At 41.1% G+C, this 57,671-nt stretch carries 50 protein-coding genes, 2 pseudogenes and 1 other annotated feature (1 of these 53 running past the window's edge); of the genes and pseudogenes, 13 read left to right on the top strand and 39 right to left on the bottom strand.

Annotated features, from left to right (window positions below; translation table 11 throughout):
* The 7 genes from pyk to BOD01S_RS15035 all read right to left on the bottom strand — a co-directional run.
* A protein-coding gene (gene pyk, locus BOD01S_RS15065; RefSeq protein WP_036156248.1) for a pyruvate kinase crosses the window boundary here: on the bottom strand, positions 1-503 show its beginning. The gene continues 1,258 nt to the left of window position 1, outside the view; the window shows 503 of its 1,761 coding nt (coding positions 1-503); it begins with the start codon at positions 501-503; the stop codon falls past the left edge of the window.
* A 23-nt stretch (positions 504-526) separates the two neighbouring features.
* On the bottom strand, positions 527-1,486 hold the full coding sequence (gene pfkA / locus BOD01S_RS15060; RefSeq protein WP_036156246.1) for a 6-phosphofructokinase: 960 nt from the start codon (positions 1,484-1,486) through the stop codon (positions 527-529).
* A 425-nt stretch (positions 1,487-1,911) separates the two neighbouring features.
* Positions 1,912-2,868, bottom strand: a complete 957-nt coding sequence (locus BOD01S_RS15055) for an acetyl-CoA carboxylase carboxyltransferase subunit alpha (RefSeq protein ID WP_036156244.1) — start codon at positions 2,866-2,868, stop codon at positions 1,912-1,914.
* Positions 2,861-3,727, bottom strand: coding sequence for an acetyl-CoA carboxylase, carboxyltransferase subunit beta (gene accD, locus BOD01S_RS15050; RefSeq protein WP_036156242.1), 867 nt, complete (start codon positions 3,725-3,727; stop codon positions 2,861-2,863). The genes BOD01S_RS15055 and accD overlap by 8 nt, the downstream gene beginning before the upstream one ends.
* A 13-nt stretch (positions 3,728-3,740) precedes the next feature.
* Positions 3,741-4,394, bottom strand: coding sequence for a FadR/GntR family transcriptional regulator (locus BOD01S_RS15045; RefSeq protein ID WP_244887321.1), 654 nt, complete (start codon positions 4,392-4,394; stop codon positions 3,741-3,743).
* A 103-nt stretch (positions 4,395-4,497) separates the two neighbouring features.
* Positions 4,498-7,590, bottom strand: coding sequence for a DNA polymerase III subunit alpha (gene dnaE / locus BOD01S_RS15040; RefSeq protein WP_036156238.1), 3,093 nt, complete (start codon positions 7,588-7,590; stop codon positions 4,498-4,500).
* A 16-nt stretch (positions 7,591-7,606) separates the two neighbouring features.
* On the bottom strand, positions 7,607-8,551 hold the full coding sequence (locus tag BOD01S_RS15035; RefSeq protein ID WP_036156236.1) for a DHH family phosphoesterase: 945 nt from the start codon (positions 8,549-8,551) through the stop codon (positions 7,607-7,609).
* 93 nt (positions 8,552-8,644) lie between these two features.
* Here BOD01S_RS15035 and BOD01S_RS15030 point away from each other — a divergent pair, with 93 nt between their 5' ends.
* Positions 8,645-8,956 carry a YtpI family protein gene (locus BOD01S_RS15030; protein ID WP_036156234.1) on the top strand — a complete coding sequence of 104 codons (312 nt, stop codon included), beginning with the start codon at positions 8,645-8,647 and terminating at the stop codon, positions 8,954-8,956.
* A gap of 105 nt (positions 8,957-9,061) precedes the next feature.
* On the opposite strand, the gene BOD01S_RS15025 is transcribed toward BOD01S_RS15030, so the two are convergent.
* Positions 9,062-10,369 (bottom strand): DRTGG domain-containing protein, encoded by a 1,308-nt coding sequence (locus BOD01S_RS15025; protein ID WP_036156233.1) that lies wholly within the window; start codon positions 10,367-10,369, stop codon positions 9,062-9,064.
* Between the two features lie 197 nt (positions 10,370-10,566).
* Positions 10,567-11,250: a metal-dependent hydrolase gene (locus tag BOD01S_RS15020; RefSeq protein ID WP_036156231.1), complete on the bottom strand. Its 684-nt coding sequence runs from the start codon at positions 11,248-11,250 to the stop codon at positions 10,567-10,569.
* A 116-nt stretch (positions 11,251-11,366) separates the two neighbouring features.
* Here BOD01S_RS15020 and BOD01S_RS15015 point away from each other — a divergent pair, with 116 nt between their 5' ends.
* Positions 11,367-12,461, top strand: coding sequence for a M24 family metallopeptidase (locus tag BOD01S_RS15015; RefSeq protein WP_036156229.1), 1,095 nt, complete (start codon positions 11,367-11,369; stop codon positions 12,459-12,461).
* A 146-nt stretch (positions 12,462-12,607) separates the two neighbouring features.
* Here BOD01S_RS15015 and BOD01S_RS15010 read toward each other — a convergent pair whose 3' ends face one another.
* Together BOD01S_RS15010 and ald are read right to left on the bottom strand one after the other, a co-directional pair.
* Positions 12,608-13,378, bottom strand: a complete 771-nt coding sequence (locus BOD01S_RS15010; protein WP_036156227.1) for an ABC transporter ATP-binding protein — start codon at positions 13,376-13,378, stop codon at positions 12,608-12,610.
* Entirely contained in the window at positions 13,375-14,508 is a 1,134-nt protein-coding gene (gene ald, locus BOD01S_RS15005; protein ID WP_036156224.1) for an alanine dehydrogenase, read from the bottom strand. The genes BOD01S_RS15010 and ald overlap by 4 nt, the downstream gene beginning before the upstream one ends.
* A 271-nt stretch (positions 14,509-14,779) precedes the next feature.
* Between ald and BOD01S_RS15000 the strand changes: the two genes are divergently transcribed.
* Entirely contained in the window at positions 14,780-15,226 is a 447-nt protein-coding gene (locus BOD01S_RS15000) for a universal stress protein (protein WP_036156223.1), read from the top strand.
* Positions 15,227-15,426: 200 nt separating this feature from the next.
* Here the strand turns inward: BOD01S_RS15000 and BOD01S_RS14995 are convergent, their stop codons facing one another.
* The 9 genes from BOD01S_RS14995 to ezrA form a co-directional block, all read right to left on the bottom strand.
* Positions 15,427-16,353 carry a class I SAM-dependent methyltransferase gene (locus BOD01S_RS14995; protein ID WP_036156220.1) on the bottom strand — a complete coding sequence of 309 codons (927 nt, stop codon included), beginning with the start codon at positions 16,351-16,353 and terminating at the stop codon, positions 15,427-15,429.
* Positions 16,354-16,517: 164 nt separating this feature from the next.
* Positions 16,518-17,024, bottom strand: a complete 507-nt coding sequence (tpx, locus tag BOD01S_RS14990; protein WP_036156218.1) for a thiol peroxidase — start codon at positions 17,022-17,024, stop codon at positions 16,518-16,520.
* A 236-nt stretch (positions 17,025-17,260) separates the two neighbouring features.
* Positions 17,261-17,812 carry an RDD family protein gene (locus tag BOD01S_RS14985; protein ID WP_052124909.1) on the bottom strand — a complete coding sequence of 184 codons (552 nt, stop codon included), beginning with the start codon at positions 17,810-17,812 and terminating at the stop codon, positions 17,261-17,263.
* A gap of 17 nt (positions 17,813-17,829) precedes the next feature.
* Positions 17,830-18,843: a signal peptide peptidase SppA gene (sppA, locus tag BOD01S_RS14980; RefSeq protein WP_036156217.1), complete on the bottom strand. Its 1,014-nt coding sequence runs from the start codon at positions 18,841-18,843 to the stop codon at positions 17,830-17,832.
* A gap of 235 nt (positions 18,844-19,078) precedes the next feature.
* Positions 19,079-20,662, bottom strand: coding sequence for an acyl-CoA synthetase MbcS (mbcS, locus tag BOD01S_RS14975; protein WP_036156214.1), 1,584 nt, complete (start codon positions 20,660-20,662; stop codon positions 19,079-19,081).
* Between the two features lie 222 nt (positions 20,663-20,884).
* The gene (locus BOD01S_RS14970) at positions 20,885-21,091 is read right to left on the bottom strand and encodes an alpha/beta-type small acid-soluble spore protein (protein ID WP_036156212.1); all 207 of its coding nucleotides are present in this window, start codon (positions 21,089-21,091) and stop codon (positions 20,885-20,887) included.
* 90 nt (positions 21,092-21,181) lie between these two features.
* Positions 21,182-22,390, bottom strand: a complete 1,209-nt coding sequence (gene thiI, locus BOD01S_RS14965; protein ID WP_036156210.1) for a tRNA uracil 4-sulfurtransferase ThiI — start codon at positions 22,388-22,390, stop codon at positions 21,182-21,184.
* Entirely contained in the window at positions 22,387-23,535 is a 1,149-nt protein-coding gene (locus tag BOD01S_RS14960) for a cysteine desulfurase family protein (RefSeq protein ID WP_036156208.1), read from the bottom strand. The genes thiI and BOD01S_RS14960 overlap by 4 nt, the downstream gene beginning before the upstream one ends.
* 196 nt (positions 23,536-23,731) lie before the next feature.
* A complete protein-coding gene (gene ezrA, locus BOD01S_RS14955) occupies positions 23,732-25,438 on the bottom strand; it encodes a septation ring formation regulator EzrA (RefSeq protein ID WP_036156206.1) in 1,707 nt (568 codons plus the stop codon).
* A 110-nt stretch (positions 25,439-25,548) separates the two neighbouring features.
* On the opposite strand from ezrA, the gene hisJ reads away from it, so the two are divergent.
* Positions 25,549-26,343, top strand: a complete 795-nt coding sequence (hisJ, locus tag BOD01S_RS14950) for a histidinol-phosphatase HisJ (RefSeq protein WP_036156204.1) — start codon at positions 25,549-25,551, stop codon at positions 26,341-26,343.
* A 15-nt stretch (positions 26,344-26,358) separates the two neighbouring features.
* Complete coding sequence (locus BOD01S_RS14945; protein WP_036156202.1) at positions 26,359-26,838, top strand: GAF domain-containing protein; 480 nt, start codon at positions 26,359-26,361, stop codon at positions 26,836-26,838.
* A 46-nt stretch (positions 26,839-26,884) separates the two neighbouring features.
* On the opposite strand, the gene BOD01S_RS14940 is transcribed toward BOD01S_RS14945, so the two are convergent.
* A complete protein-coding gene (locus BOD01S_RS14940) occupies positions 26,885-28,753 on the bottom strand; it encodes a sensor domain-containing diguanylate cyclase (RefSeq protein ID WP_036156200.1) in 1,869 nt (622 codons plus the stop codon).
* 417 nt (positions 28,754-29,170) lie between these two features.
* Between BOD01S_RS14940 and rpsD the strand changes: the two genes are divergently transcribed.
* Positions 29,171-29,773, top strand: coding sequence for a 30S ribosomal protein S4 (gene rpsD, locus BOD01S_RS14935; RefSeq protein ID WP_036156197.1), 603 nt, complete (start codon positions 29,171-29,173; stop codon positions 29,771-29,773).
* 428 nt (positions 29,774-30,201) lie between these two features.
* Here the strand turns inward: rpsD and BOD01S_RS14930 are convergent, their stop codons facing one another.
* Positions 30,202-30,978 (bottom strand): TrmB family transcriptional regulator, encoded by a 777-nt coding sequence (locus tag BOD01S_RS14930; protein WP_052124908.1) that lies wholly within the window; start codon positions 30,976-30,978, stop codon positions 30,202-30,204.
* Between the two features lie 77 nt (positions 30,979-31,055).
* Between BOD01S_RS14930 and BOD01S_RS14925 the strand changes: the two genes are divergently transcribed.
* On the top strand, positions 31,056-31,826 hold the full coding sequence (locus BOD01S_RS14925; RefSeq protein ID WP_036156196.1) for a TSUP family transporter: 771 nt from the start codon (positions 31,056-31,058) through the stop codon (positions 31,824-31,826).
* A gap of 33 nt (positions 31,827-31,859) precedes the next feature.
* Here BOD01S_RS14925 and BOD01S_RS23855 read toward each other — a convergent pair whose 3' ends face one another.
* Both BOD01S_RS23855 and BOD01S_RS14920 read right to left on the bottom strand, forming a co-directional pair.
* Positions 31,860-31,994 (bottom strand): hypothetical protein, encoded by a 135-nt coding sequence (locus tag BOD01S_RS23855; RefSeq protein ID WP_269845636.1) that lies wholly within the window; start codon positions 31,992-31,994, stop codon positions 31,860-31,862.
* A 284-nt stretch (positions 31,995-32,278) separates the two neighbouring features.
* Complete coding sequence (locus BOD01S_RS14920) at positions 32,279-32,953, bottom strand: M15 family metallopeptidase (protein WP_036156194.1); 675 nt, start codon at positions 32,951-32,953, stop codon at positions 32,279-32,281.
* 651 nt (positions 32,954-33,604) lie between these two features.
* On the opposite strand from BOD01S_RS14920, the pseudogene BOD01S_RS14915 reads away from it, so the two are divergent.
* A pseudogene (locus tag BOD01S_RS14915) lies at positions 33,605-34,302 on the top strand (SDR family oxidoreductase).
* Between the two features lie 109 nt (positions 34,303-34,411).
* Here the strand turns inward: BOD01S_RS14915 and BOD01S_RS14910 are convergent.
* The 3 genes from BOD01S_RS14910 to tyrS all read right to left on the bottom strand — a co-directional run bounded on the left by BOD01S_RS14910 (position 34,412) and on the right by tyrS (position 37,609).
* Positions 34,412-35,038: a YIP1 family protein gene (locus BOD01S_RS14910; RefSeq protein WP_036156192.1), complete on the bottom strand. Its 627-nt coding sequence runs from the start codon at positions 35,036-35,038 to the stop codon at positions 34,412-34,414.
* Between the two features lie 74 nt (positions 35,039-35,112).
* Complete coding sequence (locus tag BOD01S_RS14905) at positions 35,113-36,261, bottom strand: PstS family phosphate ABC transporter substrate-binding protein (RefSeq protein WP_036156190.1); 1,149 nt, start codon at positions 36,259-36,261, stop codon at positions 35,113-35,115.
* 76 nt (positions 36,262-36,337) lie between these two features.
* Positions 36,338-37,609: a tyrosine--tRNA ligase gene (gene tyrS / locus BOD01S_RS14900; RefSeq protein WP_036156188.1), complete on the bottom strand. Its 1,272-nt coding sequence runs from the start codon at positions 37,607-37,609 to the stop codon at positions 36,338-36,340.
* Between the two features lie 241 nt (positions 37,610-37,850).
* Positions 37,851-38,046: a binding site (T-box leader), on the bottom strand.
* A gap of 100 nt (positions 38,047-38,146) precedes the next feature.
* Between tyrS and BOD01S_RS14895 the strand changes: the two genes are divergently transcribed.
* Positions 38,147-41,068 carry a transglycosylase domain-containing protein gene (locus BOD01S_RS14895; RefSeq protein ID WP_081978011.1) on the top strand — a complete coding sequence of 974 codons (2,922 nt, stop codon included), beginning with the start codon at positions 38,147-38,149 and terminating at the stop codon, positions 41,066-41,068.
* Positions 41,069-41,257: 189 nt separating this feature from the next.
* Here BOD01S_RS14895 and BOD01S_RS14890 read toward each other — a convergent pair whose 3' ends face one another.
* From BOD01S_RS14890 to acsA, 5 genes are all read right to left on the bottom strand, one after another.
* On the bottom strand, positions 41,258-42,385 hold the full coding sequence (locus BOD01S_RS14890) for an acetylornithine transaminase (protein WP_036156186.1): 1,128 nt from the start codon (positions 42,383-42,385) through the stop codon (positions 41,258-41,260).
* Between the two features lie 12 nt (positions 42,386-42,397).
* Positions 42,398-43,165, bottom strand: coding sequence for an acetylglutamate kinase (gene argB, locus BOD01S_RS14885; RefSeq protein ID WP_036156184.1), 768 nt, complete (start codon positions 43,163-43,165; stop codon positions 42,398-42,400).
* Positions 43,128-44,348, bottom strand: a complete 1,221-nt coding sequence (gene argJ, locus BOD01S_RS14880; protein ID WP_269845635.1) for a bifunctional glutamate N-acetyltransferase/amino-acid acetyltransferase ArgJ — start codon at positions 44,346-44,348, stop codon at positions 43,128-43,130. The genes argB and argJ overlap by 38 nt, the downstream gene beginning before the upstream one ends.
* 12 nt (positions 44,349-44,360) lie before the next feature.
* A complete protein-coding gene (gene argC / locus BOD01S_RS14875; protein WP_036156182.1) occupies positions 44,361-45,395 on the bottom strand; it encodes an N-acetyl-gamma-glutamyl-phosphate reductase in 1,035 nt (344 codons plus the stop codon).
* A 349-nt stretch (positions 45,396-45,744) separates the two neighbouring features.
* On the bottom strand, positions 45,745-47,472 hold the full coding sequence (gene acsA, locus BOD01S_RS14870) for an acetate--CoA ligase (protein WP_407656004.1): 1,728 nt from the start codon (positions 47,470-47,472) through the stop codon (positions 45,745-45,747).
* 166 nt (positions 47,473-47,638) lie between these two features.
* On the opposite strand from acsA, the gene BOD01S_RS14865 reads away from it, so the two are divergent.
* The 3 genes from BOD01S_RS14865 (at position 47,639) to BOD01S_RS14855 (ending at position 50,223) form a co-directional block, all read left to right on the top strand.
* Complete coding sequence (locus BOD01S_RS14865) at positions 47,639-48,271, top strand: GNAT family N-acetyltransferase (protein WP_036156180.1); 633 nt, start codon at positions 47,639-47,641, stop codon at positions 48,269-48,271.
* Positions 48,272-48,421: 150 nt separating this feature from the next.
* Positions 48,422-49,069 carry an acetoin utilization AcuB family protein gene (locus BOD01S_RS14860; protein WP_036156178.1) on the top strand — a complete coding sequence of 216 codons (648 nt, stop codon included), beginning with the start codon at positions 48,422-48,424 and terminating at the stop codon, positions 49,067-49,069.
* On the top strand, positions 49,066-50,223 hold the full coding sequence (locus BOD01S_RS14855) for an acetoin utilization protein AcuC (RefSeq protein WP_036156176.1): 1,158 nt from the start codon (positions 49,066-49,068) through the stop codon (positions 50,221-50,223). The genes BOD01S_RS14860 and BOD01S_RS14855 overlap by 4 nt, the downstream gene beginning before the upstream one ends.
* A gap of 150 nt (positions 50,224-50,373) precedes the next feature.
* On the opposite strand, the gene BOD01S_RS14850 is transcribed toward BOD01S_RS14855, so the two are convergent.
* A complete protein-coding gene (locus BOD01S_RS14850; RefSeq protein ID WP_036156174.1) occupies positions 50,374-50,913 on the bottom strand; it encodes a hypothetical protein in 540 nt (179 codons plus the stop codon).
* Positions 50,914-51,001: 88 nt separating this feature from the next.
* Positions 51,002-51,452: pseudogene (locus BOD01S_RS14845) on the bottom strand (NUDIX domain-containing protein).
* A gap of 446 nt (positions 51,453-51,898) precedes the next feature.
* Between BOD01S_RS14845 and BOD01S_RS14840 the strand changes: the two are divergent.
* Positions 51,899-52,153, top strand: a complete 255-nt coding sequence (locus tag BOD01S_RS14840) for a GlsB/YeaQ/YmgE family stress response membrane protein (RefSeq protein WP_036156170.1) — start codon at positions 51,899-51,901, stop codon at positions 52,151-52,153.
* A 543-nt stretch (positions 52,154-52,696) separates the two neighbouring features.
* Here BOD01S_RS14840 and BOD01S_RS14835 read toward each other — a convergent pair.
* The 5 genes from BOD01S_RS14835 to BOD01S_RS14815 form a co-directional block, all read right to left on the bottom strand.
* On the bottom strand, positions 52,697-53,968 hold the full coding sequence (locus BOD01S_RS14835) for a histidine--tRNA ligase (RefSeq protein WP_036156168.1): 1,272 nt from the start codon (positions 53,966-53,968) through the stop codon (positions 52,697-52,699).
* A gap of 402 nt (positions 53,969-54,370) precedes the next feature.
* A complete protein-coding gene (locus BOD01S_RS14830; RefSeq protein ID WP_169745622.1) occupies positions 54,371-54,808 on the bottom strand; it encodes a rhomboid family intramembrane serine protease in 438 nt (145 codons plus the stop codon).
* A 242-nt stretch (positions 54,809-55,050) separates the two neighbouring features.
* On the bottom strand, positions 55,051-55,509 hold the full coding sequence (locus BOD01S_RS14825; protein ID WP_036156164.1) for a site-2 protease family protein: 459 nt from the start codon (positions 55,507-55,509) through the stop codon (positions 55,051-55,053).
* Positions 55,510-55,765: 256 nt separating this feature from the next.
* Positions 55,766-56,704 (bottom strand): anti sigma factor C-terminal domain-containing protein, encoded by a 939-nt coding sequence (locus tag BOD01S_RS14820; RefSeq protein WP_036156162.1) that lies wholly within the window; start codon positions 56,702-56,704, stop codon positions 55,766-55,768.
* A complete protein-coding gene (locus BOD01S_RS14815; RefSeq protein ID WP_244887320.1) occupies positions 56,697-57,185 on the bottom strand; it encodes an RNA polymerase sigma factor in 489 nt (162 codons plus the stop codon). Before BOD01S_RS14815 ends, BOD01S_RS14820 begins: the two co-directional genes overlap by 8 nt.
* Positions 57,186-57,671 lie beyond the last annotated feature (486 nt).

The raw sequence follows: 57,671 nt of genomic DNA, 5'->3' as shown, positions 1-57,671 counted from the left end.
GGCAATTTAATCGCAACGCCCGGTACATTCACGCCTTTTTTATTTTTTAAAACGCCGGCATTTTCAACAATTGTATGGATCAAACCGCGCTCCAAATCTTTTGCCAGTACACGAAGCTCAATCAACCCGTCATCCAGTAAAATAATATCGTTTTGGTCTACATCCTCGATTAATTGTTCATAAGTTACCGAAAATACACTTTCATTTCCGACAACTTCCTTCATCGAAATATCGATTACTTGTCCTGTGACAAGGTGGAGCTCACCGTTTTCCATCGTATGCGTACGGATTTCCGGCCCCTTTGTATCCAGCAGAATTCCCACCGGTTTCCCTACTTTTTCTGCTGCATCACGAATCGACGCAATACGAATTGCATGCTCTTCATGCGACCCGTGTGAAAAGTTAAGGCGCGCTACATTCATCCCTGCTTTAATAAGCTGCTCAAGCATTTCTGGTGATTCACTAGCTGGTCCAATTGTACAAACAATTTTTGTTTTTCTCATATAACATCCGCTCCGTTTTCATCTTAGATAGACAATTCTTTTGATAATGTATATAAACTGAGGTCTGCTTTATGATTACCCTCATAAGCTTCCCTTAATCCATAATCAACAATTGTATGGTTTCTAATACCGACAGCCCGGCCACTTCCGCCTTCTAACAACACCTCTACTGCTTTTGCTCCAAGGCGCCCTGCGAGAACCCTGTCCTGTGCGGATGGGGCTCCTCCACGTTGGATATGTCCAAGCACTGAAACACGGATTTGGATCCCTGTTTTTTCTTCAAGAATTTTAGCCAATTTATGCCCGGGCATTACGCCTTCAGCGACTATTATAATGCTATGTTTTTTGCTACGTGCCGCTCCACGTTCAAGACGGGCAATAATTTCTTCCAGGTCATATTCTTCTTCCGGAATCAATACTGATTCAGCTCCGGCAGCTAGCCCGGCCCATAAAGCAATATCTCCGGCCGCACGCCCCATTACTTCTACAATAAAGGTATTTTCATGGCTTGTCGCTGTATCGCGGATTTTATCGATTGCATCAATAACCGTATTAAGGGCCGTATCAAAACCAATTGTATATTCAGTACCTGCAATGTCATTATCGATTGTACCCGGAATCCCTACACAAGGAAACCCTTTTTCCGTCAATTGCATTGCCCCGCGGTATGAGCCATCGCCGCCAATGACGACGAGCCCTTCTATACCCTGCTCTCGCATATTTTCAATTGCTTTAAGTTGATACTCGTCTTCTTTGAATTCCGGAAAACGGGCTGAGTATAATTTTGTTCCGCCACGTTGGATAATCCCGCCTACTGCTCCTAAATCCAGCAGTTCAAAATTCCCTTTATATAACCCCTCAAAGCCGTGATAGACACCAACTACTTCCACACCGTGAAAGCGTGCCTTCCGGACAACAGCACGAATGGCGGCGTTCATGCCCGGTGCATCCCCACCACTTGTCAAAACGGCAATTTTTTTCATCTGCTGTATCCTCCTGTCAGAATGGTTTGCTAGTAAAACATTACCATGAATACGCAATCTATGTAAGTAGCACGCACAACAATGTACATTCCTTTTACATTATAAATAAAAAAGGATATGGATATCTTGGCTGTGATCGGCGTAGACACCTGTTCCCCGGCAGTCTTGCCATATGTGCTGCAGTTGCCCGCCTTGTATGTACATGTATTTTTCCAGAGACTTTTGGAGCCCTGAATTTTCACACCTTCTATTTTTTTTAGAAAAACATGACTCGCGCGGGAGGCACGAGTCGCTGTCTTCTATAATGATCGGAAAAGCGAGGTTTTTTCGCCTGTTAAAAAGAATAAAGGATGCGTATTCACATCCTTTACTCTTTATTACTTTTTCCAAAACAAGCTAATTTATACAGGTGTTTGATAATGATTCTATATTTCTTCGTATTCGCCGATCTGTTTAAATTTCTCGTATCTTGCTTCAACAAGCTGTTCTGGAGACAACTTATTCAGCTCAGCCAGCGTATCAGCTATGCATTCCTGCATTGTAAGGGCCTGTTTGGAAATATTACGGTGTGCACCGCCCGCCACTTCCGGAATAATCCCGTCAATGATCCCCATTCCCTTTAAGTCCATCGCGGTAATTTTCATCGCTTCAGCCGCCTGCTTAGCCAACGCGGCGTCTTTCCATAAAATCGAAGCTGCCCCCTCCGGCGAGATGACGGAATAAGTAGAGTTTTCCAGCATGAGAATTTTATTGGCGACTCCTAGCGCAAGGGCACCCCCGCTCCCGCCTTCGCCAATAACAATACTAATGACCGGTACCCGTAGACCTGCCATCTCAAATAGATTTCTGGCGATTGCTTCACTTTGTCCGCGCTCCTCTGCAGCCTTACCAGGATATGCTCCTTTTGTATCGATAAAACATATAATCGGTCGATTGAACTTTTCCGCCTGCTTCATTAGACGAAGTGCCTTTCTGTAGCCTTCTGGATGCGGCATCCCAAAATTCCGGCGAATATTTTCCTTCGTTGTTTTCCCCCGCTGATGGCCGATAATGGTAATCGGCTGGCCGTTAAATGAGGCAATGCCTCCTACAATGGCAGCGTCATCACCATAGACACGATCGCCGTGCAATTCAATAAAATGCTCAAACAGCAATCCGATATAGTCTAACGTTGTCGGGCGTTCCGGATGTCTTGCTACCTGGACGCGGTCCCATGGCTCCATATTGCTGTATATGCTTTGCTCCAACTGGAATAATCGTTCCTCCAGCTTGCCAATTTCTCCATTCATATCAACGTCTGCCGTTTCGGCAATCTGTTTTAGCTCTTCAATTTTTTCCCGCAGCTTAATGACGGGCTCTTCAAATGCCATTGGTTTAGACATGGGATACATCCCCCTTCACATGTAGCTTCACTAGCATTGCAACCTTTTCCCGCATTTCATGGCGATGGAAAATAGCGTCAAGCTGCCCATGGGCAAGCAAAAACTCTGCTGTTTGGAAATCTTCCGGCAGTTTTTCCCGCACCGTCTGCTCAATGACCCGGCGGCCGGCAAAACCAATTAATGCCTGCGGTTCTGCAATATTATAGTCTCCAATAGAAGCGAAGCTGGCCGATACACCACCTGTTGTTGGATGTGTCAAAATCGAAATATATAGCAGCCCTTCCTCGCTATGCCGCTTTAATGCTACGCTTGTTTTTGCCATTTGCATAAGCGATAATACACCTTCTTGCATCCGGGCACCGCCGCTTGCTGTAAAGATGATGAATGGCACACGTTCTTCTGTTGCCCGTTCAATAGCGCGTGTAATTTTTTCCCCTACCACAGAACCCATCGATCCCATGCGGAAATGCGAATCCATTACCGCCACAATAACATCTTGCCCCTGCAATTTGCCTTTCCCTGTAAGAACAGCCTCATTAAGCCCTGTCTTTTTCATATCCACCTGCACCTTATCAACATATGCCGGAAATTGAAGTGGATTTGTTGTTTGAAGATGGTCATCAAAACTCTCGAATGTTCCTTCATCTAAAAAAACAGCGATTCGTTCACTTGCTGTCATTTTTAAATGATGCTGACAGCTTGGACAAACCTTCTGATTTTGCTGAAACTCTTTTGTTAAATGAATTTTTCGGCATTCAGGACATTTCATCATTAAACCTTCGGGAAATACCTTCTCATCCCTTGGCTGAATTACGACCGAACGCTTTTTTGTTTTAGAAAATAGATTACGAATTGCCATACAACTTCCCCCTTTATATCTGGCCTATCCATTCGTTGTAAGCTTCTATTGCTTCCTCTGTATAGCCCATTTGCATCGATTTTATCAAGATTTGCAGTGCCTCCTTTTCCGACACTGTCACCCGATCCTTTAATGATGTCATACTATATGCATGGAGCTGAATCCATATTTTAAGGCTTAACCGGTTCCCTGCTGCAATGACACATTCGCGTAAAATAGCAGCTCTTTTTACTTCCTGCTGCAGTTCAATTTGGGCAAATAGACTATCCCAAATAGGCAGATTTCTTAATTCTTTTTCTGCACATATAATGCGTATCGCTTCTCGTTCATGCATTTCTCTTGTCGCATGCACATCCTTCTGGGACTTTTCTTCCCGTAGGATAAAAGAAGACAGGATTTCGACAAGCTGGTGCCCGCCAACATCTGCTAAAAATGTTCCACCACCGTGCCTTGATTCAATCAGCCCAAGCAGTTCTAAACTTCTGAGAGCCTCCCTTACAGAGGATCTCGAAGCATTTAGCCTCTCACATAACACACGTTCAGAAGGCAACTTATCGCCCGGCTGAATTCGCTGTTCCATAATCAGCTCTCTTAGCTGCTTCACTATCTGCAAAAACATTTTTTTCGCCGGCTTTTGCTCCAACGTCATCACCTCACTATCATCCACAAAAAGTGGTCTGACCAGTTCACTATTTTCAGCATACAAAAACTTGTCTGGAATGTAAAGAAAAAATCGTACAGTAACCTGTACGATTTTTTCTCTAAAATGATTAAAGCATAATATCTATCTGTTTCACTTTTAGCTGCGGTTTATTAAACCGATATTCAAGGAAGCCTTCTACAAAAATAAATGCATCCTCTTTCAGCCTGCCCATTATGTGATTATATTCCTTAGGAAAAAGCGTTAATGACACTCCGCCGAATTCATCCTCTAATTGTGCAAAAGCCATCAATTCTCCCTTTTTCGTACGCAGCTGACGCACCTCTGTAATCATTCCGATACATTTTACATAACTGTTTGGCTTCATGTAACGCATTGTTTGCACTGTAGCATTTACTTTTGGAGCTCGCTGCCGGAGCTTTGTCACAGGATGCTCGGATAAATAAAAGCCCAGCACTTCCTTTTCAAACTGAAGCTTATTTTTTTCAGGTATCGGTTCAACCTGTACATGTTTTGGTTTTCCAAATACTAGGAACGAATCCGAAAACAAGTCCTCCCCTTCATTCGGACGAACAAGCTCTGCCTGTTTTACTGCTGCGTCTATTGTAGCCAGCAGTACAGCGCGGTCCCGTCCAAATTCATCTAATGCTCCCGCCTTGATCAGCGGTTCCACGGCTTTTCGATTAAACGTAGCAGCACTCAATGAAACAGCTAAATCAAATAAATCCTCGAACGGCTGCTGGCGTTCATTCCTTACAGCAAGCAGCTTTTGAAGGAATGGCTGCGGTACTCCCTTAATAGCGGATAGACTAAAACGTATACGTCCATTTTCTACTTTAAAATGCCGGGCTGATTTGTGAATGGACGGCGGCAGCACCTCAATCCCTCTTTGCTTTGCCTCAAGCAAAATTTGCGCAAGCTTGTCTTGATTTCCCGTTGCATTCGTCATTAGAGCTGCATAGAAATTCACCGGATAATTTGCCTTTAAATAAGCAAGCTGATAGGAAATCATACTATAGGCAACCGCATGACTTTTCGGGAAGCCATAATCAGCAAAACGTACTATCAGCGCATAGATATTTTCCGCTGTTTTTGCATCATGCCCTTGACGCAAAGCCCCATTTACAAAGTGAGCACGCTCCTGCTCCAAAATCTCCCTGTTTTTCTTACTGACAGCGCGTCTTAACAAATCCGCCTCACCTATTGTAAAACCAGCAAAGAGATGAGCAATACGCATAATTTGCTCTTGGTAGACAATCACACCGTATGTCTCGCTTAATATCGGTTCAAGAACCGGGTGGGGCATCTTTACCTGCTCTATTCCATGCTTACGCCTTGCATATACAGGAATAAAATCCATCGGGCCGGGACGATACAAAGCATTGACAGCGACAATATCTAAAAAGTGAGTCGGCTTAATTTCACGCAGTGCCCCCCTCATACCTTCTGATTCCAACTGAAAGATACCCGATGTATCTCCGACAGCAAGCAATCGGAAAGTTTTTTCGTCATCCATCGGTAAACGGTTCAAGTCAATTGCCATATTATGCGTATAGGAGATAGATCGGCAAATCTGTTCAAGAATCGTCAAATTGCGCAAGCCTAAAAAGTCCATTTTTAAAAGACCGCTCTTTTCCACATCCTGCATCGGCCACTGTGTCAAATAGACACCTTCGTGTCCTTCCTCAATCGGGATTACATCAACAAGCGGAACAGGACTCAGCACGACTCCGGCAGCATGGGTAGACGCATTCCGCGGCAATCCTTCTAGTGCCTGGGCAGCAGCAAACCACTGCATCCTGATTTCCTGCTGCCCTATCCAATCACGAAGAGGTTGTGAATCTGCATATGCCTGTGCAAGCGTTATCCCATGGCGGTTAGGGATCAGCTTTGAAATCATTTCAAGTGTCTCATTCTCAAAATTAAACATGCGGGCGACATCACGGGCAACAGCCTTTGCCGATAAAGTACCAAACGTAATAATTTGTGCTACATACTGCTTGCCATATTTCTGCGCTACATACTCAATTACTTCCTGGCGTCTTGTATCAACAAAGTCAATATCAATATCCGGCAGAGAAACACGTTCCGGGTTTAAAAAACGTTCAAACAACAGATCATATTGTAAAGGATTTACTTGTGTAATTTGAAGGGCGTACGCTACAAGGGAACTAGCCGATGATCCGCGTCCCGGTCCTGTGAGAATATGTGCCTCTCTTGCAAACCGCATGAAATCCTCGACAATCAAAAAGTAATCTGCATATCCCATTGTGTAAATGATTTGCAGTTCATATTGCAGACGCTCTATATAAAGAGACGGCAATTCAGCCAATTGCAGACGTGCTTTCAAACCCGAAACCGCATGCTCGTGTAGCACGTCTTCTGCTGTCTTTCCTTCCTCTACAGGGAACTTTGGCATAAAGGTCTGTCCAAATGTTAGGTCTACCTGACATCCTAACAGCAGCTCCCTTGTGTTGTTCATCCACTCTTCCCGTCCTGCAAAAAGAGTTGTAAATTCTTCGGCTGTCGGCACAAATTGATGCTTTGTTTTGTTTCCATGCAATGATTCACCTAGCTTTACCCCTGTCTCAATGGCACGGGCTACTTCATAAGAGAAATGATCCTCAGGACGTAGGAAGGTACTTTCATGGAGGATGACTATTTGGCTGTTTAACTCCCCCGCTTTCTGCACAGCTATCTGTTCTTCTGGAAAAGCCCCACCTTTTCGGGATATTCCTATATATAAATTAGACCGAAACAGCTGTTTCAGCTCTCTTAAAAACCCCTCCGCTTCCGCGTGCAGCCAGCTGCTATGGTTATCCATGGCCGGGATAACAGCCACACAGCCAGTTGCGTATGCTGCGAGCCAGCGCCATGGCAGTAATTCGTCTGAACGGATCGCTACTGAACTGCTGATTTTCAATAAGCTTTGATAGCCTGCATTATCTTTTGCATAAAGGACAAGCGGAAGTACAATTTCCTCTGTAAATTGAACACGTACTGACAGCCCAATGACTGCGTGAATCCCCGCCTCTTTTGTTGCATGCCAAAAAGGCAAAAGCCCGTACAATTTGGAATTTACGATTGCACAAGCTTCTGCCTTTTGCTGTTGTAAAAAAGGAATGAGGGCTTCCATACGAATGGTACTTTTTAATAAATCGGCGCTTGTCCGTATTTGTGGATAAACAATTGGCACCACCATTTCGTCCCTCCTTGTATTATTGATGAGTACGGCAAATTTCCGTTAAGTCTGCAATGACCTGTTCTGCCTGCTGCCATGTTGCAACAGATGCACCTGAAGCTAACGGGTGGCCGCCACCATTATATTTTTTCGCCAATTGATTGATAATCGGCCCTTTCGAACGAAGGCGTACACGAATCGATGTCTCCTCTTCTATAAAGAAAACCCATGCACAAATGCCTTTGACATTCCCAAGCGAACCAACGAGCAAGGAAGTTTCTGAAGGGGTTACATCGAATTCCTTTAACACATCCTTCGTTATTTTTATATAAGCTGCTCCATACTCATCCATAATGAAATGCTGATAAATATATCCCTGTAAATTCAGCAGCTTGCGGTCCATTTCATACATACCATCATAAACAGCATTCCGGTCAAAATTATACTGAATGAGATGACCTGCCGTTTCAAATGTTTTAAGAGTAGCACTCGGGAATAGGAAACGTCCTGTATCGCCTACAATTCCCGCAAATAGCAAACGGGCTGCCTCGTCTGAGAGCGTCCATCCTTTATAAACTTTACCTTCTTCAAATAAATCATAAATCATTTCAGAGCAGGAGCTTGCTGTCGTATCTACCCATAATAAGTCTCCATACTGATCATCATTTGGATGATGGTCAATTTTGATCAGAAAATCGCCTTTTGTATAGCGCTGATCATCAATGCGTTCTGTATTCGCCGTATCAGTTACGATGACAAGAGCTTGATGAAACGCCTCGTCTTCAATACATTCAGGTGTACGCAAAAATGTTAATGATTCATCATGCTCCCCGACTGTATGGACAATCTTCTCCGGATAATTATGTTTAATCATTTCTGCTAGTCCAAACTGGGAACCGTATGCATCCGGATCCGGCCGTACATGCCGATGAATAATGATATGATCATATTTCTCAATTGTGTCAATGATTTGTCGTTTCAAGACGATTCCTCCTACTACGCAGTGAATTCCATTCGCAATTTTTTTACAAAGCCGGTACAATAATAACAGCTTTGCTTTTAACTGGGGGTCACTATGAATATATTGAATTTTTTATTTGTTGCAGGTATCATTTTATCTTTCGTTGCTTACTTCTATTATAAAACGAAACAGTTCCGTTCAACACTACCTATCCGAAAAAAATGGTATACGGCGAAGGCCGGTACCGCTCTTGGCATTTTTATGATTTTCTTCGGTTTGAATGTGACAATCATCTATCCAACCTTCGTAGGCTATGCTGTTGCTGTTGTCTTTGTCATTATAGGCGTAGGAATGGCAGTCAATAACTATAAACGTACACGTCATGAAGGGCAATTTGTTGAAGAGGAATATAGGCTGAACCAGTAACTTGGAAAGAAGAGGGGCAACTTGCCGCCTCTTTTTTTGATGTAGATAAAAGGACAGAGCTTTCCAATCTCCATAAAAAATGTCTCACATAAATGACTCTGCCACTTACCGCTCTAATAGCTGGAACATCATCATTGCCTTCCCTACGAGGACCGTGCCATTAAACACTTCAAAATCCATTTTTACGAATTTACGGCTCATATCTAAAATGCGCGGCTTTACTGTCAGCACACTTTCCATCTGGACTGGTTTAATAAAGTAAATGGTCATATTTTCCGCCACTGCATCACCACGTTTTCGGCGTTTCAATGCAAACGACCCTACCTCAGACAGCAGTGTTGTAAAAGCTCCATATGAAAGAGCCCCGAATTGATTAGTCATCTGCGGCGTTACAGTGAATTCCACCATTACTTCCTCATCACCAATGACCCTCATCTCATTTTTTACTAAATCATCAATTGTCTCTCCATGCTGCGGCTGACGTTGCGCTGTTTGGATTGCCTTTAACACATCCTGACGGCTGATGACCCCTTGCAAAATACCGTCATCATTTACTACCGGAATAAGATCAATTCCTTCCCAAATCATCCGGTGACCAGCTGAAGCAACACTTGTTTTCATCGAAGCAGCAATTGGATTTTTTGTCATCACCTTTTCAATCGCTTCATCATCTTCTTTTCCAATGACGTCTTTTGATGTAATCATCCCGACCAGTTTGTTTTGGGGTGTCACAACCGGGAAAGCCCCATGAGTCGTTGATGCATTCTTCTTGCGGAAATGCATAATCGTCTGGTCGCTGCGCAGTACTGCAGTATTTTCAAGAGGAATATAAACATCCTCGATGAGTAATATATCCTTTTTAATCAATTGGTCATATATAGCACGATTGATCATGGTAGCTACCGAAAACGTATCATAACTTGTAGATATAATCGGCAATTCCAGCTTGTCTGCCAGGCGCTTATTTTCATCGGTCGTATCAAAGCCTCCTGTAATAAGTACCGCTGCTCCCGCTGTCAAAGCATGCTCATGTGCCTGCGTCCGGTTACCGACAATTAATAAACTTCCCGCATCTGTATAACGCATCATATCTTCAAGCTTCATAGCTCCAATAACGAATTTCGTCAACGTTTTATGCAGGCCATCTTTCCCGCCAAGTACTTGACCATCTATAATATTGACGATTTCCGCAAACGTCAATCGTTCAATGTTTTCCTTTTTTTTCTTTTCGATACGGATTGTCCCAACCCGTTCGATTGAACTTACCAGCCTGCGATTCTCCGCTTCCTTGATCGCACGGTAAGCCGTTCCCTCACTCACTTGCATTTCCTTTGCAATTTGACGTACCGAAATCTTGTCTCCTACCGGTAACGATTCAATATATTGCAAAATCTTTTCATGTTTTGTTGACACAATATCACCTATTCCTCATCATTCATTCCTGCCATTAGTGTACCATATTTCTACATTTTGTTACGAAAATTTAAAGTTGCCCCCATAACTTCTTTCTTTTCATTTCTTTATCCTATCTTTGCCCCCGCTGTAATAAAAAATGCTGAAAAAGCCTGTATTACGGCCTTTCCAGCTCTTATTCGCACAATTACCTATGCCTATTTAAATGTAACAAATTCGCCAGCCTGCAGAATCTGAACATCCGCCTCTTCCACTAAATCGGCGAACTTTTGCGGGTCTACCTCGATTGGCGGGAATGTATTGTAATGAACAGGAACTACGATTTTCGGCTTTATCAATGACACCGCATACGCGGCATCTTCCGGTCCCATTGTGAAATTATCACCGATCGGAATAAACAGCACATCAACCGGATGCCGCTCACCTATTAGCTTCATATCCGAAAATAGCGCTGTATCGCCCGCATGGTAGATTGTCTTGCCTTTAGCTGTAAAAAGAATCCCTGCAGGCATCCCTGTATAAATGATTTCATTATTAGGTGTTGTATATGAGGAACCGTGAAATGCCTGTGTGAATTTCACTTTTCCGAAATCGAACTGACGTGCTCCCCCAATATGCATCGGATGAGTATTCAAGCCTTGCCAGCCGAGATACACTGCCAATTCATTCGGTGCCACTACAAGTGCACCACTCGCCTTAGCAATTTCCACCGTATCCCCGACATGGTCATTATGACCGTGCGTTAATAAAATGACATCCGGTTTTTGATCCTCTACCTTCAAATCTGTTAATTCGTTTCCATTGATGAATGGGTCAATTAAAATCGTTTTTCCTTCTGTTTCAATTTTTACAACAGAATGACCATGGTACGAAATTTTCATCAAAACCCTCCTTCAAACTATTTCTCACTCACTTTACTTCGACAATAATGCAGAAAATCCTTTTTTCTGCTATGCTTTTTAATGCCATTCATAAATAATCGCTAGGAGGATTTATTTTGACGAAACTACAACAATTACAAGGTTTTTTAAAAGAGAAGCATATAGACGCTGCGCTTATTACGATGCCTGACAATGTATTTTACTTTTCAGGTTTTTTAAGCGAGCCACATGAGAGATTACTTGGCGTCATGGTATTCCAGGAAGCAGAACCGTTTTTAATTTGCCCGCAAATGGAAGTTCCGGATGCGGTAGCAGCAGGCTGGTCATTTGAAACAATCGGGCATTTAGATACGGAAAATGCTTGGGATAAAGTGGCACAGGCTGTGGCAAAACGCAGTATCACAATGCGTTCTCTTGCAATCGAAAAATCGCATTTAACAGTAGAGCGCCTGGAAGAACTGGCTGCCCATTATCCTGATGCACGATTTGAGCGTCTGGATGATCAAATTAATGCTATGCGCGTTATTAAATCCAGCGAGGAACTAGAAAAAATGCGCAAGGCAGCGGAACTGGCGGATTACGCTGTCCAAGTCGGCTGTGAGGCTCTTACAGAGGGCAAGACAGAATTAGAAGTGTTAAATGAGATTGAATCTGCTGTAAAAGCAAAAGGCTACTCAATGAGCTTCGATACAATGGTGCTTGCAGGTGAGAAGTCGGCTTCTCCACATGGTGTACCAGGCAACCGGAAAATCAAACGGGGCGATATGGTTTTATTCGATCTTGGTGTCATTTACGAAGGATACTGCTCTGATATTACACGAACAGTGGCATTCGGAGAAATAAACGAGGCCCAGCGCGCAATCTATGATGCTGTCTTAAAAGCGAATGAAGATGCCATTGCAGCGGTCAAACCAGGAGTGCGTGCGATGGATTTGGACAAAATAGCACGCGATACGATTGCCGATGCTGGCTACGGCGACTATTTCCCACACCGGTTAGGACATGGACTTGGTATTTCTGTTCATGAATTCCCTTCTATCACAGGCGTAAATGAACTGCCTATGGAAGAAGGTATGGTCTTTACTATCGAGCCAGGCATTTACAAAGCGGATGTAACAGGTGTACGTATTGAAGATGATGTAGTAGTGACAAAAGACGGAGTGGAAATATTAACAAAATTCCCTAAAGAGTTAATGGTCATCCAGCGATAAAAGAGGTATTTTCTCACTTTTGACGGTGTCTCATATACGAAGCCGTCATTTTCCTATGAATTGGTGGAAGCCTTCGGGGAGCTTAGCCTTCCCAACTAAAAAACGAGTGGAGCACTTACCGTCTCCCCTCGTTTTTTATTAGCTTGCTATTTCACTGCAACCCACGCTCTTCCATTTTCCAACTGGACTGCAACGTCATGATTAAAAAATGAAGATAATGTCCGTTGATTCAGCAACATGGCACTTTCTCCTTGTGCAAATACCCGGCCATCCCGCATAAGCAAAGTATGAGTAAAGCAGGGCAGGATTTCTTCAACATGGTGGGTAACATATAGGATCGTCACATTACCAGCCTCCGCTACCTCACTAATTATGTGCAGCAAGTGCTCTCTTTCGATCAAATCCAGCCCTGTACATGGCTCGTCTAAAATAAGTAATTTCGGCTTTGCCATCATGGCGCGGGCAATTTGCACCCGTTGCCGCTCACCTTGCGATAAGTATTCAAATGGACAATTCGCAAGATGGACGATGCCGAAGCGGTCCATCATCTGTACACCTTCTGCAATCTCTGCTTCGGAGACTGATTCAAATAAACGGATAGCTCCGTATGCCCCGCTCAGCACAATTTCTATAGCTGGATCACGACGGTCAAATTCCTCGATCATGGCAGCACTCACCCAGCCGATAGATTTGCGGACCTCGCGGATGTCTGTCCTACCAAACGTTTCACCAAATACCTGCACGGAGCCTTCATTCGGCCAAAGATAGCCATTGATCACCTTCAGCAATGTTGTTTTACCACTGCCATTTAGTCCTAGGACAGCCCAATGCTCTCCAGCTTGTACCTCCCACGTAACATCCTGTAGAATAGTTTTTCCGTTTCGATAGAGGTGTAGCTCTTTTAATAGGATGGTCATGATAACCCAGCTAAACGATTGATTACATCGATAGCCGGTGTATAAGTTAATCCTTGCGCATCAGCAACAGCTTCATATACAAGCTCTCCGTCCACTGTATTCAAACCAAGCTGCAGCGCCGGATTTTGTGTACATGCACGGATAAAGCCTTTATTGGCGATTTCAAGCGCATACGGTACTGTATTATTTGTTAACGCAATTGTAGACGTACGAGGAACAGCACCAGGCATATTCGCTACAGCATAATGTACAACACCATGCTTCACATATACAGGATCATCATGTGTTGTGACACGGTCGCTCGTTTCGAAAATTCCGCCTTGGTCGATAGCAATATCAACAACAACTGATCCAGGCTGCATACTTTGGATCATTTCCTCTGTTACAAGCTTCGGTGCTTTTGCTCCCGGAATTAATACCGCACCAATGACAAGATCAGAAGTGCGAACACTTTCTGCAATATTGAACGGATTCGACATTAACGTTTGTACATCATTACCAAACAGATCATCCAATTGGCGGAGACGCTCTGCACTTAAATCGATAATTGTCACATTCGCTCCCATACCGACCGCAATTTTTGCAGCATTTGTTCCGGCAATACCTCCCCCAATAATCGTCACTTTTGCACGCGGTACCCCAGCAACACCACCAAGAAGGATTCCTTTTCCACCCTCTAGTTTTTCCAAGTATTGGGCACCGATTTGTGTAGCCATTTTCCCTGCTACTTCACTCATCGGCGTAAGTAATGGCAATGACCGGTTGGCAAGCTGTACTGTTTCATAAGCAATACCAACAACCTTTTTATCAAGTAATGCCTTTGTTAGCTCCGGCTCAGGTGCCAAGTGTAAATAAGTGAATAATATCAGCCCCTCATGGAAATAAGCAAACTCACTTTCTAATGGCTCTTTTACCTTCATTACCATTTCGGCATCCCAAGCTTCAGCGGCCGTACTGACAATTGTTGCACCGGCACGTTTATAATCTTCATCTGTGAAGGAAGAACCTGCCCCCGCTCCCGCTTCAATAATTACTTCATGTCCTACACCCGTAAGCGTCATTACACCAGCCGGCGTCATTGCTACACGGTATTCATTGTTTTTAATTTCCTTTGGAACTCCAATTTTCATCCATTAGCCCTCCCCTGTTGACGACAGTTAATTTGTCACATCCATTGTATCATTTTATACAAATTTAGTAAGCCAATAATTCAGAACTTTGAAAAACAATTTTTTATTTGTTTCGCTGCTTATTTATTAAGGAATATACAAGTAAAAGCAAAAAAAATTCATATAAACTACAGAATTCATGTGAACAAAATGCCATTTTTTTCTTACTGGCTATTTTATTTTTATTGCTTTTGATACAATGAATTTATACAGATAAAGGAGGAAATGGAATATGGCAAACCATTATAAAAGCATTGTAGTTGCAGTAGACGGCTCTAAAGAAGCTGAATATGCGTTCCGTAAATCAATCGATGTAGCAAAACGTAATATTGGATGTACATTGAACCTCGTAAATGTAATCGACACTCGTTCATTCGCAGCAATCGAAGCATATGACCGTTCTATCGCTGAACGTGCTCAGCAGCATGCCGAAGAATTACTAAATGGATATAAAGCACAAGCAGAAGCAGAAGGTGTTGAAAACGTAAAAGTAATTATCGAATACGGATCACCAAAAAACATCATTACGAAGGACTTATCAAGCCTTGTAAATGCTGATCTTATCGTTTGCGGTGCTACTGGCCTTAATGCTGTAGAGCGTTTCCTAATCGGCTCCGTATCGGAAGCAATTGTACGCTCTGCTAAATGTGATGTACTTGTCATCCGGACTCCCGAGTGATTTTTCTTTTCTACTAAACTAAAAATACCTGACAAAAAGAGCTTTCTTAACGAAAGCTCTTTTTCATCTGGCCTTCCTATGACAATTTTGATAATATCCTTATTATTTTTACGCATCGCGACATAACGGCGGTGACCGTAAGAAGCTTTCCAATATGAAATTCCCATAAAAAAACCGCCTCTTTAAGAGACGGTTCCCGCTTATTTATTTTTCTTCCATAGCTGTACTTTTTGGAAGAACATCGCCAATGCTTCTTTATTGGCCATATTCGGAACTTTAGCAAGCAACACTTCCCGAGGCGCCTTTAGCTCTGTGCCCTGCTTTTGTAAAATAAGAATACTCTTCTCATGGGCACGAGAGGCAAACATTCCCTCTGGCAGCTGGATAACAGCTTGAATCCATGCATGCTTTTTAATGAATTGATGTAAGTCCTTTGCCTGTTCTGACTCAAATAATGCAGCCGGAATAAGGAAGAACAAATAGCCGCCTTCCTTTGTATGATTCAAAGACTGTTCAATAAATAAGTGGTGTGAATAGCTCATTCCTTCTGCCGCACATAGCTCATAGTCAAGTGCCACCTCTTCATTCGGATAGTAGCCGACTGGTAAATCACATACAACGGCATCTACAGGGTCTACTAGAAGAGCTTCCAGCGCATCCTGGCGATACAGCGAAACGGGCTGCTCTATTAAATCAGCTGTTGCTGCTGCTAAACGAATAAGCAGTTCATCTACTTCGACACCTGTTGCTGATATTTTTCCATCCAGCGCATTCATCACCGTAAACATCAAGTTTCCTGTACCAAGAGCTAAATCCGCTACGGAAATCGCCCCATCTTTTAGCGTTTCCTCATAAAACTGTTCTACAAAATAGCTTACGAGCAGCCCCAATGTATCAGGTGTCATTTGATGATTAGGCTGTGTATTCTTCCGCATTCCCTTTAATATCGCAATTTGAATGGCCTTGCGCATATCTTCTTTTGTGGCACCTTCCACATGCCATGAAAATTTCCCATCAAGTGTGCCTTCAAGCATCGCAAGTACTCCATCTAGATAGGTCATATCCTGCTGTTCGAATTTTTCCGCCTGCTCATTCACAATCGTAAAAATCTGTTCAAACTTTTCCATCCATAACTTCCTTTCCTAAAGACATATCCAGTTCCGGAGAACTGAAACTGCCGCATCATTTCAAGCTATAAAACAAGTACTTTTTGCAAATGAAAGAACTCACCCTTTCGAGTGAGTCCCATTCTGCCCTTTTACACTTTACTACAAAAGTATAAAAAAGAATATTATTTAATCAGCGCTTTTACAGCTTCTATCGCCGCATCATAATTTGGATGTTCAGTTGCTTCGGGAACATACTCAACGTATGTTACATTTCCTTCTGTATCCACTACAAATACAGAACGAGTTAATAGGCGCATTTCTTGAATAAGCACTCCATACGCTTCACCAAAAGAGCCATCACGGTGGTCAGATACAGTGACAACATTGTCGATACCCGCAGCTCCACACCAGCGTTTTTGGGCAAACGGTAAATCCATCGATACTGTATAAACGAGCACTTGGTCGCCGAACTCACCTGCAGCTTCGTTGAACTTTCTCGTTTGAGCATCACACACTCCTGTATCCAAAGAAGGAACAACACTAAACAAGCGGATTTTCCCCTCTGAATCCTTTAACGTTACTTCCGATAAATCATTTGCCAGCACTTTAAAATCAGGTGCTGTGTCCCCTACTTTTACTTCACTGCCGATTAATGTCACCGGATTTTGTTTGAATGTAGTTTGAACCAATGAAAACGCCTCCTTACTATATGTATTCCATCTTACTAGATTTAGCAGAAAAATTGCAACTTCCAGCGCTTCATATAAAAGGGAAGGGGCTACCCAGAAAGTACATACTTTCCGAATAGCCCTGGATAAATAGTTACCTAGAAGCATGGCTGGTGTGCCGGTCACATCTACATGCTACCATTCCCGTGGCAAAGGGAGCGCCTTAGTCTAGAGATTTCCAGCTGTTCCCTTCACCGTCAAATTGAAGGTGTCGTTACTGTATTAGTATCCGATATTTCCTGCGTTAAAACCTTTTTCTTTGAAAAAACCTCTTCATGCACAACAGTCGTATCTGCGATAAAGTCCTGGATTGCCTTATGATCTGGTGTAAATACAACAATCAAGTATGGCAATTTAAAAAATGTATTGCTGATAAATCTGCCGATTCCCTCTCTAAAAAGAACGGACATCCAATCCATTGACTCCCCATTATCTTTTTTAACACGAAGACCGAAAACCATTTTGCCGACCGTCTGGCCCCATAATTTTGTCAGCACAATAAAGTATGCATAATAGACGATGGCAGATAAGATAACAATTGGCCGATACCATACAGACTCATCAAAACTCCAATCCATAAGGTGGAAAATTGGATTGATGACAATGCCGACAATTGCTGAGATGACAAGAGAATCAATTAAAAATGCCCAAAAGCGTATCCAAAAGCCTGCTGCTTTCTCTTTGTACACTTCAATTTCTTTTACAATTCTTTCTTTAGGAATGATTGTAGTTTCTTCGTTTTCAAACATACACTATCACTCCTTCCTTAATAATCCCCGTATAGATACATCATACGCGGTGAATTGCTAGTGGATAAGATCTTTTGCATCAGCTGCTCTTTTTCTGAAGGGCCAAACATTGCACTTACCTTCGCACCAAGCAAGCTGCCAAAACTGCCATTTGCTGATGAATATTCAAATAGCTCCGCATCCTGTAAATCAAAGTCCGAGCGTAATGCAGCTACTGTATCCTCCACATCGCCGATTTCATCTACAAGACCTGCACGCTTTGCCTGAGTGCCGCCTAAAATACGGCCATCTGCAACCTTTTTCACGTCTGCTTCTGTCATGCCGCGGCCCTGCTCCACTACATCCACAAATTCTTCATACGATTCATTGATGATTTCCTGCAACATCGCCTTTTCTTCTTCTGTGGAAGCCCGGGCGCCTCCAAACATATCCTTGTGCGCCCCCGATTTGATTGTTTCAAATTCAATGCCAACTTTTTCAGCCAGCTTTTCATAGTTGAATGCCTGCATAATTACCCCGATCGAACCAGTAATCGTTTCTTTTTGGGCAAAGATTTTATCTGCAGGTGCTGAAATATAATAACCGCCTGAGGCAGCATATGTACCCATCGATACATAAATCGGAATTTTTCTTTCTTCCTTTAATTGCACGAGCTTCTCATAGATTTCTGCTGACTCTAATACGCCTCCGCCTGGTGAGTCAACGTGTAAGACAACACCTTTTACAGTTTCATCATTCATAATGGCCTCCAGCTGACTTAGGAATCCTTGGTGGTCATACTCTACTTCTTCCCAAAACGAGCTAGAGCCCGTATCCAAAATTGTCCCTTTTACTGTCAACATCGCGATGCGGCTGTCAAAATCTCCTGCTTCCAGCGGCAATTCATAGACAGTTGGGTCTGTTTCACCGAATACATTTTCAAAGCTTGAGAAAAAATCCGTTTTAAATAACGCGATAATGGAATTCAAGCCTAACGAAAACACGAGTAAGACTGCAGCTGCGATTAGAGCAATCCATCTTTTTGTGTTCATTTAATCGCCTCCCTATTATAGTGTATACGAATAACTAACTGAAATGTTTCAGAAATTCAAAAAACGCTATTTATGTAAAATAATAATGACTTTACCCTTCTAAACTGTAAGACATGAAAGTCTGAATACGACGCTCAATCATCAATATATCGTACCGTTCCCCTTTTCCTCACGGCAGCAGCAAAAAGCCGCATTAAAGGGGTTCCCTTTTAATACGGCTGTGAAACAGAATGTATTAGCTATGCTGCTTGCTATATTCAGCGTTACGTAATTCCACTCGACGGATTTTTCCCGAAACTGTTTTCGGCAATTCATCCAAAAATTCAATACTACGCGGATATTTATATGGCGCTGTCAGTTCCTTTACATGGTCTTGCAGCTCCTGGATAATTGTTGGGCTGTCTTTTAATGTTTGGTCACGCAGTACAACAAACGCTTTGACAATACTTCCTCGGATTTCATCCGGGCTCGCAACAACAGCACATTCCTGAACGGCTGGATGCTTTACGAGCGCATCTTCAACTTCGAATGGGCCGATTGTATAGCCAGAGGAAATGATAATATCGTCTCCTCGTCCTTCAAACCAGAAATATCCTTCTTCGTCCTTACGTGCACGGTCTCCTGTAATATACCAATCGCCTCGGAATTGCATACTTGTACGCTCCGGGTCCTTTAAGTAACCGCGGAATAACGCAGGCGATGATTTATGAACAGCAATATCTCCCACTTCTCCTGCAGGCAATACATTCCCCTCATCATCGATAATATCTACAATATTCCCAGGCGTGGGCTGCCCCATCGAACCTGGGCGAGGTTCCATTCCCATCAGTGTGCCGACAAGCAGTGTATTCTCCGTTTGGCCATAGCCATCACGTACTTGGACGTTAAATTCACGTTTAAATGTTTCAATAACTCCACGGTTTAACGGCTCTCCTGCAGATACAGCGCTTCGCAGGGCTGATAAATCATAGTTATTTAAATTATCAGCTTTTGCCATTAAACGGTATTCCGTCGGTGTACAGCATAGAACATTAATTTTGTATTCCTGAAGGAGTTCCAAATATTTTACCGGATCGAACTTCCCTTTATATACAAATGCAGTTGCCCCGCTGCCAAGCGACGCTAAAAACGGACTCCAAATCCACTTTTGCCAGCCCGGGGCAGCCGTTGCCCATACAATGTCTCCATCTTCTACCCCTAGCCAGCTGCTAGCAGTAGTACGGAGATGTGCATATCCCCATGCATGTGTGTGAATGGCTCCCTTTGGATTGCCTGTCGTTCCACTTGTATAAGCAAGGAAAGCTGTATCCTCTGCATGCGTTTGTACACCGTCAAATGTCTTCGGTTCATTTTGCGCTTTTTCCATTAATGGTTTCCATGGCTCTGCAGCATTTCCTACTACAAATAATTGTAGTCCTTCCAGCTGCTTAACTTCTTCGAATTCACCGATAAATTGTTCATATGCGACAATCCCCTTTGCCTCTGCATGAACAATACGATAATCAATGTCCTTTGCCCGTAATAGCTCGGAGCTTGGAATAATAGTAAGGCCGGCCTTTAAGGCTCCGATGTATGTTACGTATGCTTCTAAAGAACGAGGCACCATGACGAGTAATACATCCCCTTTTTGGAGTCCCTCGTTTTTAAAAACATTTGCGACTTGATTAGCTTTTTCGATGAGTTCGACATATGTAACTTCTTCTATAACATCATTCTCATGACGGATAAGCAATGCTTTTTTATCCCCTTGCGTAGCATGCCTTTCAATTTCATCCACGATGTTATACATTTCCGGTGCCAATAACTCTTCTCTGTTCATCAATAACTCCCCCTTATCCCCTTTGCCTTACAAATACTATTATACTTGGCTATATTTAATTTTTCAAAAAAATCCGTATATTTAGAGAAGATTTTCATTCATACTATACAGAAACAAAAAATAGCTGTAAGTATTTTTTCTTACGAACAAGGGGATTTTTTTCCTAAAAACAAAGAACTGCTGTATAAGCTTTACGCTTATACAACAGCCCTCTTGTTTTAATTATTGGTTTGTACCTTTTAATTGAGATTCAGCCATTTGTACAAGACGTTTTGTGATCTCGCCACCTACTGAACCGTTAGCGCGTGAAGAAGCTTCTGCTCCTAATTGTACGCCGAACTCTTGAGCGATTTCATATTTCATTTGGTCAAGAGCTTGTTGCGCACCAGGTACGCGAAGTTTGTTTGAACTACGATTGTTGTTTGACATCGTGTTTCACCTCCTTGTGCATATAGAATGTGCTCAGAGATGAAAATCATACACAAAAATTTAACGGTAATATATTCTTCAAACAGGAATTTATAGTAAATCGGCAAATTTGTCTTCCTGCACCTTTTTTTCAGGCAGGATATGCACTTCTCGATTCTTTACAGCCCGCTCGATATATTCATCAAACTCGGTAAAGCTTTCGTAATGCATTACTTTTTCTAATTTCGGTTTTGTCTTCGGACTTGCCGGCGTGAAAATTGTACAGCAGTCTTCATAAGGCTGGATCGATGTTTCATACGTACCGATACGTTCCGCTATTTCAATAATATCTAATTTATCCGACGCAATAAGCGGACGGAGAATCGGTGTGCTTGTAACAGCATTAATCGCTGTAAGGCTTTCAAGCGTTTGAGAAGCTACCTGACCTAAGCTCTCTCCTGTGACGATGGCCATCGCACCGATTTCTTCCCGGACTTTATCAGCAATGCGCAGCATCATACGGCGTGTTGTCGTCATCGTCATATTTTCGGGTACGCTTTCTTTTATCAATACTTGCAGCTCTGTAAACGGAATAATATGCAAGCGGATTTTCGCGCCGAATTTTGTTAACTCATTCGCTAAGTCTTTTACTTTTTGGAGCGAGTTCTGGCTCGTATACGGCGGGCTGTAAAAATGTATTGCCTCCAGCCGGACACCACGCTTCATCATCAAATAGCCGGCAACCGGACTGTCAATCCCTCCGGATAGCATCAGCAGGGACTTCCCGTTTGAACCGACCGGCATTCCACCAGCACCTTGAATAACCTGTGCCATCATATAGACAGCATCGAGCCGAACCTCTATCCGCAGCTCAACATCAGGTTTTTTTACATTGACGGATAAATTTTGATAATTCCGTAGCACAGTTCCGCCAATTTCCCGCTGAATAGCATGCGAATCAAGCGGGAAGCTTTTATCTGTACGGCGCACCTCGACTTTAAACGTAATATTCTGGTCTTGGTAAAGCTCCATGATCTGAATCGCTAAAGCTTTTATTTTTTCCATATCTTTTTCGCATGAAGCGACAGGGCTGAATGATTGAATACCGAAAACTTCCGGCAAACGCTCCATCAGTATATTCATTTTTTCTTCGTTTTCAATTTCAATAAACATACGGTCGCGCTCAGCACGGATTTTTAATGGCATTAAGTCATTAAATGAGTAGCGCACATTATCACGCAGACGGTTAATAAAATCATTTTTATTGCGGCCTTTCGTCGAAAGCTCACCATAACGAATTAAAATCTCTTTCCAAATCATCCTACTACTTCTCCTTTTAATTGCTTCATCACTTGCTCGAAAGCTCCCTTAAAGGCAGCGATATCGGCTTCTGTTGTTTGCATGCCAAAGCTTAAACGTAACACACCTTTTTTAAAGTCCTGCTCCACGTGCAAGGCTTCAACAACATGACTTGTCTTCGTTTGCTTTGATGAACATGCGCTTGACGTTGAAACGATGACACCCGCTTTTTGCAGAGCGTTAATAAGGATTTCCCCTTTCAACCCCCGGACACTAAACGAAAGAATGTATGGAACGCCAAATTCAGTCGATAATAAATGAATCTCATTTCCGAAATGCTGCAGGTATGTGCGCAGCTCTGTCTGCCATACTTCATATTTTTTATATTGTGCGTCCATACTTTCCACGGCGAGCCTTGCCGCTTTGGCAAATGCTACTGCCTGAGGTACTGCCACTGTGCCACTGCGAAGACCGAATTCCTGCCCGCCTCCCACAATGTAAGGGACAATGGAGAAAGGCTTCCGGAAAGCGATCACACCTGAACCTTTTAGTGCATGAATTTTGTGACCGGAAATCGATAGGATATCCGGTCCTGCTTCTCCATTGAAAGATACCTGCAGCTTACCAAAGCTTTGTACTGCGTCAACATGGAACAGTGCGCGGCTTTGAGAATGAATAATGTGTGCTGCCTCTTCAATTGGCTGAATGGCACCCATCTCATTATTTACATGCATGATGCTGACCAAAATCGTATCTTTACGAACCTTTTGCTTCAGCTCTTCCAACGAAATAACACCCTTAGCATCAACTGTCAGGTATTCAACTTCAAATCCTTCCTTTGCCAGTCGCTTTACAGCTTCCAGCACAGAAGGGTGCTCAACTTCAGTTGTTAATATATGCTTCCCTTTATGTGTACTGGCATGCGCTGTACCAAAAACGGCGAAGTTATTTGATTCAGTCCCACCAGCGGTAAAAACAACTTCTTTTGCTTCCGTATTTAATATTTGTGCCACTTGATCACGTGCTCGTGCCAAAAGCTGATTAGCTGTCACGCCAGCTTCATGGATAGAAGCCGGATTTGCATAGTACAGCTCATTTACTTGAACAAATGTATCCAGCACTTCTTTATGCGGCTTCGTTGTCGCAGCGTTGTCTAAATAAATCATAGTATTCGCCCTTCTCTATTATATGAATTGCAGCCTTTTGTCCGGGTACTTATTGAGGGCATTGTCACACCTCCTGCCCTTTCCCCAGTGAAAGCCGCTGTTTTTGTCAAAACAAAACCACCTACACAGGCTGTGCGGTGGCTTCTACAATATATCTATTATAACTGTAAATCATTCATGATGGTACTGGGAATGCTTATATTTTTGCAGATAAATCTTCCTGTACAAGAACTTCAATTTTTTTAATCGCACCTGGCTCTACCATTTCCACAGCTGCTGCTGCATCTTCAAGCGCTTTAATATAGCGGTATTGGTGGAATGCTTTTTCAGCTTCTAACAGCTGTGTATGCAGCTCAGGGTTGGAAGCTCGATAACGATTACCGTATTGGATAATACGCTCGATCATAATAACGTTTTCCACCATTTCTTCTGCACGTGATTTTACATCGGCAATACATTTTTTTGCATTGTTTAGGCTGCTGTTTACCTGCTCCATATTAAGAGGTGTTTCCTGTAGGCTTTGCATGACAACGAATAATTGTTCTTCCGCTTCTTCAAGGCGAGCATCCATCTCCTCAGGAATTCCCGGAATATTAGCCTTTGTCAGCATACGCTCTGTTTCCTGCAGCATCTTGCTTAATGAATCAAGCTGGCCGCGGGCTTCATTTTCATCCAGACGGAGATTTTTCAGGCGCAGTGAGAAGTTTTCTTGTTCTTCTTTAATACGGCCCATTTCCTCGTTGATTTCTTCCAGTTCCTCTTTCAAGCTTGAGTAGGCAGACTTTTCTTCCTGCACACGCAGCGATAAAAGATCATAACGCTTATGTAGCACCTCTAACTGCTTTAGGCAATTACGCGGAATTTCCGCTTCTTTTTCAGGCAAGCGGTATGTTCGTTGGACATATGTGGCTTCGTCATTTATTTCCCGGGTGATGCTCGTTAGCTTATCTAACTTTTCACGAACTGGGAAACAGTGAACATCAACATACTTTTTCGCTACTACTTCCTTTTCTAAAAGGTCATAGAATTGATCAATTTCTTCATTGATTTGGTCAATACGCGGTCTAACCTTTTCAATATCGAGTTCTGCGATTGTTTGCTTCATGACCTCTAGTTCATTTTCCAAAGCTTCCAGATATTCCGTCATTTCTAAATGGCGAAGATAATATTTTTGCGCTTCCATTTCGCGCTGCCCATTTTTTAGTTCGTGAATAGCGGTTGGAATCTTAGTTTGTACTTCTGACAGCAACGTAGGAATTTCACTCAGCAATTCAAAAATTGCCTGTGCTTCCCCATTCAGCGACAACACTATTTCTCGAGCCTGTAGATAATTCCCTTCCGTTGTCAGTAAATCAAACTCTTCAAACTTAGGTGTGAACATCTCAAGACGTTTCTCCAACTGGCTAAGTGCTGACCCGAATGAGTGTTGATGAGCAAGAACTGTTTTCCGGGCTGAACGGTAATACTCCTTTAACTGTTCCATTTCAATACGGTTTTTTTCTTCGCTTCCTATCAGCTCTTCCAATTCAAGCAAAATTTTGAGGCGTGTATTTTCACAATCCTCGATTTTTCTTTCAATTTCCTGTTCGATTTCTGTTGCCTTTTTAAATTTGAATCGGTCTATGTATTCCTCCGCATCAAAAAGCAGTGCATCGATTTTAATGACATGAACATCTGTCACTTCGACCCAGGCATTACGCCAATTTTCAAAAAGCTCTTCTGTCTGTCCGTTCATGTTCAATGTCTTTACTTTCGTAAGCTCTTCGTAGATTGGATAATGCTGGACCTCTAACTTTTCCTTTTCCAGCCGGGCTATTATGGCATTATGCTTTCGTCGGATAAATAGACCGTATGCTAATAATGCTAATAGAACGACTGCGACAATGATGATATACTTTATCATTGTAAGCCCCCTATTCCAAAGTGTCTGAATTGGCTAATGTATCTATAATAATATCACGTTTTCAAGTTTTTGTTTAAACTAATTATCAGGAAATAAAGGAGGTATCTTGTATGAAAAAAGATGGACATATCCATACGCCATTTTGTCCACATGGATCCCCCGATTCATTTGAAGAATATATTGAAAAAGCAATCCAGCATCAATTTACTCATATCTCTTTTACAGAACACGCTCCGCTTCCTATGTTATTTGACGACCCGACACCCGAGAAGGATAGCGGTATGAGGGCAGAATATCTACAGGACTACATAACGCAGCTGCAGCAATTAAAATTACATTACAAAAATAAGATACACATTAATATCGGTTTAGAAATTGATTATATTAGCGGCTACGAGAAAGAAATTTCCAGTTTCCTACAATTTTATGGTCCACAGCTTGATGATGCCATTCTCTCTGTTCATTTTCTATACTATAAAGGAGAATACTGCTGTATCGATTTTTCAAAAGAAGAATATTTGCGCTTTGCCAATACAGTAGGAGGCATGCAGGCACTGTATAATTTGTACTATGAAACAGTAAAAGCATCCATTCTTGCAGATCTAGGCCCATATAAACCGAAGCGCATCGGTCATCCCACACTCATTCATAAGTTCCAGCTTGCCCATAACGAGCAAATTGATGATGAGGGGCAGGTAAAGGAAATTTTGCAGTTGATGCAGCAGTATGATTATGAACTCGATTTTAACAGCGCTGGCTTAAGTAAGCCGTTTTGCAAAGAAACCTACCCTCCACCCCATCTATTTGATTATGCGAAAACAATCGGCCTGCGCTATACTTTTGGTTCAGACGCGCATACCGTAACGGATTTACATCAGCATTATGATACAATCTTTACAGATTAACTTTAGGAGGTTTATATGTTTACAAAGATTCAATATGAAGGCTCTGTTACCGAGCAATATAACACACTATCTAAACAACTGGATGCCCTTCTGACCGGCGAAGCAGATCTAGTGGCTAACCTGAGCAATGCCTCTGCATTGCTGAATACGTTTTTATCTGAGATTAACTGGATTGGGTTTTATCTCATGAAAGACGGCGAGCTTGTGCTCGGACCATTCCAAGGATTACCGGCATGTGTCCGTATCCCTGTCGGACGTGGAGTTTGCGGAACAGCGGCTGCACAAAAAGCAACACTTGTTGTAGATGATGTCCATGCGTTCCCTGGACACATTGCCTGCGATGCCGCTTCCAACTCTGAGATTGTTATTCCATTAATCAAAAACAATGAAGTAATTGGTGTACTAGATATTGATAGCCCTATAAAAAATCGCTTTTCAGCAGAAGACAAAAATGGTTTGGAACAATTTGTTATAACTCTCCTTAACCATCTATAACAAGTAAAAGCTGTCCCTTTGGCTGTAAAAACCTAAGGGACAGCTTTTATGGCTGTAATTGCATTTTTTCATCAAACATGCAAACTTGATTTTTCCCATTATGCTTCGCGTTATATAACGCAGTGTCAGCATATAAGAAAACGGATTGGAAATCCAGCCTTGCCGACTTGTTCCACGTAATTAACCCGGCAGAAATTGTAACTTTCGGGTTTGTCGATTGCGGAATGGCTCCTACAATCTGCTGTGCCATTTGGAGAGCTTCATGCTGCAAAATATTCGGTACATATACCGATAGTTCCTCGCCGCCCCACCTCGCACAAATTCCCCTTGTTCCGATCATCTTCTTGAGCTGTGCCCCAATTTGGACCAGCACCTCATCGCCAACCTGATGTCCATACGTGTCATTTACACACTTGAAGTTATCAATATCAATCAGCATAAACATACCAGAATCATCCTGTAGTAATGATTTTTCCACAAAAGTATCTAAATAGCTGCGTGCAAATAGCTTTGTCAAATGATCCCTGTCTACCATATCCTGCAATTGGTTCCGAAGTATCGAATTGGAAATGGCTAAAGACGAGTGGTGGATGAGCGACTGCATCAGCTTAAAGCTATCAAACGAAAAGAAATAAGGTTCCCGGTGCAGAACAATGCTAAAACCTGTAATACGCTCCTCCATAATCAGAGGGATCGCCATAATGGACTTATAGATGACGTCCTCAGCAATTAACCTGCTGAAGTCCGCTATAAATAGGGGGTCCTGCGTATTTTCAAAATGGTTCTGTACATAATCGATATATACTTTCCCTTGTGGAACAGAAAAAAGCGCTGTACTTGCTTCAGTTATCTCCAGGCCATTTTCATCTTTAAATAAAAAGCAAATCTCCATTGGCTGAAACGACTTCATCAGCTGCTTTTGCAAAAAGAGCAGCATTTCCTGAATATCTAATTTCATATTTAAACGATGTGACGTCTCATTAATAAGCTGCAGATCACTAATCAATCGATGTGATTGATGGTAGAGCTTCGCGTTTTCCAACGCATTCCCCGATGCTTGTGCAAGCATACGAATAAAATCCTTCTGGGCTGATGAAAAAATATAAGTTGTCGGAGCACTCACTTGAAGAATGCCATAAATTGCCTGTCTTCCTTTAATAGGGGCATTTAATAATCGGCAAGCCAAGTCTGTCGCCAACTCTGTTGTAACATCGCCTGAAACAAAGGCTTCAATCGTAGAAGGACGCTCCGATAAATAATCAAAAGGTTTAATATGAATGGTTGTTTGCCGATCCTGATCATTTGATAAAATCAATTCCACGCCCAAATCAGGGAAATTATCTTTAATCGTGACCAGAACATTTTGCAGGATTTTATCAATATCCATTGTGGAATGGAATAAATCCGTCATATTATAAAGCTTGCGGTACTGGTTTTCTTTTAACCGTATATCGATTAGTTCCTTCGTAGCACCTGCAAGACTTGCAAAAACGCTTACTAAATCTTCAGTAAATTCATTACTTGAAAAAGATTTCCATTGTTCTGTTGCTTTAAATAATAAAATTCCATAAGGCGGCTTTTTGTCTACTTTCAGCAGCATCATATGCGTCATCTCGCTATAATGCTCTTGCTCATGCAGGAAGTACGGAATTTCTGTTACTTTCCCGGAAGCAAAGTAAGTATCAAATAGTACCCATGGAATACCTGTATTTTTTGCTGTATCAACCGTCAATGGCTTTAGCATCTCAGCTTCATATACTAAAACGCAGCATTGATGAATATTGAAGTGTCGATGCAATATTGCTAAAAGCACTTCAAAGTATTGATCGAGCATCATACACTTATCCATCGAATTAACGTAAAGGCTCAATATATCAGATTTAATATTCGTTATCATCTGTTGATGTTCATTCATTAAATCACCTTTTCTTTCAACTTAACGAATCAATACTATTAACTTATACCTAAGTATACACCGATTATGTCTATTTGACTATGAAATTTATGGATTTTTTTTCTAAAAAGGACTTGTGGAGCTGTAAAAAATAATATGTTTCATAGTTTCGCCCTTTTCCTTCTATTAAATAAGAAGAACACTACTTCCTCCTTGACGCCTTCTTTAAAAAAAGATACAATATCCTTTGTGTAAAATAAATGCAGCAGTTGTACAACCTTGTTTCGTATTTTGTTCCTCCATATATTGGATGGTGTATAAGTAACCCTATCGGCTGCTGGGGCGAACATACGTGAAAATAAAATACAGATGAGTCTCGGGTATAACTGGTTTTTGTTTTATGCAACAAAAAAACCAAATTTAAAGGAGGAGACTAGAATGTCTCGTTATACAGGTCCATCTTGGAAAATTTCTCGTCGTCTTGGTATTTCTCTAAGCGGCACAGGTAAAGAATTAGAAAAACGCCCTTACGCACCAGGTCAACACGGCCCGAACCAACGTAAAAAATTATCAGAGTACGGTCTACAATTACAAGAGAAGCAAAAACTTCGTCACATGTACGGTATGACTGAACGTCAATTCAAAAACCTTTACAACAAAGCTGGTAAATTACAAGGTGTACACGGTGAAAACTTCATGATCCTTCTTGAAACTCGCCTTGACAACCTAGTTTACCGTTTAGGTTTAGCTCGCACTCGTCGTGCAGCTCGCCAATTAGTTAACCACGGCCACGTTTTAGTAGACGGCAAACGCGTTAACATCCCTTCTTACTCAGTGAAACCAGGTCAAACGATTTCTCTTCGTGAAAAATCTCAAAACCTTGCTGTTGTAGGTGAAGCAATCGAAGTAAACAACTTCGTACCAGAATACCTTTCATTCGACGCTGACAACAAAGTAGGTACTTTCGTACGTCTACCAGAGCGTTCTGAATTATCAGGTGAGATCCAAGAACAATTAATCGTTGAGTTCTACTCTCGTTAATAGTTCCGCATCGCAAACTGTTGCAAAAAAAGCCCTTAAAACCTTGTTATATCAAGGTTTCGGGGCTTTTCTTTTATATCGATATTCTTTATTTTACGATTGACTAGTTTTATGCCGTGACACGGTCATGAAGATGCTAAATAACACGAATTTTGGTCAGTTGTTTTATAAGCAGACTGTTAGGATTATTACTATCCGTTTCTTTCTGCTATTACCACCATGTTTCCCCAACATTTCTTCTACAGCTTGCCCAATAGGAATCTTCTCCACATGAGATCATTACAGTCAGAACCCGCTTTTCCATGCTTAATGCTTTCTTCTAGTTTTCAGTTCTAGGCAAAACATTGTTTTAGTGTGATACTTATAAACGTAATATCTGCAAAACTTTACACCCAATCCTTGCTTTACATCAGCCTCTTCCCCAGTAATTAACTAAAAAACTTCAGTCTTTCTGCAGCGACCCATTCCTCCAGATCATCCTTATTTCTTTGTACTAGGCGGTTTACTAAAATATCATGCCAGATATAGTCTTCCAGTAGATAAATATGCGCCGCATCATCTGTATAAAAAGCAGCCGGTTCCTCACTTAATGAAGCGCCGTAGACCATTTCTTTTCCGTCTACCGATAAAATAAACCATTGTTTAGAATTTTTATCCTCCGTAAAATTAGTAAGCCGGTGCTGATCTAATGTCAGCAAAGGTTTTTTCACATGCAGTGTCATCCCTTGTATATGTACACGCTTTGCTGCCTGCTCTATATCCTCCCGCACCTGTTCATACATAGAGTCCCACATCGAAAGGACAACACGCTTTTTCGCTTTTTTCAATAATTCCCGGCAATAGCTTACGATCATCTCTTCATTTTTTAATACGAGCAATGTTTTTTCCGTTTCGTTTTCCTGCTGCTCAAGCTTTTTTAGTTCATCGGTGAGAAAAGCTATACTTTGCTGCCAGGAATCTGTTGTTTTTTGCATAAAAATATCAATGGGAATTGGACGGTATGTCGTTTGGTTGGTTGCCCCTTCTTTCATTACTAGCCCTTTTTTGGCCAAAGAATCCAGCGTATCATATATACGTGCCCTCGGAATACCGGAATGTTTACTGACTTGATAGGCTGTAGCATGGCGCTTTTGCAGGAGTGCAATATATGCCTTGGATTCATACTCCGTATAGCCTAGCCTTTTAAGTTGAGAGATAATTTCCATTATTTCCACTCCCTGTTGTTTACATATTTTTATTTTATAGTTACTATTATAGTAGTAACCAGGAAAGAAGGATAGTTATGCCGTTCGATTTAGACCCGCAAATGATACTTATCTTAATTTTATTTGGATTTTTGGCTGCGTTTATTGATTCAGTAGTCGGCGGTGGAGGATTAATTTCCTTGCCGGCACTTTTATTTATAGGCCTTAGCCCAACAGCTGCTGTAGCTACAAATAAACTTGCAGGAACATTCGGTTCCTTGACATCAACCATTTCTTTTTACCGTTCCGGAACAATTAATTTAAAACAGATCGGTAAATTTTTTCCGCTTACGTTTATTGGGGCTATGATAGGGGCATGGGTTGTTACATTAATAGACCCCGCCGTATTAAAACCCCTTATGCTCTTCATGTTGGCGGCCGTATTGCTTTATACATTATATAAAAAAGACTGGGGAAGCATTTCCACCGTTACAAAGCTGACCCCAAGCAAACTTGCTTTATTTATTCTCATTATTTTCACGATTGGATTTTATGACGGATTTTTAGGGCCGGGCACAGGGTCATTTTTAATTTTTTCCTTTTTGTTATTCGGCTTTGATTTTTTAAAAGCCGCCGGCAATGCGAAATTACTAAACTTCGGCAGTAATATAGCTGCCCTATTAATGTTTATTTATTTAGGGCAGGTTCACTTTGCTTACGGTCTTATAATGGGAATCGCACAAATAGCCGGTGCTGTCGTTGGGTCTCAATTTGCCATTCGAAAAGGAAGCGGCTTTGTCCGGAAGTTATTTATCATTGTCACTCTCCTATTGCTTTGTAAAAATACATATGACTTTTTTGTTCATTAATTAAAGAAAGTGCCGGTTAATAGAAAGGATCTATTAACCGGCACTTTTTGATTTCCAGCATGTCCATACCGTATAGATAAACAATTCATTTGCTGCTTTTTCATTCCTTAAAACACAATATGATTCAATACCCTTATAAACCGTTTTTTGCTGCTTAACTTTTAACATTTACCTATACCCTCTACCATTGCTCTCTAGTTGGGCAGCCGGGTAAATTCACTGCCAGAGCAATACTAAAATAGAAGTTAACAATTACAGAAGCGAGAGGCATACTTGAAAAGTTCGTATAGCAGTCTCGCTTCTGCCTCTATTTATAAACTAGAAAAAAATATCCTCTACTGATAAAAATCCTCTTACTTTCAGCCCTTATATGCGGCCGGCTATTAAGCCTCATCTATTAGTATACAATCGTGAAACCAACTGCTTCTCAGCACCTCAGAGCTGTAAGTTTACTATAGATTGCCCCGGCGCTGTTCGATTGTGATCAACAAGCCCAAAAGACGATCACCTGTCATTAAGTTATTTTGGAAGTCCTTTAGATGAACATCTTTGATGAGTCCATCTGTTACAGCTTTTGCCAAGTAGTTTTCAGCGCTTTCCTGTAATGTTGACGAGCCTGGATTAAATAACTGCCCTTTCTCCATTACCTCTGCCTCCTCAGATTTGTCTTCTACTATCAATTGCACTCTCATCTTACTGTTAGATGGCACAATTACCTGCCCTTCCAATTGATAGCCTTTGGGCATTTTCCATGAATTCGTTACTTCAAAATGAGGGCGGTCCCTATTATTGGACCAGTCTCCCCCCCATGTAATATCTAATTTACGTGCAATCGCCCCTACCTTGCTTAACAGTGCTGCATCGTATAGGGTAGCTGGACTACTGCACGCTATATCCCATGCTAACCGGCTTGTATGACGGCTAGTCTTAGTCCAGGTAACGATCGGTCCGCTACGTGATCGTCCCTGCTCATATAAATAGTTCTGCCTTGCCTGGGGTCTGTATGTTTCACTTACAAAAAGATTACGAATACCGGCTTTATAACACTCTTGAAATAATAATCGACAGGCCTGCTCTGCAGCAGGCAGTAATGCCGATAAATCACGTATCGTTTGTGTAACATTCATATGCTATCATCCTTTTGTTTGATGTCCTGTATAACCTCTTCACTATCACCGACTCCTTTTGCAGCCGGATCAATTAAAAAAACAGCTATGGACATAATGACTGCAACAAGCAAGTAAGAGCTTTTTATCGCTTCTATTATTGCTTTCTAATACCCCTTTAGCTCCCCATTACTAATCCTTAAACATACTGCTGTCGGCGCAAAAATACATATCAATAATACGGTATGAAAGTAAGGATTTTTCAATCTTAATACCCTGTTAACTTCCGCATTTTTTCTTCGCTTCTCTAGCGGTGCTATAAGTTACTGAACATAAAGAGAGAACTGATAGTTCACACATTCACTTTCAGCTAGGGGAGCATATATGTATTATATGCGTACACCTTTCTACTCAGCTGGGTATATGTATATTTTATCTAGGTTTCCTTCTTTCATTAGGTAACCCACTATCTCTCTTTTCATTTCACAAAGTTTATTAAAATCATTTTTTACTTACTATATATTCAGTACTTCTTCGTTTGTATATTTTTTCCGCTTATAGACTATAAAAATAGTTGAGGGCGGAAATTATACCCTAATTTTCCAGATAATCGTTTGTTTCTGACAGGGTTAGATACAATAAATCCTATCCTAAAAAATTGGAGGGAGTAAGTTGAATCGTTTTCACGAGAAGGTAGTACTCATTACAGGCGGCGGCTCTGGCCTCGGTGCAGATGCAGCAAAGCAATTGGCATCAGAGGGTGCAAAATTGTCTCTCGCCGATCTTAATAAAGAAGGGTTAGAGGAGACAAAAAAGACAATACTGAAGGATTTTCCGGATGCGGCAATTCATACAATTACGGCCAATGTCGCACATGAAGAGGAAGTCAGTTCATTTGTAAACGAGACAGTTAAAACGTTCGGAAAAATTGATGCGTTCTTTAACAATGCAGGTATTGAAGGAAAACAGAATTTAACGGAAGATTTCGGGGAAGAGGAATTTAACCGTGTTGTTTCTATCAATTTAAATGGTGTTTTCTTTGGCATGATGCATGTATTAAAAGTAATGAGGAAACAAGGTTACGGTTCTATTGTTAATACCGCATCGGTCGGCGGCATCCGTGGAGTAGGAAACCAGTCAGGATATGCAGCAAGCAAACATGGTGTTGTCGGTCTTACACGTAACTCCGGCAAATAGGCGGGGAGAACTGGGAAGAAGCAGGAAAGGAATTTGTCCAGCCAAATCCTATAAAGCGTTTTGGTAAACTAAAGGAGGTCGCCCATCTTGTTGCTTTCCTTTTATCAGGAGAGGCGTCCTTCATCAATGCAACCGTCATCCCTATAGATGGTGGTCAGTCAGCAAAATATTAAGACATACTGAGTAAAATCTCTGTTTACGAGAGGATTAAGACAAAGATAATTTTGTCTTCAATTTAAGAGCCCGGCATTGGTGTGGCACCCAATGCCGGGCTCTCTACTATTAAAGTAAAAATAACAAGACAATTGCGCCAATAACGCCGCTAACGAGACTGGCTAGTAAAAACGTAAAAAAGGCTTTCCATTTTGAAAATCGGTGTGTCTCTGAGATGGCAATAATTGTTAATACAAAAGTCCATATTGTGGCCAGCACTATGATAAACAGTCCTATGTATGATAAAACAACCTCTCCTAGAGTTCCTGTCATCCCTTCCATATAGAAGAAACTGGCCGGCGATAGCTGCATCCAAAAAAGGATCATTGGTAAAATCCAAATATAAGGAATCATTGTCAGACACAATGCCTGAAACAAAGATTTAAAATTCCCCTTTCCCTTCATAGCAGAACCGATCATAGAAAGCAGAAATGCAACGATCAAATTGGATATCATAAAGTACATGATACCTGTAATGAATGTCGAAAATACAATTTCCCCTAGTGAAAACTCTGGTTGATAAGGTGTACCTGCCAATGATACTGCGCCACCGGCAAAGCCTCCTATCGCCCCTACATAGAGTGCATAAGAGAAATCCTTTTGCTCGAGCGTATAACGGATCGTTTCACGCGGCTTTGTCACAATCGACAAAATCGGCTGGCGGTCGTCAATTGATAATGGTTGTTGTGCAGTCAAAACTTGTCCTCCTAGAACTATATATAAAACTATTATACTAGGAAGTTCTCTTCTTCGTAAACGTTCATGCATTTTCACTCGCTTATCGGTACATAGCCTACCTTCTCAATTAATGCCTGTCCCTGAGGCGATAATATCCAATCCAGCAGCTTTTGGGTATTCGGATTATCCGTTCCTGCTGTTATTGCATAAAACTCTGAAGTAATCGAATATGTTCCATTTCGGATATTTTCCTCCGTAGGAGCAATTCCATCAATCGCTAACAGCTTAATTTCATCATTGCCAACCATTTCTGTTGAATAATAACGGAAAGTATAGCCGATTGCATTTTTGTAATTTTTATATTGGGCTACTTCGTTGATGATACCGCCCATTCCCGATGCAATATCTTCCGTCGGCGCCTCCATAATAGGTACATTTCCCATCAAATTTTGCAAAGCTGTTTGAGATCCGCTGTCCTGTGGTCGCTGGAAAGGGCGAATCGCATCTTCTTTTCCCCCTACTTCTGACCAATTTTTTACCTCTCCAGCATAGATAGCACGAATTTGTTCGAGTGTTAGACTATCAACTGGATTCTTCTTATTCACAAAGAACACGAAGGCTTCCCGGCCGATTGGTGTCATCTCTAATTTAATTCCTTTTGCTTCTGCCATTTTCATCTGCTGTTCTGATGGAGCAGCTACAAAAATAATATCTGCTTTTCCATTGAAAAGATTTTGATAAGCGTACGGTGTAGTACTTGCCAGCACTGTTCCCTCTTCAAAATAAGCTGGATTTTCCGGATAGACTGCCTGAACAAAAGCAGAATAAAGCGGATACATCGCTGTTGCCCCATCTAGTACCGGCAAATCCCCTTTTACTGCCAGTGTCGCTTCCTCATCTAATTTCTTCACTGTACTGCCTTCAACAAATGGTGCATATTCATGAATATTAATTTCGGCCGCAACTGTACCGATATTATCCTCATACAGCTGCAATAGAGCAGGTATACCTGTTGCAGCCACTACACCAAGTGCCGCTATACTGGTAACCAGCTTCCTTCTTTTCGTTTTGAAGAAACGAAAGCTGATCATTCCAATAATAATGTACAATACGGCAACAACTGAGAAAATAAAATAACTATATACCGGCATAAGGCCTATTAAAGCAACGAACCCAAGCGGTACACCTATGAACAGCAGCGCGACGGTTACCAACGAGAAGGCTATAATTTTATCTGCCATTTACTACCACCCCTTTTACCATAATAACGCAAAAAAGGTGAAGATGTTTCCTTACAAACATCTTCACCGAAAGTAACTAGTTAAACTTCACCATATGATATTTTTTCTTGCCCCGACGAATGATGGCAAATGCATCTTCCAATCGATCTTTTCCATCAACTGTGTAGCCTACATCCTGCACCTTTTCGCCATTGATAGAGATTGCCCCGTTTGTCACATCTTCTCGTGCTTGACGTTTGGAAGAAGAAATACCTGCTTCCACAATTAATTCCACGATATTTTTATCTTCTTTTGCCACTTCCACGGAAGGGACACCTGCAAATGCATTTTTCATTTCTTCAACAGATAATGATTTTAAATCGCCGGAGAACAGGGCAGCTGTAATACGCTCCGCAGTTGCCAGACCTTCTTCCCCATGGATTAATTTTGTCATTTCAGCTGCCAGTGCTTTTTGTGCCTTACGAAGGTGTGGTTCTTCCTGAACAGAAGCCTCTAAAGCTTCAATTTCTTCCCGTGATAGGAATGTGAAGATTTTTAAATATTTCACAACATCTGCATCGGCTGCATTGATCCAGAATTGATAAAATTCATATGGAGATGTTTTCTCCGCATCCAGCCATACTGCTCCTCCTGCTGTTTTCCCGAACTTTGTACCGTCAGCCTTTGTAACAAGCGGAATCGTAATACCAAATGCTTTTGCGTTTTCATCATGCGTTTTCCGAATCACTTCAAGACCTGTTGTAATATTGCCCCATTGATCTGATCCTCCCACTTGAATACGAACATTATGGTTGTCATATAAATGGTTGAAATCAATTCCCTGAATGATTGTGTAAGCAAACTCCGTGAAAGAAATACCTGAATCAAGCCGGGATGCAATTGTGTCTTTAGCAAGCATGTAATTGACATTGACCAGCTTTCCATAATCACGCAGGAACTCAATTGTGCTCATCTTCCCGATCCAGTCATAGTTGTTCACAAGTGTTGCAGCATTGTCCGAACCCGAATTAAAGTCAAATAGGCGCTCTAATTGTTTCTTTAAGCCTTGTACGTTTTTGTCAATTTGCTCTACTGTTTGCAGCTGACGCTCTTCCGAACGGCCGGATGGATCCCCTACCATTCCTGTAGCTCCTCCAACTAATAAAACAGGTGTATGGCCTGCCTGCTGGAAGCGGCGCAGCGTCAATAAAGGAACGATATGTCCGATGTGCATAGAATCAGCAGTGGGATCGACCCCTACATATAATGACACTTTCTCTTCATTCAACAGTTTTTCCATACCTTCAGCATCTGTTTGCTGGTAAAGAAGGCCGCGCCATTCTAAATCCTGTAATAATTCATTTGTCATTTTTTCTCCTCCTGTGTGCGTTTCATTAGTTTTATAACCGGGTATAGTTTTGTAGTATCTCTTATAGGTTGGTTAGGTTTATTGAAAAACTGAGCAAGGCTGGAGCACATTTGCTCCGTAGTATCCTCTTCATCTATTCAAGCAATTTAGAGGGGCACATATCGGTCAAAGCAAACCGGTATGATGCCTTTTCTTCTGGATAACTTAACGAACCAAAAAAATCCCCGCACGCAAATTTGCATGCAGGGACGTTTATACATAACGCGGTACCACCCGGCTTGAAGACATCATCTTCCACTCGAACCGTCTTAACGCGACGGACACGTTCAAACTCCAAGACCGTACTTCATGTACATGCTTTGACCGGCTTCCACCAACCGCCGGCTCTCTACAACAGGGAACATGCTACACTACTGCAATCTCTTCAATGCTTGAAAACTATACAGACTATTGTACCCAATCTTTTTGTAATGTCAATATATCACACCACTATTTCAGAAATATGCTATAATAGCTTAGATTTAGGAGGTCGATTAAGTGAAGGAATGGATCGAACAATTAAATGAGCGTATTGAGACTTTCGCTAAATCTGAATGGGGCCGCCGTCTACGCATAACGGGTGGCGTTTTTTGGAATTTAGCTTTATTATTTATCATCTTTTTAGTGACAGCCGGCATATTTGCCGTCTCGGTCGGTGCAGGCTATTTCGCCTCACTTGTAAAAGAAGAGCCTCTGCGTTCAAGTGCAGAAATGCGCGAGGAAATATTTAACTATGAGGAAACGAGTGAGATTTATTTTGCAAATGAAATCTACATAGGAAAACTTCGTACTGATCTAGAGCGTCGTGAAACATCCCTTTCTGCTGTCGCACCGTTTGTTGTGAATGCGGTATTAGCAACAGAGGATGAATATTTCCGGGAACATAACGGCATTGTCCCAAAAGCGGTTATCCGTGGGCTGGTGCAGGATATGACGAACTCTTCAACCCAAACAGGCGGTTCAACATTAACACAGCAGTTAATTAAGAACCAAATTTTAACAAACGAGGTTTCCTATGAGCGGAAGGCAAAGGAAATCCTGCTCGCTATGCGAATCGAGCATTTTATGACAAAGGAAGAAATTTTAGAGGCTTACTTAAATATCATTCCTTATGGACGTAACTCATCCGGGAATAATATTGCAGGAATTGCTACTGCTGCCGAAGGGATTTTCGGGGTAAAGCCGGGAGACCTTAATTTAGCACAGGCAGCCTATATTGCCGGTATCCCGCAGGCACCCTTTACGTATACACCATTTAAACAAACAGGCGAGTTGAAGGATGAGGCCGGGTTAAAGCCTGGCGTTGACCGGATGAAAACGGTGCTGTACCGGATGAAGGAAGTCGGATACATTACGGAAGCTCAGTATAATGAAGCGATGAATTATGATATTATAAAAGATTTCCGAGACCCTGTACCGCGTGCCAACGAAATGTATCCATGGATTACTGCTGAAATCGAAAGCCGTGCCAAAGAAATTATGGCAAAAATACTGGCTGAGCGTGATGGCATTGATCCGGAGCGACTTGACGAAGAAGAAAAATTGAAGAAGAAGTATCTTATTTTAGCAGACCGCGATATTCGTTCTTCCGGCTACCGCATCTACTCAACGATCGATAAGGAAGTATACGATAAGATGAATGAAGCGGCAAGAAACTTTAAATATTATGGTCATACGTATACAGAAATAACGACAAATGAAGAAGGTGAAGAAGTCGAAGTTCAAATGCCTGTCCAAGTCGGCAGTGTCTTAATGGAAAATACGACAGGACGCATCATCAGCTTTGTCGGCGGCCGTGATTTTGAGCTTAAGGATTTGAATTACGCAACACAGGCATTCAGGCCAAATGGTTCCACTATGAAGCCATTACTTGCATATGGCCCCGCTTTAGAATATGGAGTCATAGGTGCAGGAAGTCCGGTAGTCGATGTGAAATTCAAGCTCCCCGATTATGAACCGGCTAACTACCTTGAGAATGAAGAACGGGGTATTATCCCGGCGCGGGAAGCTTTAGCGCATTCCCAAAACTTGACGGCTCTTCGCCTTTATGACTCCATTCTCGACCGAAAACCTGCTACATTCCTTGAGAAAATGGGCTTCTCCCGACTTGTGGATGAAGACTATGTGAATCTTTCTACAGCTATCGGCGGTCTTCATATAGGTACGAGTGTAGAGGAGAATACGAATGCTTTTGCTACATTTGCCAATAGCGGCCAGTTCATTGATGCCTACATGATTGATAAAATCGTGGATCTAGATGGCCATGTCATTTATGAACATAAAGTAGAGGCAGCGCCTGTATTCAGCCCGGAAACATCCTACATGATTACCGATATGATGCGTGATGTATTTGAATATGGTACAGGTACACGGGCAAAAAGTATGTTGAAATTCTCAGCAGACTTCGCTGGTAAAACGGGTACGTCCCAAGATTATCGCGATGTATGGCTCGTTGGCTATAACCCGAATGTGACGCTCGGTGTATGGATGGGCTATGATAAACAGCGGACATTAAATACATTTACCAGCACGTACTTCCAGCCAAGTACGCGTGTCAATATGATGTGGGCAACGTTAATGAACGCCGCTTATGACAGCAATAGAGAGCTTATCGGCACACAGGAGCGATTCCAAAAACCAGCCGGGGTCGTAAATGCGTCCTTCTGCGGTATTTCAGGGCGTCCCCCTTCTGCGGCTTGTTCAAGTGCAGGACTTGTGCGATCTGATTTGTTTAACCGGGCATTCCTACCAAGCGGAGTAGATGATAGCTTCGCATCTGGCTCACCGGTTGTGCAAATTGACGGCAAATACTATCAGGCTTTAGCATCCACGCCTGCCGAATTTGTTACAGGCAGCGGGTTTGGATTAAATGCTGACTTTGCCAAACGTATGCTGGGACGGCTTGGCGGCGATGCGTCTAAGCTATTGCCAAATAATTCATCCTTAAGTGTGACGGCTTTAAGCGGAGCCACATTTAATGCAGACGGTGCTCCACCTGCCGCCGTATCTGCTTCGTTAAACGGCAATACGTTAAGCTGGACAAAATCCGGTTCAAATGATGTAGTAGGCTACCGTGTTTACAATGTAACAGGCGGCTCACGCTCACTCGTTACTTCTGTACGCAGCTCAGGCGGCCGCAGCATTTCCGTAACACCAGGTACTTCCTACGTAGTAGTGGCTGTAGATATTACCGGCCTGGAATCCGGCCATTCGAATGTAATAGCTGGAGAGGCTCCGGAGGATACTGTACCATCCACACCTGACTATACAGATCCAAGCGGTGAAAATCCAAATGGAGACGGCCAAAATGACGGCAATACATCAGGTGAGACTGATGAAACCAACGAAGATGAAACAACCAACTCCGATGTCGATAGTGACAATGGAGAAGGAAATACATCCTCTGATCCTAACAATTAAGAATACGCCGGACAGTTTTTATACTGTCCGGCGTATTTATATTTCTTAAAACCAATAAGAAGAAAAACCTTTTGCAATGTTAGGAATCGTATTTTATTGTATCCCAGGAAGATGCAACACTTCATAGTCGACCATGCACAGGAAAGGACCTATCGTAAAAAGCATTTGCTTTTTACGATAGGTCCTTTTTTACTTAGTAATAACTGATTTTAAAATATTCACTGCTTCATCAATTTCCTCTTTCGATACTGTTAACGGCGGGAGTAGACGGATTACATATGGACCTGCCGCCACCGTAAGCAAGCCTGCCTCATCTAAGGCCGCTACATAAGGTGCCACCTCTTCACCCCAGCCCACTCCAAGCATTAGGCCTTTGCCATTTACCTTTGCGTGCGGTAATGCTTCTTTCAGTCTGTTAATAAAATAAACGGATTTTTCTTGTACACTTTGCAGGAATTCATCCTTGAATACTTCTCCAAGCACTGCCTGTGCCACCGCTACGCCCAGCGGATTTCCCCCGAAAGTAGTGCCATGTGTACCGGCGCTGAACGTATCGAACATTTCCGCTGTTCCTAAAATACCACCAATCGGGAATCCACCGCCAAGTCCTTTTGCCATGGAGACAATATCCGGCTTTAATACGGTTTGTTCAAATGCAAAACGTGTACCGGTACGACCAATTCCTGTCTGTACTTCATCTACGATTAATAAGACATCTGTTGACTGGTGAATCTCATTGATCGCTGCCGCAAATTCATCCGTTACTGGATTAACACCGCCTTCACCTTGAATAAGCTCAAGCATGATAGCAGCTGTTTCTCCATCGACGGCAGCCTTTAACGCTGCCGCATCGTTAAATGGCAAAGTAATAAATTCACTTACAAGCGGGCCAAAACCATTCCGTACCTTATCCTGACCTGTAGCACTCATCGCTCCGAATGTACGCCCATGGAATGACTGCTGAAAGACAATGATTTTATGTTTTCCGGTATGTTTCCGTGCCAGTTTAATCGCTGCCTCATTCGCTTCAGCCCCACTGTTACAGAAGAATGCATGGGATAGATGAAGATTTTCCACCAGCGTTTCAGCAAGCTTTTCCTGTCCGGGACTTTGAAACAGGTTACTAATATGCCATAGCTTCTCGCTTTGCTCCTGAATAGCCTTTACGAGGATAGGATGTGCATGCCCTAGAGCACAGACAGCAATCCCGCTTGTGAAGTCCAAATAACGCTTGCCGGTTGAATCAAATACTTCTGTTCCTTTCCCCTCTACAATGGCAATTGGCCGTCTTGCGTAGTTTTGAAATAATGCACCCATTGTTCTCTTCACTTACCCTTCTTTTTTAATTGTCGTACCCTGCAATGCATCGTTCACAATTTGGACAGCTGGAATGCCTGCCTGCAGACAAGCAACTGCTCCCTGCACCTTCGGAATCATCCCTCCGTAAATGTGTCCTTTTTCTATCCAGCCTGCAATATCTGTTTCAACTGCAGTTACTTGATAATCATCCTTGATCCGAATGCCTGCAACGTCTGTTACAAGCAGCAAGCTTTCTGCATGGACAGCCAAAGCTATTCCACTTGCCACCGTATCTCCATTGATATTTAGCGCCTGCCCTTCTTTTGACATACCTATGCAGGCAACTACCGGTACGATACCTGCTGCTGTTAACGTATCAAGCAACTGTGTATTTACACGCACGACTTCTCCGACAAACCCATATACGTCCTGATCTAAATATGTACTTTCTAATAATGCTGCATCAAAGCCATTTAATCCGATTGCCGGTATGCCTGCTGCATTCAATTGTTGAACAAGTGCCGGATTGACTTTACCGATTAATGTAGATTGTACAATATCTATCATTTCTTCACTAGTGACACGCAACCCATTAATAGTATAGGACTCTATATTTTCCTTTTCCAACGCACGATTAATAGCCGGACCGCCACCGTGTGTAATAATGATTTCATATCCTTCATTCTGAAGTGCTTTGAAATTACGAAAGAAGGCTTCATTTAAGCCTTCTAGTGTACTTCCACCAAGCTTTACTACTATTTTACGAGCGGTATGATGCATTGATTTGGACATAGTCATATGTTAAATCGCACCCCCATGCAAATCCGTGCCCTTTACCTACTCCGAGAGACACATAAATTTTTACTTCTTGCTGCTTCAAAATTTCAATGAGCTCCTCTTCTGAAAAAGAAATCGGCTCTCCATTTTCCACCATCGTGGCCCCGCCAATTTTTATTGTAATGCTGCCAGGGTCAACTGTAGCACCACTGTAGCCTACTGCTGCGATAATACGGCCCCAGTTGGCATCACAGCCAAAAACAGCTGTCTTGACTAATGGAGATCCTACTACCGTTTTGGCGATTTTACGAGCTTCTTCATTAGAAACCGCCCCTTCCACCTCTACCTCTATCAGCTTTGTTGCGCCTTCACCGTCACGGGCAATTGATTTTGCTAAGTCCTCCGCTACCAAACGAAGTGCTGTATAAAAGTTTTCCCAATCCGGATGCGCCGGCGACAGTGGTGTATTTCCCGCCAATCCATTGGCCATTACCACTACCATGTCATTTGTCGATGTATCACCGTCTACCGTAATGGCATTAAATGTCACATTTGTAATGGCAGATAACGCCTGTTGAAGCTCTGCTGATTCGATAGCTGCATCTGTTGTGATAAAACCGAGCATTGTCGCCATATTCGGTTCGATCATACCGGAGCCTTTTGCTGTTCCAGATATAATTACTTCCCTATCATCAATAGTTGTAATATAGGTTGTATTTTTCATTACTGTATCAGTTGTTAAAATAGCCTGTGCAAAGTCTATGCCGCTTTCCAGCTCAGCATCCGGTACTAACATTTCGATTCCTTTCTTTACCGGTTCCATTTTCATGACCTCACCGATGACACCGGTTGAAGCTACCCCTACAAGATACGGCTCGATTCCCAACTTTTGGGCAGCAAGAGCCTGCATCTCATAGGCATCGGCTATCCCTTGTTTACCAGTACACGCATTGGCATTCCCTGAATTTACGATGACCGCCTGCATTTTACCAGTATTATAGACGACTTCCTTTGTTACCTTCAGAGGAGCCGCCTGCACGGCATTCGTTGTAAAGACACCTGCTACAGAAGCAGGGACATCGCTGACCAATATAGCCAAATCTTTTTTATGCTTTTTAATGCCGCACTGGACGCCGGCAGCTGTAAAACCTCTTGGTGATACAATATTTTTGTTCTGTATTTGTTTCATTTCAATCATCGCCATAATTATTCCTCCTTATATGAATAACGGTACAACCTGTAATCCTAATGTCTGCGGTAAATTCATTTGCACATTCATATTTTGGATTGCCTGGCCAGCCGCACCCTTTACAAGATTGTCAATCACGCCTATAATTGTCGCGCGTCCTGTCCTCTCATCCAGCTTGGCAAATACATCACAATAGTTCGACCCTTTTACCCTGTTCGTTCCTACAGATGTCGCATCCTCTACTACCCGTACAAACGGCTGGTGCTCATAAGCAGCTTGTAGACAGTCTGTAAGCTGTTTCTGCGTGATGCCCGGCATTACCTGTGCATATGAAGTAGATAAAATACCACGTGTCATCGGAACAAGGTGCGTATTGAACGAAATTTTCGTCTCTACTCCGGCAAACATGCTGATTGCCTGCTCAATTTCGGGAATATGTTGGTGTTCATTAATTTTATAGATAGAAAGTGATTCGTTAGCTTCGCTATAATGCGTTGTTTGTGAAGGCTTATTACCTGCTCCTGATATTCCGCTTTTTGCATCTATTATAAGAAAGCTTGGATCAATGCATTTTTCCTTAATCAATGGAAGCAGGGATAGTAAAACAGCTGTTGGATAGCATCCTGGATTAGCGATTAATGCTGCTTCCTTAATTGCCCGTTCATTCCACTCTGTCAACCCGTATACACTTGCTTCTACTATTTCTGGCGGGGGCGGCGTTTTTTTGTACCACGTTTCATAGCTGTCAGGATTCTTAAGCCGAAAATCTCCCGATAGGTCAATAAGCTTTGGGCCGCGATTTACCAATGGAGGGAAGAGATCGGTCGAAACCCCGGATGGTGTGCTGGCAAATACAACATCAAATTGGCTCAGCACATCATAGTCTATTTTTTGCAGCGGCTGTTCATACATATTTGCTAGATGAGGGAATTTTGAAGAAAATAGCGTCCCCTCCTCAGATGATGTAAACAATTCCAGCCTTTCTACTTCCTTATGATTGTATAAAAACCGAATTAGCTCCAAGCCACCATAGCCTGTGGCACCGATAATACCAACTTTCATGTTTATCCCCCTATAATCCGAATAACGCCTGCCGCTTCAAAACGGCCGATACCATTCTATACTCCTCTTATTTTCTCAAACTGTAAGATAAAAATAAGTATAAGCATGTATAAATATTTAGTCAACTGTATTTTTATATAAATATATACTATTCCGAATATTTAGCTTACATGCTTTGTATGTAATTTCTTTTACTCATTTTTCTTTATAAAAAAGAGGGTATTTCGATTTATTTTCGAAATACCCTTTTTAAGCAAATATTACAATATGCATTAATCTGTATAAAAATTAATATCTATAAAATAATATTTTGATAACTTTTTTACATTTTTTATTTATCCTAAAATAACTAATCTTCCATTGTCGATAGATCACCTGCGGGTAAATCAAGCTCCCAGGCCTTTAGGACACGCCGCATAATTTTACCGCTGCGGGTTTTCGGTAATTTATCCTTAAATTCGATTTCTCTAGGGGCAGCATGTGCAGAAAGCCCGCGTTTAACAAACTCTTTAATATCTGCCTCCAGCTCTTCCGAAGGATTGACACCTTCTCGCAGTGCTATAAATGCTTTAATGATTTCCCCCCGTACAGGATCCGGCTTGCCAATAACCCCTGCCTCTACAATATCAGGGTGCTCCAGTAATTTGCTTTCTACCTCAAATGGGCCGACTCGTTCGCCTGCTGTCATGATGACATCATCCACACGGCCTTGAAACCAAAAATACCCATCCTCATCCTTATAGGCTGAATCCCCTGATACGTACCATTCTCCTTTCAAAAAATAGGAGTCATACTTTTCAGGATTATTCCAGATTTTGCGCATCATGCTCGGCCATCCTTTTCTAATCGCCAAATTCCCCATTGTAAATGGAGGCACTTCCTGACCATCATCATCTACAATCGTCGCATAAACACCCGGTATTGGCTTGCCCATAGAACCTGGCTTAATGTCCATACTTGGATAGTTGCAGATCATATGACCACCCGTTTCAGTCATCCACCATGTATCATGGATACGGTGTCCCAGCTCATCAGCGCCCCATCGGATCACTTCTGGATTTAACGGCTCCCCAACCGATAATATATGTCGAAGTGAAGAAAGGTCATATTGTTCCAATACACCTCTGCCTGCTCCTGCCAGCATGCGGAATGCTGTCGGTGCACTATACCATACTGTTACCCCATAATCCTGTATAGCTCGATACCATGCCTGTGGACTAAACCGCCCTCCTAATATTAAGCTTGTCGCACCGTTTAACCAAGGTCCAAAAACACCATAGGCTGTACCTGTCACCCAGCCCGGGTCAGCGGTACACCAATAAACATCTTGATCATTCAGATCCAGTACCCACTGTGTCGTCTGGTATTGTTGTACCATTGCATAATGGACATGGAGTACACCTTTTGGCGCTCCTGTAGAACCGGAAGTATAATGAAGGACCATCCCGTCTTCTTTATCGACCCATTCGATATTAAATTTGTTCGAAGCAGACGCCATCCGTCTATTGAAGTCAACAACCTTTTCTGTTTCTTCAATATCCTCTCCAACAAGGAAGATCGTCTTTAAATGCGGCAGCTTTTCTACCGGCACGCGTGAAAGCAGGTCAGGCGTTGTTACGATTGCTGATGCCTCACTGTCTGCAAGCCGGTCATATACGGCACCTTCCATGAATGCTTCAAATAATGGACCGACAATCACACCCATTTTCAAAGCACCAAGCAGTGAAAAATACAGCTCCGGAGAACGCGGCATAAAGATAAACAAGCGATCCCCCTTCTTTAAGTTCGTTGCATCTTTCAGCACATTTGCTGCCTTATTTGTCAGCAGCTTCATTTCATTAAACGAATAGGCTTCTTTGCGGACGCCGTCATTATAATAAAGCGCCACCTTGTTTTTCCGGCCGGTTTCTGTATGACGATCGATTGCCTCATATGCCATATTTACCTTTCCGGTCTCATACCAGCTAAAAGCTTTCTCCGTTTCCTTCCAGTCATGTGTTGCAGCTGTTTCCTCATAGCTTGCTAAGCGATGATCCCCTGGAATTACTGCTAGTTTCTCTATCATTTTCATCCCCATGAAAACTACCCCTTTCTTCGAGAACATAATTATATTCTACAATATAAGATTATTAATTACCAAAATATTTTTAATATTTTCACAAATTAGATATTTTTCGCAAATAGCAGCGTTATTTTGCATAAAATAAGTTATAATAGTTTTATCATAATTTGGTGGTGTGGAAATGGAACATAAAAAAACATTTTATAGTGTAGAAAAGGAAACAAGGCATGGCACGGTGCTTGTAGAAGGTCCCATCCCGTCAGAGCAGCTTGCATTATATACATTGCATGAACGCCTGACCGCTTTCAGGCCCCCTAAACAACAGCATGAGGCGCTTGTTAACATTGCAAAGCTTGAGGAAGGAAGAATTGTTATTGTACGGAGCGGTGAAATCGTCTTGGGCTATGTTACATATTTATACCCCGATCCGCTTGAACGATGGTCGGAGGACCGTATAGACAATATGATCGAGCTGGGAGCAATAGAAGTGATTCCCGATTACCGCGGGACGGGCGTGGGTAAAAAGTTATTGGAAGTATCTTTTATGGATGAAGCGATGGAAGACTACCTCGTGATTACAACGGAATATTATTGGCATTGGGATTTGAAAGGGACAGGCTTGAATGTATGGGATTACAGAAAAATGATGGAGAATATGATGAGTGTTGTTAACTTTGAATATTATGCTACGGATGATCCTGAAATTACCTCACACCCTGCCAACTGCTTAATGGCCCGTGTCGGAAAACGGGTAGGCGGAGATACAATGGAGCGATTTGACAGACTGCGCTTCAGAAACCGGTTTATGTATTAGAGATTCTAGTTACGAGTGTCCTATGATAAAAGACACTCCAATTTTACTTTTTAGTGTCATAGATTAGGAATGGCAAGCAATATCTTCTATAATAAATAAAATAGAGAAAAATAGATTAATTCACAACATTTACACAAAGGGGAATGGTATATGATTGTTGAAGAAATTATGCAGACGGACCTGTATACACTGGCTCCCACTGATACAGTAGGTGACGCTGTACGACTTATGAGTGAAAAGAAAGTACGGCATTTGCCAGTTGTTAATGAAAACTTTGAAATTTTAGGTATTGTGACAGGGCATGATCTGAAAAATGTGCTTCCTGCCTTTCAGCATGAGAAGCAAAATTCCAGTATATATGATGCTCCTCTCGAACAGATTATGGTGAAGGACCCAATTATCGGTCATCCCCTGGATTTTGTAGAGGAGGTCGCTGTTACACTTTATGAAAATAGAATCAGCTGCCTGCCGATTGTCTCAAAAGGAAAACTTGCGGGAATCGTGACGACAACTGATGTGCTATATCGGTATATTGAACTGACGGGTGCCAATCGCCCTTCATCCAAGCTGGATATTCGCGTTACTAATAAACCTGGAATACTATATGATATTACACGTATTTTCCGGCAGCATAAAGTTAATGTGCTTAGCATACTTGTTTATCCCGATTCTGAAAATGAAAATAGCCGTATTTTGAGTATCCGCCTGCAGGTAATGAACCCGTTGGCAATTATTGAAGACTTACGAAAAGAAAAGTTTGACGTACTCTGGCCAAACTTACCTGGAATTGAATTATGAAAAATGCTGTTTTTATTTACTCACCAGATCAGCTCGGCTATAAATTTTCAGACACACACCCGTTTAACCATAAGCGTTTAATACTTACAATGGACTTACTAAAAAAAATCGGTACACTTTCAGATGACGATATTGTACCCGCACGTATAGCAACCGATGAGGAAATTGCCCTTGCCCATGATCCGCGATATATCGATATCGTTAAAAAGGCAGGCCATGGGGAGCTGACACCTCAGCAGGGTGAATCTTATGGCATTGGTACAGAAGATACACCTATATTTACGAATATGCATGAAGCAAGTGCCCTTCTTGTAGGCGGTACATTACAGGCAGTCGATCAAGTGCTTCAAGGGCACGCACGGCATGCTCTAAATCTGGGAGGCGGTCTGCATCACGGCTTCCGAGGTCGTGCATCCGGTTTTTGTATCTATAATGACAGCAGTGTTGCCATTCGTTATATGCAGGAAAAGTACGGACTTCGTGTCCTCTATGTCGATACGGATGCCCATCATGGGGATGGTGTACAGTGGGCATTCTATGATGATCCGAATGTTTGTACGCTTTCCATTCATGAAACAGGACGTTACCTTTTCCCAGGCACAGGCAATATTACGGAGCGCGGAAACGGGAAAGGTTATGGAACTTCCTTTAACTTCCCAATTGATGCCTTCACAGAGGATGAAAGTTTTCTGGAAATCTATGAAGCTTCTATGAGAGAAGTATTTGAATTCTTCAAACCGGACGTTGTGTTAACGCAAAATGGTGCGGATGCGCATTATTTCGACCCGTTAACACATCTATATGGAACAATGAAGATTTATCGGGAAATCCCGAAACTTGCCCATAAGCTGGCGCATGAATACTGCGATGGCCGCTGGATTGCTGTCGGCGGAGGAGGTTACGATATTTGGCGGGTAGTGCCGCGTGCATGGTCACATATTTGGGTTGAGATGACAGACCAGCAGCACCCTACAGGCCCTCTTCCACAGGAATGGTTGGATCGCTGGCAGCATGAAGCTCCCGTACCTCTTATACCAACATGGGAAGATCCGAGTCCCCTATATGAACCAATTCCGCGTAAGGCGGAAATCGAAGAGAAAAACGCGCAGATGCTCGCGAAGGCACTACATATGATTCGCAACGAAAAAAGATGATATTACCTGAGTGGCCGCTTTTGATAGTATAAAAGCGGCCACTTTTACTATTAATTCTACCTATAATTTATTAAGAAGTTTGACCATTTCCTGAGGGTGCTGTTCCACAATTGCGCCTTTTAATTGAGTAGACACTTTTTATTTTGGGTATTAATTTTGACAAAAGATAATGTGATCATTTGGATCTAAAACGTGCAAATCATCAGCAATATACCCACGTAACCACAACACGCCCTCAATCTTTCTTAGATAGAAGCCTTTCGGAAAATCTACATCATTAGAAAATATCTCCGTTGCTACTTTAACAGCACAATACGGAGACCGATTTTTCCAAGCAGGCTTCCCTAAATAACCTTCTGGTTGGTCCAGATAGTTTAATCTTAAGTATGGACCTAACTCTAGTGGGCATAATTTTAAATCCAGTTGTTTCGCTTTTTTATAAACCTGAGGTATAGTGGCTCCTTCGGGAAAGCCAAGATCTCGCACCTTGAGTTCAACTGTCTTCACACTGTAGATTTTATCGGAGACAATAAATTTATCATTAGCAAATAACTGCTCTGCAAATTTATTTAACAAAATAGAATGCTGTTTTAATTTTTGAAAAAGTTGCGATTTTGTAAGACCGCCAATTTCAACTGTTCGAACAGTGATCGGGCAGTTGGGGTATATTTCATCTTTTTCAATACTCATTTTCTGTCACTCCTTACGAATTAACTTATTCTGCATAATGGTCCGATTGTTGAAGTTCGCTATTCAATTAGAAACCCTACACTTATTTTTAATCATTAAAAGCATTTATTGAAGATTGGATTCTAATCAAAGTCTCCGCTCGATTAATGCTTTCCTTTAAATAAATTGGTGAATTTGGATAGCTTAATACTTCCTCAGTAGTTAACCATAATACATTCTCTACTTCATCAGTACTTTTAGAAAATGCTTCTCCTGATTCATATTCACAAAGAGAAACAATATCCACAACACTTTCGCCTTTATTTGTTACGAGCGATGGACTATGTATATAACTTAGCCCATCTTTTACATTGACACCTACTTCTTCTAAAATTTCTCGCCTCAATGTCCCTCTATTATGTCCGACGAATTCCCTTCTTTTTCTACCTTTCCCCCAACAGGAGAAAGCAGACTACCAGCATGTTCCTCCTTCTTGCTTCTTTCATAATAAGCCACTTATCATTTTTCCTTACAACACCTTCAACATTTACGATAAACATTTTGAAGTACCCATAATAAATTACCCTAATTATTTCTTCAAAGTTTGTAATTTCCCCTTCTGTTATATAAATTCTGTTAGGAATCTTATTCCGCCGTCTGGCCCTATTGCTGAAAAAGCATAATTCATCTTCATGATTTACGCCTGATTGTTGAATACAAGTACTTCTTTAAAAATCACACCAATCTCGAATCTACAAAAAATAGACATAAATGCTATCTTAGTTTAAGGAAATAATAATAGACGCACTATTTTTTACTTATTTTTCAACAGGCCATAGATGATTTTGTCATATAGAAAAACATTAAATATAATAATGTCCACTATCTTCTTTGAAACTTCTACAAAATTTTATTTACTCCACCTTCTTATGGTTTAAAGGGAGTTAATAAAGGTTATAAAGCACTATAGCAAAATATTTAAAATACAAAATAGGAGATGGAGAGTATGAGTTTCATTTGGTTTTTAATAATTGGTGGGCTTATTGGTTGGCTTGCAGGTATAATTCTGGGGAAAGATATCCCAGGTGGAATTATTGGTAATATTATCGCAGGTATTATCGGTGCATGGATTGGTGGTATGCTTCTTGGAAGTTGGGGTCCTAAAATTTCTGATTTCTATATCTTCCCTACTCTCATTGGAGCAATTATACTAGTTTTCATTGTGAGCTTAATTATGAAATCATTGCGTAAAGCTTCATAAGCTATATAGATATTTTACTTTATTTCTATATGATTAAGTGAATCGGATGCAACAAACAATAAATGGTAATTGTGTTTAGAATAAAAAAGCGGCCTTCCATAATCTAATCTGTGGAAGACCGCTTTTACTTTGTTCTTATTTACTTAACAATCCTCGTCTCCGTGAATCCATGAAGAACAGAACTGCTTATTCAACAAAAGCGCCCGATTGTTGAATAATAGAAAGTATAATTTTCATTTTGAATGCTTTACAAGCAATTCAAGGCTGATACAATATATTTTTCACTTAATTTTATTTAGTGGTTATTTACGATTGGATTACATGTGAAAATGGCTTTAGTAAATCATATTTATAAGGATGATAAGCACAAGAAATTCCTCAATCCGGTTTAAGGAAAGGGATTGGACTGAATTAATGTTACATGAAGGTTATTAAACAGCGATACTCGATTACATTAAGGAATTTATTAAACTACAGCTCCTCCTTTATTAATTAGCAATTGGAGATGTAATTCTCTACCTTAAATTTAGTCACAAAATAACTTTAAAACGAGAATGCCCTCTTCTCTACTTCTCCTGTGTTCATATTCCTTAATTGGTACTGATTATTAACAACCTCATCTTCGCCAAGTACAATAACCTTTGACACATTTCCCTTGTTTGCTCTTTCCATTGCCTTACGAACCTTCTTGCCACTAAGTTCAACTTCTACTCGATTGCCTTCATTACGCAATGCCCTTGCTAGAACAAGCGCCTGTTTTACTGTACCGATTGGAATGATATAAATATCTACAATTGCATCAGAAGATATTTTGCCAGCTAATTCAAACGCTGTATAAATAACATCTAAACCAAAGGAGATTCCAACTGTCGCAAAGTTTTGGTCACTCCCGATCAAGCCCCCAATCGCATTATCATAACGACCTCCACTGCCGATACTCGACTTGATAGACCCATTACGCAGGAAAATTTCATAAATTGTACCTGTATATATTTCTAATCCACGGGCTAAAAACGGGTGGAATATACAATTGTCTGCTATTTGAAGTGCTTCTAAATACTCTTTTAGTTCACGTAACTCTGCCAGTCCTTCTCTAACAAAAGAGTTTGATGAGATATACCGATCAAAATAATACAGTGACGGCTCTGCATCTAAAAACCCTTCAATCGCAGTAAGTGAGGCATCACTCAAAGTCAATTCAGTAAGTTCTTTTAGTAATGTAGCCCGATCAATTTTCTCCATTTTATCTAACACTAAAATAACCCGGTTCATATATTCCTCTGGAACTTCAAAAATTTGCAGTAATCCGTACAGAAGCTTGCGGTTATTATATTGAATGAATATATCGACATCTAATTTACTAAACGCATCCACTGCTATCAACATCAGCTCTGCCTCGGCTGCTTGTGATTTCACTCCCACAATATCCACATCACATTGTGTAAATTCACGGAAACGTCCAGCTTTAATAGGACCATCGCGAAATACCTTCCCAATTTCATAGCGCTTAAAAGGCATTGGAATTTCAGGATTCATAGCAACTACTTTCGAAAATGGAATCGTTAAATCATAGCGAAGTGCTAAATCTCGTTCACCCCGGTCTGACAGTGTATACATTTCTTGCAAGATTTCTGCTCCACCTGCATATTTGGATGCCATTAGCTTCGAGTAGTGAATAATTGGTGTTTCAAGCGGCTTACAACCATACAATATAAACGTGTCCTCCAGCGTACGACGGATTTCCCTCCGCATTACCTCTTGTTCCGGTAAAAAATCCTGCGTTCCCCTTACGTTTTGATAGTCCATCTTTTTCATAATTAAGTCCTCCTTAGTTTTAGGCAAATAAAAAAACCGTATAAAACAAAGCTCCACAACGGCTTTAGTTATACGATTCAATGGGAAATAGTCTTCCTATGCAATATTAAAAAAATTAATAAAGATAGCAAGACTATTATGTATGATGATGTGTAGTAGTGAAAATTGTAAAGACAACTCTACTCATATTATTGCCTCCCTTTTAAATTAAAAGTAATATTACAGGAAATTGACAGGAGATACAAGAGAAAAGATTCAATATATTCTGCATTTAATTTACTGTTGATTTATTGAAGGGTTTTAGTCCTTAACACAAAAAAAGCATAATTCCTAATGCAGAATTACGCCCGGTTATGGAAGATCAAATTGTAATTTAACAGAGGAAATGTTTAAAAGGCAATTTTATAATAATATGCCGATGATTAGAAAGAAGAAAGTAAGAAGTGCACCGATAACAGCACCAATCAAATGAACCGTGAATGCACCCAAATTAAAAAAATTGCCGATAATGAAATACCCGATTGTAAATTGAACTGGATAGGATTTAAAATTTAGATTTAAGAAAGTTGGATCCTTGAAATGTAAAATAATTATACAAATAATCAATGCATAAATTCCCGGTGATGCGCCGTTTCCATCCGTATAAGATATAAGAATTGAATAAATTATGTAAGTGCCGATATTACCAATTAAATAAATGAGTAAAAAAACCAAACGGCCAATCTTATCTTCTAAAATAAGTCCAACATAGTAAATACCAAAAACATTTGCTAATAAATGCAAAATATTTTTATGAAAAAATGCTCCTGTTAAGATTCGATACCATTCATTTTGTTGCATCAGATTAAAGCTTTTGCCACTCCCGAATTGGAATAGAACCCCATTAAATACTAGCCTATCAAAAATGAATATTGAAATATACAAAAAGGCAAGTACCAATGAAACAATGGGTAGATTCCTGTTATTAGTCACTATAAACCAACTTCCCCCTAACATTAGATAATAACTAAATCATATTTCCTTATTTCAACAAATCAACTACTCAGATACTTATTCTTTGGAACTTTAACACTTTTCAATGGTTAGATATCTCGCTTTCCAGTACGCAACAATTGGACACATTGAAGCCCATCTGATTCTAATTTTGAACTAGGGAATTTGAAAGGAATGATATTAATAAGAGCTGTAATGTAGGAAGCAACGATAAATGCCCTATACCAATCCGCATATTGTGCATCCCCGACTATCCAGATGAAAGTTGCAGTGGATAGATTAAAAATAATTCCGCCTAAATTAATTAGAAGTTTTTTAAACGTAGCTAACGAATCAATGTTCCCCAATGAACAATAACCGGTCCACCAACTGCTCTTCTTTATGACGAATTTATTAAATCTAAAAAAGTCTTCTCCAACACCTAAACGAATTTCTTTAACTTCTCTTCCGAATAATATAACAAATGCAGCGTGCCCTAATTCATGAATTATAACTACTAACGGAATATAAACTATGTACATCATAAAATTAATGAAATCATTTTGCATGGCATACTCTCCATAAAGTATTTTTGATATTATAAATAGTTATTTTCTACAAAATAACTTTGAATTCCTTTGAAATATTACAGAACCGGTGTTCGATAATATTCCACAAAAGTTTGTTATTCAACAAGTTGGACAGATTGCTGAAAAAGGCACAATTCTTCTTTAAGAATTACGCCCCTTTCTGTAATAATGGCCAGCTTCTATTAGTTGGCTTGTTTAACATTTTATAATGCAAAAAAATATTATTTATTTTATCCTAATAATTCTCAATGACTCCTCCAAGTGAAGAAGCTTTAACGTAAGGATTCTCAAGGATTTCTTCTAATTCATCCTTCGTTCCATAAACGACTGCCCCTAATATTTCTACATCCTCTAATTTGATATCTTTCATCTTGTTAAAAGCATTCTGGTGATTAGAAGAAATACTCATTTGCAGTAATTCTAGAAATTGTTCATAATCCCCTTCTAAATCATGGATTGAAATATAAGGCGCGTTTATTGAGAAGCCTAGCGCTTCTTTTTCTCTAATAAATGTTGAAGACCAATCATTTTCTTTTGCTTCTTGTTGAAACTCGTTTAATTGTTCACTACTATAAGTGTCTACCCAAAACCATGTCATTTCGGGAAGCTGTATGAAAAGTTCACTTGGTTTGTAAGGCTGATTAAAGGAAAGTGCCACTTCATAAATTTTATCGCCTTGCATACGCTCAATCAGTTCTTCATCATCTTTATATTTTTTATAGGATACATTCGGATGGAAAAACATCATTTCTCGCCAACCATTTTCTTTATAGCCAAATTGCCACTCTTCACCTGTAATACCTATTTTGCCACCTGAGCCTCTAGATGTTAAAACAGATGAGATGAGACCAAAAGAGTATTGTTTTCGTTCGATAACAACTGATTTGATTTTAAAGTCTTTCGAAATTTCATAGTTGCTTACTCCACCTAATATAGCTTTGGAATCTACGGTTTCACTTATATATCCGTTTGGCGTGCTGAGACGGACATAAGCATCCCATTGCTTAAAAGCCTTTTGGCTATAATGTGCCGAAATTGCAGAATTAGCTATGTTTAAAACTACGAATACCACTATAGAAATGATAATAACGGTAATGATTGTCTTCAATTTCCCTCTTCTAACTGCTTTCTTGATCTTCTTTTCATCAAAAAAATCATTTGAAAAATCATTCATGCAGCTCCCTCCACTTCTTTTGAAATTCTTTTCTTGCCCGAAATAAATAAGTCCTAACCGTTTCTTCCTTCATTCCCAGTAACAAAGCTATCTCTTTATAACTAAGTTCCAGCTCATATTTTAATAGTAAAAGCTGTTTAAAGACTTCTTGAATACGATCTAAAACAAATGCTATTTCATGATTCATTTCAATCGTTAATACACTCAGTTCCGTATCTAGGTCATTAGCAAAATTGTTCCAAAAATGATCATCGTCAATCGAAATGGATTGTTCCTTGCCCCGTTTCCTTAACAATTTTTTAAATTCATTCATGGAAATCGTAAAAATATAGGAGAGTACTTTGTCGGAAGGAACACCACTGCTATAAGCAATGAATTTCGTATAGCTTTCTTGAACAATATCTTCTGCATCTTCATGACTACAGCCGTTCTTTTTTAAATAAAAATAAATCATCTTTGCTTGCTTCTTGTATATCTCCAACAAAAGATGGGAATCCATAGGCACTCCTTTCTAAAGCCTTCACTAATACAGAGTGTATTTGTAACAAAAAGTTTACAATAAAATGAGAAATAAATTTTTGCTAGATGAACCGTGTCGTATTCCAGCCTAAATTTTAATTAAACATTATTATAAAAGATCAAACCTTTTCTATTTTTATGTAAATTTGTTTTGTATGGAAATGTATAAAAAATTTTTTACCTTTTTTAAAAGTGATTGATAAAGCAAGTCGAGGTCCCTCCTTATGGAGCGTTAGGTTGATTAGCCTAATGAAACTTATATATTGGAAGAAGTTTATTATGACATTTTTCGCAGACAAAGCCGAGTAAAATTTTTACTGTATCACCAACAAAGATGAGCACTATGGCCGTTAGACAACAATTCATCGCAAGTGAATTAGGGCAGCTTATACTACAGCAGAGTATATGGAAAATTATGCTTAAAAAGAAAAACACTCACCTATTAGGG

The sequence above is a fragment of the Lysinibacillus odysseyi 34hs-1 = NBRC 100172 genome, from assembly GCF_001591965.1.
In the GTDB taxonomy this organism is placed as follows: domain Bacteria; phylum Bacillota; class Bacilli; order Bacillales_A; family Planococcaceae; genus Lysinibacillus_B; species Lysinibacillus_B odysseyi.
This window is presented reverse-complemented; position numbering and strand designations above follow the sequence as displayed.

Bases quoted from the DNA above. Each gene is read 5' to 3' on its own strand.
- pfkA (WP_036156246.1), bottom strand. From the start codon at position 1,486: ATGAAAAAAATTGCCGTTTTGACAAGTGGTGGGGATGCACCGGGCATG.
- BOD01S_RS15055 (WP_036156244.1), bottom strand. From the start codon at position 2,868: ATGTCTAAACCAATGGCATTTGAAGAGCCCGTCATTAAGCTGCGGGAA.
- accD (WP_036156242.1), bottom strand. From the start codon at position 3,727: ATGGCAATTCGTAATCTATTTTCTAAAACAAAAAAGCGTTCGGTCGTA.
- dnaE (WP_036156238.1), bottom strand. From the start codon at position 7,590: ATGGTGGTGCCAATTGTTTATCCACAAATACGGACAAGCGCCGATTTA.
- BOD01S_RS15030 (WP_036156234.1), top strand. From the start codon at position 8,645: ATGAATATATTGAATTTTTTATTTGTTGCAGGTATCATTTTATCTTTC.
- BOD01S_RS15020 (WP_036156231.1), bottom strand. From the start codon at position 11,250: ATGAAAATTTCGTACCATGGTCATTCTGTTGTAAAAATTGAAACAGAA.
- BOD01S_RS15010 (WP_036156227.1), bottom strand. From the start codon at position 13,378: ATGACCATCCTATTAAAAGAGCTACACCTCTATCGAAACGGAAAAACT.
- ald (WP_036156224.1), bottom strand. From the start codon at position 14,508: ATGAAAATTGGAGTTCCAAAGGAAATTAAAAACAATGAATACCGTGTA.
- BOD01S_RS15000 (WP_036156223.1), top strand. From the start codon at position 14,780: ATGGCAAACCATTATAAAAGCATTGTAGTTGCAGTAGACGGCTCTAAA.
- BOD01S_RS14995 (WP_036156220.1), bottom strand. From the start codon at position 16,353: ATGGAAAAGTTTGAACAGATTTTTACGATTGTGAATGAGCAGGCGGAA.
- BOD01S_RS14985 (WP_052124909.1), bottom strand. From the start codon at position 17,812: ATGTTTGAAAACGAAGAAACTACAATCATTCCTAAAGAAAGAATTGTA.
- sppA (WP_036156217.1), bottom strand. From the start codon at position 18,843: ATGAACACAAAAAGATGGATTGCTCTAATCGCAGCTGCAGTCTTACTC.
- mbcS (WP_036156214.1), bottom strand. From the start codon at position 20,662: ATGAACAGAGAAGAGTTATTGGCACCGGAAATGTATAACATCGTGGAT.
- BOD01S_RS14970 (WP_036156212.1), bottom strand. From the start codon at position 21,091: ATGTCAAACAACAATCGTAGTTCAAACAAACTTCGCGTACCTGGTGCG.
- thiI (WP_036156210.1), bottom strand. From the start codon at position 22,390: ATGATTTGGAAAGAGATTTTAATTCGTTATGGTGAGCTTTCGACGAAA.
- BOD01S_RS14960 (WP_036156208.1), bottom strand. From the start codon at position 23,535: ATGATTTATTTAGACAACGCTGCGACAACGAAGCCGCATAAAGAAGTG.
- ezrA (WP_036156206.1), bottom strand. From the start codon at position 25,438: ATGATAAAGTATATCATCATTGTCGCAGTCGTTCTATTAGCATTATTA.
- hisJ (WP_036156204.1), top strand. From the start codon at position 25,549: ATGAAAAAAGATGGACATATCCATACGCCATTTTGTCCACATGGATCC.
- BOD01S_RS14945 (WP_036156202.1), top strand. From the start codon at position 26,359: ATGTTTACAAAGATTCAATATGAAGGCTCTGTTACCGAGCAATATAAC.
- BOD01S_RS14940 (WP_036156200.1), bottom strand. From the start codon at position 28,753: ATGAATGAACATCAACAGATGATAACGAATATTAAATCTGATATATTG.
- rpsD (WP_036156197.1), top strand. From the start codon at position 29,171: ATGTCTCGTTATACAGGTCCATCTTGGAAAATTTCTCGTCGTCTTGGT.
- BOD01S_RS14930 (WP_052124908.1), bottom strand. From the start codon at position 30,978: ATGGAAATTATCTCTCAACTTAAAAGGCTAGGCTATACGGAGTATGAA.
- BOD01S_RS14925 (WP_036156196.1), top strand. From the start codon at position 31,056: ATGCCGTTCGATTTAGACCCGCAAATGATACTTATCTTAATTTTATTT.
- BOD01S_RS23855 (WP_269845636.1), bottom strand. From the start codon at position 31,994: ATGTTAAAAGTTAAGCAGCAAAAAACGGTTTATAAGGGTATTGAATCA.
- BOD01S_RS14920 (WP_036156194.1), bottom strand. From the start codon at position 32,953: ATGAATGTTACACAAACGATACGTGATTTATCGGCATTACTGCCTGCT.
- BOD01S_RS14905 (WP_036156190.1), bottom strand. From the start codon at position 36,261: ATGGCAGATAAAATTATAGCCTTCTCGTTGGTAACCGTCGCGCTGCTG.
- tyrS (WP_036156188.1), bottom strand. From the start codon at position 37,609: ATGACAAATGAATTATTACAGGATTTAGAATGGCGCGGCCTTCTTTAC.
- BOD01S_RS14890 (WP_036156186.1), bottom strand. From the start codon at position 42,385: ATGGGTGCATTATTTCAAAACTACGCAAGACGGCCAATTGCCATTGTA.
- argB (WP_036156184.1), bottom strand. From the start codon at position 43,165: ATGACTATGTCCAAATCAATGCATCATACCGCTCGTAAAATAGTAGTA.
- argJ (WP_269845635.1), bottom strand. From the start codon at position 44,348: ATGGCGATGATTGAAATGAAACAAATACAGAACAAAAATATTGTATCA.
- argC (WP_036156182.1), bottom strand. From the start codon at position 45,395: ATGAAAGTTGGTATTATCGGTGCCACAGGCTATGGTGGCTTGGAGCTA.
- acsA (WP_407656004.1), bottom strand. From the start codon at position 47,472: ATGGGGATGAAAATGATAGAGAAACTAGCAGTAATTCCAGGGGATCAT.
- BOD01S_RS14865 (WP_036156180.1), top strand. From the start codon at position 47,639: ATGGAACATAAAAAAACATTTTATAGTGTAGAAAAGGAAACAAGGCAT.
- BOD01S_RS14860 (WP_036156178.1), top strand. From the start codon at position 48,422: ATGATTGTTGAAGAAATTATGCAGACGGACCTGTATACACTGGCTCCC.
- BOD01S_RS14855 (WP_036156176.1), top strand. From the start codon at position 49,066: ATGAAAAATGCTGTTTTTATTTACTCACCAGATCAGCTCGGCTATAAA.
- BOD01S_RS14850 (WP_036156174.1), bottom strand. From the start codon at position 50,913: ATGAGTATTGAAAAAGATGAAATATACCCCAACTGCCCGATCACTGTT.
- BOD01S_RS14840 (WP_036156170.1), top strand. From the start codon at position 51,899: ATGAGTTTCATTTGGTTTTTAATAATTGGTGGGCTTATTGGTTGGCTT.
- BOD01S_RS14835 (WP_036156168.1), bottom strand. From the start codon at position 53,968: ATGAAAAAGATGGACTATCAAAACGTAAGGGGAACGCAGGATTTTTTA.
- BOD01S_RS14830 (WP_169745622.1), bottom strand. From the start codon at position 54,808: ATGCAACAAAATGAATGGTATCGAATCTTAACAGGAGCATTTTTTCAT.
- BOD01S_RS14825 (WP_036156164.1), bottom strand. From the start codon at position 55,509: ATGCAAAATGATTTCATTAATTTTATGATGTACATAGTTTATATTCCG.
- BOD01S_RS14820 (WP_036156162.1), bottom strand. From the start codon at position 56,704: ATGAATGATTTTTCAAATGATTTTTTTGATGAAAAGAAGATCAAGAAA.